The organism is Marinobacter lutaoensis, assembly GCF_001981305.1.
Taxonomy (GTDB): Bacteria; Pseudomonadota; Gammaproteobacteria; order Pseudomonadales; family Oleiphilaceae; genus Marinobacter; species Marinobacter lutaoensis.
In genome coordinates this window covers 56,432-112,603 of record NZ_MSCW01000007.1, presented here as the reverse complement: position 1 = coordinate 112,603, position 56,172 = coordinate 56,432, and the positions used below count along the sequence as shown (strand labels likewise).

Sequence of the window (56,172 nt, the reverse complement as noted above, 5' to 3'; positions counted from 1 at the left end):
GAGCGTCTGGCAAGGTGCCGGCCGCCATCCATGTGTACCCAGAGGCGCTCGAGGGCGGCCCGCTGGCGAAGATCCGCAGCGGCGACTGGATCACCCTGGACGCCGAGCAGGGGCGGCTTGCTGTTGAGCTGGACGAGGAGACGCTGGCGCGCCGCGAGCCTGAAAAAGTGGACCTGAGCCGGTATCATCACGGCTTCGGTCGGGAACTGTTCGGCTGGCTCCGCCGGGCGGTGGGTTCTCCCGAGGAGGGGGCCAGTGTTTTCTGGAATCACGACGCATGACCACGGAATCATACTCACTGGTGGGGGATATCGGCGGCACCAACGCCCGGTTTGCCCTGGTCCGGCAGGGGCAGGTGCGGCCGGAAGCGATCCGGGTGTTGCCTTGCGGTGACTACGACAACCTGGATCAGGCGGTGGCCGAGTATCTGGCCGGGGCCGGGGTGGCGTCGGTGGAACAGGTGTGCCTGGCGGTGGCCTCGCCGGTGCGCGGCACCGAAGTGCGGATGACCAACAATCACTGGCGCTTCGACATTGAGGCGGTTCGCCGTCAGTTCGGCTGGTCGGTGTTCAAGGTGATCAACGATTTCGCCGCCATGGCCCTGGGGGTGCTGCACGTGGCCGAGGACCAGCGGGTGCACGTGTGTGGTGGCCCCGGGGATCCAACCCGGCCGCGACTGGTGATGGGGCCGGGCACGGGGCTCGGGGTGTCGGGGCTGGTGCCCACCCGCAGCGGCTGGGTGCCGCTGATGACCGAGGGCGGACATGTGGATTTCGCGCCCACGGACGAACGGGAAATGGCGGTGTTGCGCATCCTCCGGAATCGCTTCGGCCGGGTGTCGGTGGAGCGGATCCTGTGCGGGCAGGGGCTGCTGAACCTGTATCAGGCCCTGGCGGAAATCCAGGGGGTGTCGGCGCCGCTGGACGCGCCGGAGAAAATCACGGCGGCGGCGGTGGCAAACCGCGATCGCCTGGCGCGGGAGGCCCTGGGCCATTTCTGCGAGATCCTGGGCCGCACCGCGGGCAACGGCGTGCTCACTCTGGGCAGTCTGGGGGGGGTCTACCTGTGTGGCGGCATCCTGCCCCGGTTTCTGGACTTCTTCCTGGAGAGCCGGTTCCGCAACGGTTTCGAGGACAAGGGCCGGATGCGGCCGTTGCTGGAGTTTACCCCGGTGTACCTGATCACCGACCCGTACACCGGGCTGCTTGGCGCCGCCGAGGCGCTCAACAACGTCGAGGTCTGACCCCGGGTCCCGGTACTGGCGGCCGGCCCGGCGCGGGCGCCCTCAGTGGGGCGCGATGCGCTGCTCGGTTTCGGGGTCGAAGAACACCACTTTTTTCATGTCGAACATGAGTTCGGCGCTTTCCCCCCAGGTCACCGGATGTTCCGGGTCGATCCGGCAATGGACGGGGGTGTCGTTGAGGTGGATCAGGGCGATCACGTCCGGGCCGGTGGGTTCGGTGACTTCGATGGTGAAGGCTCCGGTGGCCACCAAGCGCGAGTCCTGTTTCTGTGCCTGGGGCTGGGTGATGTGCTCCGGGCGGATGCCGAGAATCACCCGCTGGCCGACCCGGTCGGCCAGGTAGTCGGGCAGTGGCAGCGTCAGGCTGCGGCCGTCCTCGCCCCGTACTTCCGCCTCCGGCCCCCGCTCGCCCCGGGCCACCGTCACCGGCACAAAACTCATCGCCGGCGAGCCCATAAAACCGGCCACGAACAGATTTGCCGGCGTATCGTACACCTCTTTCGGCGTGCCCAGCTGCTGCAGCTCGCCGTCTTTGAGCACGGCGATCCGGTCCGCCAGAGTCATGGCCTCGATCTGGTCGTGGGTGACGTAGACGATGGTGGTGCCCAAGCGCTGGTGCAGTTTCTTGATTTCGGTCCGCATCTCTACCCGCAGTTTGGCGTCCAGGTTGGACAGCGGCTCGTCGAACAGATAAATACGCGGCCGGCGGGCCAGGGCCCGGCCCATGGCCACCCGCTGCTGCTGGCCACCGGACAGCTGCGAGGGTTTCTTGTCCAGCAGGTGGGAGATCTGCAGCAGGTCGGCGACCCGGGCCACCTCCCGGTCGATATCGGCTTTCGGCAGGCCGCGGATTTTCAGGCCGAAGGCGATGTTCTCGCGCACGGTCATGGTGGGGTACAGGGCATAGGACTGGAACACCATGGCGATGTCCCGGTCTTTCGGCTCCATGGTGGAGATGTCTTGGCCGTCCAGCACGATGGCGCCGTCGGTGATGGACTCCAGCCCCGCGATGGTGTTCAGCAGGGTGGACTTGCCGCACCCGGACGGCCCCACCAGGATCAGGAATTCGCCGGAGGCGATGTCGATGTCGATGCCCTTGAGGGTTTCCTCGGCAATCCCCGGATAGGTTTTGCGGATGCCCCGCAGCTCCAGTTGAGACATGGCTGTGATCCTCTTTGGTCAACCTTTGATGGAGCCGGCGGTGAGGCCCCGGATGAAGTACTTGCCCGCGACGATGTAGACCACCAGGGTGGGCAGGGCCGCGATCATCGCCGCGGCCATGTCCACGTTGTATTCCTTCACCCCGGTGCTGGTGTTCACCAGGTTGTTCAGGGCCACGGTGATGGGCTGGCTGTCGCCGCTGGCAAACACCACGCCGAACAGGAAGTCATTCCAGATCTGGGTGAATTGCCAGATCAGCGAAACCATGAAGATCGGCGTGGACATCGGCAGCAGGATGCGGAAGAAAATGGTGAAGAAGCCGGCGCCGTCCAGCCGCGCCGCTTTGACCAGCGCGTCCGGAATCGCCACGTAGTAGTTGCGGAAGAACAGGGTGGTGAAGGCCACGCCGTAGACCACGTGCACCAGCACCAGGCCGGACGTGGTGTTGGCCAGGCCCAGTTTGCCGAGGGTCGCTGCCATCGGCAGCAGGACCACCTGGAAGGGCACGAAACAGCCGAACAGCAGCATGCCGAAGAACAGGTCCGAGCCCCGGAATTTCCACTTCGACAGTACATAGCCGTTGAACGCGCCCAGCAGGGTGGAGATCAGCACCGCCGGCACCGTCATCTTGAAGGAGTTCCAGAAATACCCCCGGATGCCGTCGCACTGGACGCCGGTGCAGGCCTCGGACCAGGCCTTGCTCCAGCCGAGGGTGGTCCACTCGCTGGGCAGGGCCATCAGGTTGCCGGTGCGGATGTCCATGGGGGTCTTGAAGCTGGTGATCAGCATGATGAACAGCGGAATCAGGTACACCAGCGCGGCCAGGATCAGCACCGCGTGAATGGCGATCCGGCTGGGCCGGAGGCCGCTGTGGCTTCGCTCAGTCATGGCGTTTTCCCCTCAGTTCCGAATACAGGTAGGGCACCAGCAGGGCGAGGATTGCCCCGAGCATCAGCATGGCGCTGGCCGAACCCAGGCCCATTTGGCCCCGCGTGAAGCTGTGGGTGTACATGAACACCGCCGGCAGGTCGGTGGAGTAGCCCGGGCCGCCGGCGGTCATCGCCATGACCAGGTCGAAGCTTTTGATGGCGATGTGGGCCAGCACCATCACCGCGCTGAAGAACACCGGCCGCAGGCTGGGCAGGATGATGCTCCAGTAGATCCGCGGCAGGCTGGCGCCGTCCACCCGGGCTGCCCGGATGATGGCGGAGTCGACGCCGCGCAGGCCGGCCAGGAACAGGGCCATCACAAAGCCGGAGGCCTGCCACACGGCGGCGATGACGATGGTGTAGATGGCCATGTCCGAGTTCACCAGCCAGTCGAAGCTGAACGACGACCAGCCCCAGTCGTGCATCAGTTTTTCCAGCCCCAGGCTGGGATTGAGAATCCACTTCCAGACCGTGCCGGTGACGATCATCGACAGGGCCATGGGGTAGAGGTAGATGGTGCGCAGAGCGCCTTCCTGGCGGATTTTCTGGTCCAGGAAGATTGCCAGGACAACGCCGATCACCAGGCAGCACAGAATGAACAGACCGCCAAAGATGCCCAAATTGACCGAGGCGGTGAGCCAGCGGTCGTTGTCCATCAGCTTGGCGTACTGGTCAAAGCCGACGAAGTCGTACACCGGCAGGAAGCTGGAGCTGGTGAACGACAGCACGCCGGTCCAGATCATAAAGGCGTAGATGCCAATGCCGACCAGCACGAAAGTGGGTGCCACCACCAGCTTCGGCAGCCAGCGTTGCAGGCCGTCGAGCAGGCGGGTGGGTGCCTTGGCCACCCGTGCCGGGGTGTGCTGAATGTGTTCCATGAAGAGCCTCCCGAAGGGACGGGGGCCGCCCGGGCGGGCGGCCCTGGTCGGGTCAGAGTGCGGCCTGGATGGCCGCGGCCAGCTGGTCCGTGGCCCGGGCCGGATCCTTGTTGTCGGAGTTCACGAAGTTGGTGACGACATCAAAGATCTGGCCCTGGACGTAGCTGGTGGTGGCCAGGCCGTGGGCGAAGCTGGGCACCAGGCCGCCGTCCTGGGCGCTGCGCTTGAAGGTTTCCATGGAGGCCTGGGCGCAGGCATCGAAGCCGGACATGTCCATGTCGGTGCGGACCGGAATGGAGCCTTTGGCCTGGTTGAACACGGTCTGGAATTCCGGTTCCAGGATGGTCCGGGCCAGATCCTTCTGGGCCTGGCTGTTGTCTTCGTCGTTCAGGCGGAACATGGCGAAGGAGTCGACGTTGAAGGTGAACTCGCCGTCGGTGCCGGGTGCCGGCGCGCAGATGTAGTCCTTGCCCGGGGTCAGGCCGGCGGCGGTGAATTCACCCTTGGCCCAGTCGCCCATGATCTGCATGGCGGCCTCGCCCCGGATCACCATGGCGGTGGCCGAGTTCCAGTCCCGGCCGGCGGCGTTGGGGTCGACGTAGCTCATCACCTTGGCGAACTCGGCGAACACGGTCTCCATCAGCGGGCTGTTGATCACCGCCATGTCGTGCTCGACGAAGGCCCGGGCGTAGTCCTCCGGCCCCATCACCGCCAGGGCCACCGCCTCGAACACGGTGGCGTCCTGCCAGGGCTGGCCACCGTGGGCCAGGGGAATGTAGCCCGCCGCCTTGAGCTTGTCGGCGGCGGCGTAGAACTCATCCAGAGTGCGGGGCAGTTCGACGCCGGCCTGTTTCAGGACATCCGGGTTGGCCCAGATCCAGTTGACCCGGTGCACGTTGATGGGCACGGCCACGTAGTGGCCCTCGTATTTCATGACATCGGCGATCACCGGCGGGATCAGCTGATCCCAGTGGTTGGCCTCGGCGACATCGTCCAGGTTGGTCAGGAATCCCAGCTTCGCCCATTCCCGGATGTCCAGGCCCTTGATCTGGGCGGCGGCGGGCGGATTGCCGGATACCGCCCGGGTCTTGAGGACGGTCATGGCCGCTTCGCCGCCACCGCCGGCGACGGCGAAATCCTTCCAGGTATGGCCCTGTGCCTCCATCATGTCCTTCAGTGCCGCGGCCGCGCGGGCTTCGCCCCCGGCGGTCCACCAGTGCAGGACTTCGACTTCCCCGGCCTGGACGGCGGCCGGAAGCAGGGAGGCAGACAGTGCGAATGCGGACAGTGTGCGTTTGATGCTGCTCATGCGACGATCCCTTTTTTTGTTGTATGGGTAGCGTCGGAGTCTATGGCAGAAGGCGGGTAGGGGATGTATCAAACTGAAAAGCCGTTGTAACAGGGTTGTTACATTGGCGAACCGTGGCGGGGCAGGGTGACCGTGACCCGCAGGCCGCCCTCGGGCCGGTTGCCGAGGGTCAGGTCGCCGCCGTGGCTCTGGGCGATGTTGCGGGCGATTCCGAGCCCGAGTCCGTGGCCGTGCCGGTGCGTGTCCAGCCGGACGTAGGGCTCGAAAATACGAGACAGCTGCGGCTCGGGAATGCCCGGCCCGTCGTCCTCGACGTGGACCGTCAGACGGTCCGCGCCGTCCTCGATGCGCACCCGGGGTCGGCGGCCGTATTTGACGGCGTTGTCCACCAGGTTGCCGAAGCAGCGTTTCAGGGCCAGCGGCTTGCCCCGGTAGGGCCGGCACTGGCCCGTCAGGGTTACCGGCCCGGCGTCGTCGCCCGGGTAGGCGTCCACGATGCCGCGCAGCAGGCCGGTCAGGTCCACCCACTCGGCGTTCTCGTGAATCTCGGTGTCCCGGATGGTCTGGAGGGCGCTTTTCACCAGCAGCTCCAGTTCCTGCAGGTCCGCTTCCAGGCGCTCGCGCATGGTGTCGTCCTCGAGCAGGTCAACCCGCAGGCGCAGCCGGGTGATGGGGGTCTTCAGGTCGTGGGAGATGGACCGGAACAGCTGGTTGCGGTCGTTGATGTAGCTCTGCAACCGTCGCCGCATGGCGTTGAAGCCTCGGGTGACCGCCACAATCTCGGCGCTGCCCCGCTCCGGCAGCGGTGGCGCCTGGTCGTCCAGCGGCAGCTCCCGGACGGCGCCGGCCAGGGTGCGCAGGGGGCGGGTCTGCTGGCGAATCAGCCAGGCCAGCACCGGGAAGAGAATGGCGATCATCACCACCAGAAACAGCAGCTGCTGCTTGGGAATGCCTTCGTCTTCGAGGGAGACATAGGGCGCGGGCAGGGCCGCCGCCAGGTACAGCCATTCGTGTTCGGCCACTTCGATCTGGGTGACCAGCACCGGCGGGTTCAGGGGCTCCAGGGTGAGGGCGTAGTGGGCCCAGGACCGAGGCAGGGCATCCAGCGGCAGCTCGTTGTTGAGGATGCGCAGGTTGTCGGGGTGGACGAACTCCACGTGCAGGTTGGCCCGGTTGCCCAGGCGCTTGCGCAGCACCGATTCCACCTCGCCGATCACCAGCCGTTTGCGCTCGGTGTCCGGCAATGGGGTCATATCGATGCGGCGCTCGTTCAGCGACACGAAGAACCGGGTGCCGCCCATGTTGCGCAGCTGGTCCAGTACGATGTGCCGGTATTCCAGTGGCAGGGAATCGAAAAACTGCGCGGTGGCGGCCACCGACTGGGCCAGGTTGCGGGTGGTGGCCAGCAGCCCCTGCACCTGCTGGGCCCGGAAGGTGGCGACCCAGGCCAGGCTGGAAATCACCTGGGCGCTGGCCATGGCGACCAGGGTCAGCAGCAGCACCCGCCCCAGCAGCGAGGTGGGAAACCCACGCCAGGGCCGTCGTGCCCGGGGGGACGTCGGGTTACTCCGAGGCATGGCGTACCGTCGCCGCGAGCAGGTAACCGGCCCCGCGCACGGTCTTGATCAGTTTTGGGCTGCGGCCCCGGTCGCCGAGGCGCTGGCGCAGTCGGCTCACCGCCACGTCCACCACCCGGTCCAGGGGCAGGGATTCCCGGCCCCGGGTTACCTCGGAGATGGTGTCCCGGTCCAGCACCCGGTTGGGGTGCTGGAGAAACAGCTGGAGTAGGGCAAAATCGGCCCCGGAGAGCGGGGTGACCCGGCCCTGCTCGTCGATGAGTTCGTGGGCCAGGGTGTCCAGGCGCCAGCGGTCGAACAGGAGGTAGCGCGGGTTGTCGGATTGGGCGAACCGGGCCCGGCGCAGCAGGGCCTTGATCCTGGCCTGCAGCTCGCGGGCGCTGAAGGGCTTGGCCAGGTAGTCATCGGCGCCCAGCTCCAGCCCCACCACCCGGTCGGTTTCATCGGAGCTGGCGGTCAGCATGATGATCGGCACCCGGGAATGTGCCCGGATCTGGCGGCACAGGGTGAAACCGTCATCCCCCGGCAGCATCACGTCGAGGACGATCAGGTCGACCTGGGTGGTATCCAGGCGGGCGTGCATGTCCGCGCCGTCGCCGGCGGTCAGCACCGTGTAGCCAACCCGGGTCAGGTGTTCCTGCAGCAGTTCCCGGATGGCCGCGTCGTCGTCGACCACAAGGATCGAGGCTTGGGTGTCGCTCATGGTCTGGGCTGTTGTTCGAGTTGTCGTGACATCGGGGCGCGCGGGGCCGGCGGCCCGCGCCCTTGGGTTAGGCGAAGTCTAACGCGCGCGCGGGGTTTCGGCCAGGGAGCCTGAGTCTCCGGCGGCGGGGCGCCGTTCGAGGACGTCGCGCGCGCCTTCCTGATCCAGGTTGATGGCACGGATGGGGTAGGGAATGGTGATGCCTTCCTCGGCGTAGCGCTTGTGCAGGGCTTTGATGAAGGCGGACTTGACCCAGAACCGGTTGAAGTACTCCCGGGCCCGCAGCATCACGGTAAAGTTGATGCTGGAGTTGTCGAAGGTGTGGAACAGCACGAAGGTGTTGTAGTCGGGCACGCCCCACTCGTGGGTTCGCAGGATATCCCGGGCCACCTCCAGCGTGACCCGCTCCACGTGTTCCAGGTCCGAGTCGTAGTGCACGCCGACTTCCACCGGCACCGACAGTTCCTTCTCCGGGTAGTAGTAGTTGATGATTTTGGAACCGGACAGCAGGCTGTTGGGCATGATCACCATGTTGTTGGGCAGCATCCGGATCCAGGTTGAGCGCCAGCCGATGCGGTCCACGAAGCCCTGTTCCCCGGATTCCAGCTCGATGAAGTCGCCGACGCGGATGGGCTTGTCCACCAGCAGCTGCACCCCGGAGAAGAAGTTCTCCAAGGTCGGTTGCAGGGCCAGCGCCACCGCCAGGGAGGTGATGCCGAGAGAGGCGATCACCGGCGTGATGGAAATGCCCATGGTGCCCATCAGGATCAGCAGGCCCAGCCCCCAGACCAGGCCCCGGCTGATGCCCTGCAGGATGCCCCGGCTGCCCTTCAGGGCATCGGACTGACCGGCGTAGGCGCGGATGGCGCCGCTGCATAGGCGGTCCACGAACAGCACCACAGCCAGGATCAGCAGAAAGTACTCCAGGGGGCCGGCGTAGGCTTCCAGCGCATCGGACATCAGCGCCAGGTGTGCGGCCAGGAATTTGAACTGCACCACCGTCAGGCACAGGATCAGCAGGGTCAGAGGCCAGGGCAGGGCGGAGAGGATCAGGGAATCCACGGTGAACCGGCTACGGCCGACCACGGCGGCGGCCCGCCCCAGAATAAGGCGTTTGAGCAGCAACAGGGCCAGCAGCGTGACCAGCGGGATGCCGGTGGCCAGGACCCAGGGATTCAGCCAGAGGCCGCTGGAGGTGAGGGTGTCCATGTTCCGGTCTCGTGGGGTGCGGGGGTGCTCGGAATGTCAAGCAAGTTCCGTTCCCTCGGAGCGGCGTGGCGACTCCGGGGCTAGAACAGCCCCAGCTGCGGTTGCTCCGCCTCACGAAGCGGCAGTGGCGCCAGCCCGGGGATCCGGGTCATGAGCATCTCGGTCCAGAGCCGGGCCAGGGCCACGGCCTCGTTGTTGTCCGGCATGTGCAGGAACAGGAACGGCCGAGCCCCGGCATCGAGCCAGGCGGCGACCCGGTCCAGCCAGGGCGCCAGGAATGGGCGGTTGGCGTCCAGCTGCGGATGGCCGATGTAGCGGATCACCGGTGCCGCCTCGCTGGGCAGCAGGTGCACGGGCAGTCGGGGCTTCTTGCGCTGGGCGTCGAGGGTGGTGTCGTTGTCCGGTGGGGCTGAGAACAGGGCACGGCTGTCCAGGCAGACCCGGGCCAGGCGGCGTTCGCGCAGGCCCCGGTTCAGGGCCCGTTCCGCTTCGCCCTTCTGGAAGAAGGCGGGGTGCCGGACCTCCACCGCCAGGGTCAGGGGCGGTGGCAGGGCGTCGGCAAAGCGCCACAGGTTATCCAGGTGCTCCGGCCCGAACGCCGCCGGTAACTGCACCAGAAAGGGGCCCAGGACGTCCCGCAGCGGGGCAAGCCGTTCCAGAAAGTCCCGCACCGGTGCATCGACGCCGGCCAGCAGCCGGTCGTGGCTGATGGGGCGGGGGAACTTGAACAGAAAACGGAAGTCGTCCGGAACCTGTTGGCGCCATTGCTGGCACTGCGCCTGGCTGGGGGTGGCATAGAAGGTGGTGTTGCCCTCGACGCAGTTGAACACCCGGCTGTACCGAGCCAGCGGGCTGGGGCCCGGCGGCAGCAGCCGGTTCCAGGCGGGCGCCTGCCATTGGGGAGCACCAAGATAGTGGGGAAGGTGGGGGTGCGGGGAACTCACGAAACCTCTCGCTTCGGGGCGTCTCCTAGGCGGCCACGATCCGGTTCTTGCCTGTGCGCTTGGCTTGATACAGACGCTGGTCGACCTGCTCCAGGAAACCGCCGACGGTGTCGTCGCGGCTGGGAACGATGGTCCCCAGGCCGATGCTGAGCGTGACCAGCTGACCGGCGTCGCTGTCGCCATGGGGAATCTGTTCCCGTAGCAGCAGGCGGTGGCACCGCTGGGCCACGCTCATGGCCGCTTGGGCGTCGGTTTCCGGCAGGATGATCACGAACTCCTCGCCACCGAAACGGGCCACGAAATCCCGGGCGCGCTTGGCGGCGGACGTCAGCACCGAGCCGATCCGCTTCAGGCATTCGTCGCCCTGTAGGTGGCCGTGGCGGTCGTTGTACTGCTTGAAGTTGTCGATGTCGACCAGGATCACTGACAACGGCTGACGGCGCCGGGCCGCTTCGCCCCAGTTCTCGTCCATCACCCGGTCGAACATGCGTCGGTTGGCGACGCCGGTGAGCCCGTCCTTGAACGAGTATTCTTCCAGCTGCTTCTGCAAGGCCGCCAGCTCCTGCTCGGTCTTCTTGCGCTCGCTGATGTCGAACATGAAGCCGACCAGGGCCTCCACCTCGCCCTGCTCATCGCGTACTACGTGCACCACGTCGCGGATCCAGACGTAGTCGCCGTCTCGGGTCAGGGCACGGTAATCCGCCTCGTGATCGACGCCGTCACGGGACTGGGCCACGCAGAAATTCACCACCCGTTCCCGGTCATCCTCATGCATCCGGCTGGCCCAGTCGTCGACGCTCACCCAGCTTTCCGGTGACCAGCCAAGCAGGGCCTCGATCTGCGGTCCGATGTAAGCGAAGCGCAGGGTCTTCCAGTCAATCTTCCAGGGAATGGCCCGGGTGGATTCCAGCAGGGTCTTGTACACCGAGGGGTCGGCGTGTGGTTCAGGGGGTGTGTCGGTCACGGCATCTGCTCCGGTGTCGGGGGCGGGACGGTCCGGGGGCCGGCCGGCCAGTTCAGCTCTTACCATAGTGCATTTCCGGCGCCAGGGGTAGCGGTGCCGGCGCCCTGGGCTCAGGCGGCCTGCGCTGCCGTTTCCCGGGCCACCGCCCGGGGTGCCCCGAGCGCCAGCAGCACGGCGCCGGCCGAGCACGCCAGCATGGTCACCACGATCGGCAGCAGGGCGTGGCCGCCATACACCGACGACAGTGCGCTGATGGCGCCGGAAAGGGTGAACTGGGCGGCTCCGAGCATGGCTGCGGCGGTCCCCCCGAGGTGGGGAAAGAATTCCAGAGCATTGGCCATGTTGTTGGGGATGATGCCGCCCTGGCAGCCGATGGCGGCAATGATGCAGGTGGCCACCAGCCACAGAGGGCCGTCCATCGCCACCACAATCACCAGTGCCACCAGCGCCAGGAACTGCAGCAGAACCTGGGCCCGCAGCAGGATCACCGAGGGAAAGTGGCGGAGCAGGGGACGGTTGATCAGGTTCAGGGTGGCCATCAGCGCAATGTTGGCGGCGAACAGCAGAGCGAAGCGCCCCTCGGAGAGACCGAACCACTCCTGGTAGATGAACGAGGAGTGGGTGATGAACAGCAGCATGGTGCTGAAGCACAGCACCTGAATACCCACGAAACGCATGGTGGTGGTGTGCCTGAGTACCAGCAGGTAGTTGGTTACCAGCGTGCTGACCGGAGTGCGAGCTTTTGGCCGGGGGCGCAACCGGGGGAAGAGCGCCCCCTGCAGCGCCAGCGCCACCACCACCGCGTAGCCGGCCAGCAACAGGAAAATCCCATGCCAGTCGCCCAGGGTGAGTATCAGCGCCCCGAGGGACGGTGCCGCAGCCGGCGCGATGAACATGATCAGCCCGATCAGGCCGAACAGCCGGGCCGCTTCCTGGCCACCCACCTGATCACGCACGATCGCCGGCACCGAGACGGCACAAAAGGCTCCGCCAATACCCTGAACGATTCGCCAGCCGACCATGCCGGACAGGGTTTCCGCCTGGGCCACCATCGCCGCGGCGGCCGCGAACACCGCCAGCCCGCCCAGCAGGACCGGACGCCGCCCGTACCGGTCCGACAGCGGGCCGCCCACCAGCTGCGCCAGCCCCAGGGTGGCCACGTAGGCGCTGAGGGTCAGTCCCACCTGATTGTGGGCGATGCCCAGCGCCTCGGCAATGCTGGGAAAGGCCGGCAGATAGGCGTCCAGCGCCAGAGGCCCCAGGGCAACGGTCATGCCAAGCAACAACGCGAGCTGGAAATGCGACACGTCTTTCTCCTGTGGAAAAAATGGTAGACAGCTAACAATAGTTCGCGACGGGGGGCAATGGGCAGTTTCCGAAGGGGCCCTGGGGAAGAGCGCCACCGGTCCGGGCAGCGCTCAAATTCCCGTCACCGGCCGCCAGGCCGCGGCAATGCCGCGTTTGCACCGGCTTTCCTGTCAATTCTCACAAAGTTATCCACAGTTTTTGTGAGTAAGGTCCAACGCTTTGGCTATGGTGGCGGCAGGTCTCAGTCCGAGGCTTGGCGCTCTTCTTGATCGGACGCCTGAGGTTCGGCCGCCGCTGACTCATAGGTCTGTTTTTCTATCTTGGGGGCGGGCGGCGTCCAGGCTTTCAGCCATTGGCCGGCTTCCTGATAGAAGTGAGGCACGGCTTTTTCCACTTCTTCGATGAAGACTTTTCGACCGCTGAACTTGCCGGCGAGATCCACTTCGTAGACCACGTCAAAGGTGGTTGCGGTGGAATTTGATGTGGTCGACTCAATCAGCTCCGGTGCGGCCTGAAGGTCTTTAAGTGGCTGGTAGGTTGTTTCGGCTTTTCCCGGGCGGGTGGCCCGGATGAAAAAGCCTCCGGGGTTGGTTTTCCTCAGCTGGCGCAGCAGCCAGTTTACCCTCGCCTTGGTGCTTCTCTTGTCCTTGGGGGCGGCGAGCTTCATGCTGCAATAGATCATCCGCCGTTGCACATCCGCCGAGACGTCAAGATCGGCGGCCGCGTTGGGGATACTCAGGGCGCAATGCAGGGTATGAGTCTTGCAAAACTGGTCGGCGTCATCCTTCAGACGCTTGGCGGGGTCCAGGCGATGTTCATGCTTGAGCTTCAATGAGACCGTGCTGCCGGTCAGCCGGGTCATGATGAGGCAGAGATCACGCTGCTCCTGGTGCCAAGCCGCGATGGTATTCTGTACTTCATCGCTGGTCTTGGTGAGGTGGGCATTGCTTTTGACCTTGTTGACGATGTCCTTCCACTCGGGGTTCATCTGGTCGAAATGGCTGATGCCGGAGCGGTCGCTTTCGAAATAGCGAAGGATTTCTCGCAGGATAAAGACCTGATCCTCGTCTTCAACGTCTTCGTTCTTGAGCAGCAGGGCACATTGCGTTCGTACGAATGCCCACGACCAGTGGTACAGATTCACACTCTTGGTCGCCGTTTTGGGAAGGGCGACGGGATGGTGGGTGGGCAGGGCGGAGAATTGATTGGTGATTGTGATAACCGCATCGATACCGTGTGCTTTGGCTTGCTGGAGGTAACGCGAAATTTGCTCTTCGGAAACCGTTTCGTTGCCAATTTTCGCTTCAATCAGCGCCTTCCACTCTTTCTTGCCCGTTCTGAGGATGAGCAGGCCATCGGGCCTGTCGTTGCTAGGGGCGCTTACCTTGTCAGTGGTGCTGAAGACCACTTCAGTCCAAGCCTCCAGTGTTGCTCGGGCTCCGACACGAACGCCTATGGATTTCAACAAAGCCTGTCTGAGTTCGTAAACCGATCGCATTCCGGCGAGGAGAACGGACGCGGACTTCTGTTCTCGTGCACTGTCACTGACAATCGGAATGAGCCTCGCAGGCTCGCCGCTGCGGAGGAAATCGGGGCGGTGTTCCATCGTTTCTCCCTTTTGTTTGTCATTTGTATGCCTTCCTAGCTTCTAGCTTAGTACACGCTACGAAGTTTTCCCCGGCCGCCACGGAGGCTGTGCAAAATCCCGACATCCCGCGCCAGGCCGCGAAAATACGACGTTTGCACGGGCTTTCCTGGCGATTCTCACAATGTTATCCACAGTTTTTGTGAGTAATCCGGCCTCGGGATTGCAACTCGCATCCGGCTCGTTGACAATCGGACTCCTGCTGGAGTTATCAAACACTCACTTTATTGTTTGACTGTCAAAGAGGAAGAACCGGTGACACAGCCTGTAAGCTACGAACTGAACGACGGGATCGCGACGGTGACCATCCACAACGGCAAGGCCAATGCGCTCGGCCACGAGGTTTTCGAGGGCTTGAACGAGGCCCTGGACCGGGCGGAGCAGGACCGGGCTGTGGTTATTCTCGCCGGCCAGCCGGGGATTTTCTCCGGCGGTTATGACCTGAAGGAAATGCAGAAGGGCCCGAAGGAGGCCGCGGCGCTGGTGACCGTGGGTTCGCGCTTCACCCGTCGGCTGGCGGCCTTTCCGCTGCCGGTGATTGCCGCCTGTGGCGGCCATGCCATTGCCAAGGGGGCGTTCATTCTGCTGTCGGTGGACTATCGGATCGGAGTCGAGGGGCCGTTCAAGCTGGGTCTGAATGAAGTGGCCATCGGTATGACCATGCACCATGCCGGCATTGAGATTGCCCGGCACCGGCTGGCTCCGGCGCACTTTTACCGGGCTGTGGTGAATGCCGAGATCTATGATCCACAGGGTGCGGTGGTGGCCGGATTCCTGGACGAGGTGGTGGCGCCGGAGTCCCTGATGGTCCGGGCGCGGGAACGGGCGGCCCAGCTCAGGGCGCTGAACCTGCGGGCGCACCGGGAAACCAAGCTCAAGGCGAAGGCGGACTATCTGGCGCTGCTGGATCGCTGCATTGAGCAGGATGCCGAGCATCTGGGGCTGAACGGCTGAGCCGTCCGGACCGACGGAGGACAACAGGGGCCGCAGTGTGCGGCCCCTGTTGTCTGGATCAGTGCTTGAAGTGGATGACCGAGCGGATGCTCTTGCCTTCGTGCATCAGGTCGAAGGCGGTGTTGATCTCGTCCAGCCCCAGGGTATGGGTGATGAAGTCATCCAACCGGAACTCGCCCTTGAGGTAGCGCTCGACGTAGCCGGGCAGCTCGGAACGGCCTTTCACGCCGCCGAAGGCGGACCCTTTCCAGACCCGGCCGGTGACCAGCTGAAACGGGCGGGTGGAGATTTCCTGGCCGGCGCCAGCGACGCCGATGATGACGGACTCACCCCAGCCCTTGTGACAGCACTCCAGGGCGCTGCGCATGACGTTCACGTTGCCGATGCACTCGAATGAGTAGTCCACGCCGCCGTCGGTCATTTCGATGATGACGTCCTGTATCGGCTTGTCGTAGTCGTTCGGGTTGATGCAGTCGGTGGCGCCCAGTTTGCGGGCCAGCTCGAACTTGCTTTCGTTGATGTCGATGCCGATGATACGCCCAGCCTTGGCCATGGTGGCGCCGATGACGGCGGACAGGCCGATGCCGCCGAGCCCGAAGATGGCCACGGTGGCGCCTTCCTCGACCTTGGCGGTGTTCATCACCGCGCCCATGCCAGTGGTGACGCCGCAACCGAGCAGGCACACTTCTTCCAGCGGCGCCGCCTTGTTGATCCGGGCCAGGGAGATTTCCGGCAGCACGGTGTACTCGGAGAAGGTGGAGCAGCCCATGTAGTGGTGGATGGGCTTGCCGTCCTTGTAGAACCGGGTGGTGCCGTCGGGCATCAGGCCCTTGCCCTGGGTCTCGCGGATCTTCTGGCACAGGTTGGTCTTACCGGATGTGCAGAACTTGCACTCGCCGCACTCGGGGGTGTACAGGGGAATCACATGGTCGCCCACCGCGACACTGGTGACGCCCTCGCCCACCGCTTCCACGATGCCGCCGCCTTCGTGGCCGAGAATGGCCGGGAACACACCTTCCGGGTCCTCGCCGGAGAGGGTAAAGGCGTCGGTGTGGCAGACCCCCGAGGCGACAATTCGCACCAGCACCTCGCCGGCCTTGGGCGGCATCACGTCCACCTCTTCGATCGACAGCGGCTGGCCCGGTCCCCAGGCGATGGCGGCCCGGGATTTGATCATTTCGCTCATAGCATGCTCCTGTGTCGGGAAACGTGGTGAATCCGGCCTGTCGCCGTTCGCCCTTCAGTATAGATGCCCGGCTTCTTGAGATAATCGGATAGAATTGAAAATCACCTTTACTCATTGGCAACAATCCGTGGAGACGAACGCCTGTGAACTGGGACGGCGTCAGTGAATTCGTGGCGGTGGTGGAGGCCGGCAGCTTTACCGCCGCGTCCCGGCGTCTGGGGATATCCACTGCCCAGGTCAGCCGCCAGGTCAGCGCGCTGGAGGAGCGGCTGGGAACCCGGTTGCTGTACCGCACCACCCGCAGGGTATCGATGACCGAGGCGGGGCAGGTGTACTACCGGCACTGCCGGCCGCTGCTGGACGGCCTGACGGAGGCTGAGCAGGCGGTCACCGAACTGCAGCAGGTACCCCGTGGCCTGCTGCGGATGACCGCGCCGGTCACCTACGGCGAGAACATCGTGGCGCCGCTGGTGAACGATTTCCTGGCGCGCTATCCCGATCTGGAGGTGGACCTGGTGCTGACCAACCGCAGGCTGGATTTGGTGGCGGAGGGGGTGGACCTGGCCATCCGCGCGGGGCAGCTGGAAGATTCCACCATGGTGGCCCGGCGCCTGGCCTCCCGGGCCTTCCATGTCTGTGCCTCGCCGGAGTATCTGGCGGTGCACGGCGAACCCCGGACGCTGGCGGACCTGGACCGTCATCAGTGCCTGCGAGGCACCCTGGATATCTGGCGCTTCCAGGAGCAGGGGCAGCCCCGGCAGGTGCGGGTGCAGGGGCGCCTGCACTGCAACAGCGGCTGGGCGCTGGTGGATGCCGCCCTCAAGGGGCTGGGGATTGTCCAGCTGCCCGAGTACTACGTGCAGGCGCACCTGGACACCGGCCGACTGGTGCCGCTGCTGACCCCGTATCAGGTCGCGGACGACGGCATCTGGGGGCTGTATCCCCGGACCCGCCACCTGTCCGCGAAGGTGCGGATGATGCTGGATCACCTGGAACGGAATCTGTAACCCCGGGGCGGTCAAATTCCCGTCATATTCCGGGAATGCGCGTGGTGTCTTGCTTCCTGCGGCCTATCCTGCGCTTGCTCACAAAGTTATCCACAGTTTTTGTGCACAACCCCGTGGGTTTTTCCCGCCCGGGCCTATCGCCAAGGCCCGGCCGTCGTGCTATATCAGCACCCGACGTTATCAACCACATCGGGAAGCGAACATGCCCAAAGCCAGTGAAATCAAAAAGAACCAGGCCATCGAGTACGAGGGTCGGGTGTATTTCGTCAAGGACATCGAACGTTCCGTACCCCAGGGTCGTGCCGGAGGCAGCCTGTACCGCATGCGGATGTACGATGTGGTGACCAACCAGAAGCTGGACGAAACCTTCAAGGATTCGGACATGCTGAACCTGGCCGATCTGGTGCGCCGGCCAGCGATGTTCTCCTACGCCGACGGCGATGAATACGTGTTCATGGACTCCGAGGACTTCACCCAGTACATGCTCAACCGGAGCGCCATCGAAGAGGAACTGCTGTTCATCACCGAGGACACCCAGGGGCTGATGGTAATTCTGGTCAGCGAGACGCCGGTGGCGCTGGACCTGCCGCCGACGGTGGAGTTGGTGGTGGCGGAAACCGACCCCTCCATCAAGGGGGGCTCGGCGACGGCCCGCACCAAGCCGGCGCGTCTGTCCACCGGACTGGTGGTGCAGGTGCCGGAGCATATTTCCACCGGCGACCGCATCAAGGTGAACGTGGAGGAGCGCAAGTTCCTGAGCAGGGCCTGATTTTTCCGCCGCGGCGGGTTCGGGTATCGTGACGGCTGGGGTGTCACGGAGACCAAGACGCATGCCAAGAAAAACTTCGGGACGGATGCGCGCCGCCGGTCGCTGGCTGGCCGGCGGCCTGGCCGGACTGCTGATTGCGCTGGTTCTGGTGCTGCTGCTGTTCCGGTTCGTGAACCCGCCCACCTCGGCGTTCATGCTGGCCTACCGGATCGGGCATCCGGACCAGGCGCCGAGCCAGCAGTGGGTGGCGCTGGAGGCGATTTCACCGTGGATGCCGCTGGCGGTGGTGGCGAGCGAGGATCAGCGTTTCCCGGAGCACTGGGGATTGGACTTGGCGGCGATCCGGAGCGCGGTTCGGGAGTATGCCCAGGGTGAAGGGCTGCGGGGGGCCAGCACCATTACCCAGCAAACCGCCAAGAATCTGTTCCTGTGGAATGGCCGGAGCTTCGTCCGGAAAGGGCTGGAAGCCGGCCTGGCGGTGACCCTGGAGGCGTTGTGGCCGAAACGGCGCATTCTCGAGGTTTACCTCAACATCGCCGAATTCGGGCCCGGCATCTACGGTGTGGAAGCCGCGAGCCGGGCCTTTTTCGGTATTCCCGCCCGTCAGTTGTCCCGCGGTCAGGCCGCCCGGCTGGCCGCGGTGCTGCCCAACCCGAAAGTGTTCCGGGCGGATCGGCCCAGCGCCTATGTCTGGGAACGGGTACGCTGGATCCGCCGACAAATGGACCAGCTGGGGCTGGCCTACCTCGGCGGTCTGTGACGACCGCCGGGGCAGGATGGCTCAGGCCAGGTGGTGTACCGGCTGCAGGCCGTAGACCGGCGTCGGCAGCCCCTCCATGCGCGCCTTCAGCTGCAGCGCCAGGTACAGGGAGTAGTGCCGGGACTGGTGCAGGTTGCCGCCGTGGAACCAGAGACCGTCCTGCTGAGTCGGCTTCCACATATTACGCAGTTCGCCTTCCCAGGGACCGGGGTCCTTGGTGGTATCCGATCCCATGCCCCAGCACTTGCCCACCTTGTCGGCGACCTCCTGGGAGATGATGCGGGCGGCCCAGCCGTTCATCGAGCCGAAGCCGGTGGCGTAGACGATCAGGTCGGCGGGCAGCTCGGAGCCGTCGGTGAGCACCACCGAGCGGGGTTGGATCCGGGCGATGCTGACCCCGCTGCGAAGTTTGATTTCACCTTGGGCGACCAGTTCGGAGGCGCCCACGTCAATGTAGTAGCCAGAGCCGCGGCGCAGGTATTTCATGAACAGCCCGGAGCCGTCGTCGCCAAAGTCCAGCAGGAACCCGGCCTTGCTCAGCCGGCGGTAGAAGTCTGCGTCCCGCTCCTGGATCTGTTCGTACACCGGTTTGTGGAACTCCGGCATGATCCGGAACGGAATGGAGGCAAACGTCAGGTCCGCCTTTTCGGTGGTGATGCCATTGGCCACTGCCTGTTCGGAATAGAGCCCGCCCAGGGCGAGCTCCATGAGGCTGTCGGACTTGACGATGTGCGTGGACGAGCGCTGGATCATGGTGACGTCGGCGTCGTTCTCCCAGAGCGCGGCGCAGATGTCGTGGGCCGAGTTGTTAGAGCCCAGCACGATGCATTTCTTGCCCTTGTAGGCTTCGCCGCCCGGGTGCCGGCTGGAGTGGTGCTGTTCGCCCTCGAATGTGTCCATGCCCGGAATGTCGGGGATGTTGGGAATGCCCGACATGCCCGTCGCCAGCACCAGCTGTTTCGGGCGCAGGGTCACCGGCTGGCCGTCCCGGCGCACCTCCACGATCCATTCCTGCCGTTCCGTGTCGTAGCGGGCGCCGGTGCACTCCGTGGAACTCCAGTAGTTCAGTTCCATGACCTTGGTGTACATCTCCAGCCAGTCGCCGATCTTGTCCTTCGGGCAGAACACCGGCCAGTGCTCCGGGAACGGCAGGTAGGGCATGTGGTCGTACCAGACCGGATCGTGCAGGCACAGAGACTTGTAGCGGTTGCGCCAGGAGTCGCCGGGGCGGGGGTTGCGTTCGACAATCAGGGTGGGGACCTCCAGCTGGCGCAGCCGGGCGCCCAGGCCGATGCCGCCCTGGCCACCGCCGATGATCAGGCAGTACGGCTGGCGCCGGTACCCCAGTTCCCGTTCCTCCTCCTGCCGGGCTTCCAGCCAGGTTTTCCGGGACTTGCTGGCGCCGTGCTGGGCGCCCTTGGGCCGGCGCGGGCCCCGTTTTTCCGGATAGTCCTTGAGCTCCTGCATGGTGGTGAGCAGGGTCCAGGCCTTGCCGTCGCGCAGGCGCAGGTGGCCCTTGCCCCGGGCGTCGGCGGTTTCAAAGGTCAGCCAGGCTTCGATGACGCCGTTCTGTTCGCTGGCGTTTTCAGCGAGGCGCCAGTGGCCGGGTCGCCGCTGCTGGGCGGTGGCCGTCAGCATGTCCCGGATCTGGTCCCGGCCCTCCATGGTCTTGATGTTCCAGGTCATGGCCACCAGGTCGCGCCAGAAGCCGCCCTCCTCGAACAGCTCGGCGGCCTGTTCCGGCGTATCCGAACACAGGGTTTCCGAGAACGCCGCCAACCAGTGTTCGACGTCCTGATTCGGGGTTGCGTGGGGTGTTGTCATGGTCTGTTCTCCTGCGTTGTTGTTGTTCGCACCGGGGCCGGGTGCAGGGCCCGTGCCAACCCGGCCGGCGGGCCAGGTGGCGGTTGCTAACGGTCTGGTGCGGCGGATGTTTTTTCGATAAATGCCGGGGCGGGCGGCGACCTCGGAGGGGCCGCTCCCGATTCCGGATGTGACAGGTGTCCGCGTTCCGGGGCGCGCCGACGTGACACCTGTAACGGGATAACCGGTACCAAGGGGGGATGCGGCGGTGCCCGGAAACACGATAAGCTGAAGGCGCATTGCCGCGGTGTCTCTAAACGATGACAACAACAAGACCGTCCGGGAGCTCTGCCATGAACACACAACAGGCCCAACGCCGCCACATCGATGCCATCCTCCGTTACGCCGACGACGGTTCGCCGCCGGAGTCGCCGGGCAGCGAACTGATCGGACGCTCCTGGACGCGGTGCCTCAGGGACTATGGCCTCGACCCGAGCCGGCCCCGCAGTGCCCGGATCGTGACCCAGCAGACGCTGCGGGAGCATCAGGATTCGGTGGACGAGTTCCTCAGCGTGGCCCGGGCGGGGGTGGAACAGTTGTACGGCATGATTGCCCGGCTGGGGTACGTGCTGCTGCTCACCGATCACCGCGGCATCACCGTCCAGTACCTGGGCGATCAGCGCTCGGACCGGCGCCTGCGCAAGGCCGGATTGTATCTGGGCGCCGACTGGAGCGAGCCGTACGCCGGCACCTGCGCCGTGGGGACCTGCATTCAGGAGAACCAGGCGCTGACCTGCCACCGAATCGACCACTTCGATGCGACCCACATCGGCCTGACCTGCACCTCGGCGCCCATCCGCGATCCGTCCGGCAAGCTGCTGGCGGTGCTGGACATCTCCGCCCTCGATTCGCCCCAGGCCCGGCACAGCCAGACCTTTGCCCTGCATCTGACCCAGCTTTACGCCCGGATGATCGAGGACGCCTACTTCCTGCGACGCTATCGCAATCAGACGGTGTTTCGTTGCGACGCCTCCCGGGAGTTCGTGCAAGTCAATGGCCAGTACCTGTTCGCCATTGACGACGAGGGGGGCATCGGGGCCGCCAACACCGCCGGCCGCTCGCTTCTGGACGGGCGGCCGGAGACCGGCGACGGGGCCAGTCTGACGCAGCTGTTCGACTGCCGGCTGCGGGACATCTGGAGCATTCCCTACGATCAGGACGACCAGGTCCGCGCGTTTCGTCTTCGGCAATCGGGGGAAACCCTGTTCGCGGCCCTGATCCAGCCGCGCGCGCCGGTGCCGACGACGGCCGGGAAGCCCCGGGAACACTCCGAGGACGTCGTGCCGGAGCTGGACCGCCTGGCCGCCGATGACCCGGTCATGCGCCGCACCCTGGGCCTGGCCAAGCGGCTTCGCAACCGCGACGTGGGCCTCCTGATTCTGGGCGAAACCGGGACCGGCAAGGAGGTGTTGGCGCGGGCGATCCATGCCGCCAGCCACCGCAGCCGGGGTGCGTTCGTGGCGATCAACTGTGCCGCCATCCCCGAGTCGCTGATCGAGAGCGAGCTGTTTGGCTACGTTGCCGGGGCCTTCACCGGGGCACGCGCCAGGGGCATGCGCGGCCTGATCCAGCAGGCCGACGGTGGCACGCTGTTTCTGGACGAGATCGGGGATATGCCCCTGCCGTTGCAGACCCGTTTGCTCCGGGTCCTGGCCGAGGGCGAGATCCTGCCCATCGGTGCCGACCGTCCGGTGCGGGTGAACTGCCGGGTGATCGCGGCCACCCATCAGGATCTGGGCGAGCGGATCGCGCATGGCCAGTTCCGGGAAGACCTGTATTACCGTCTCAATGGCGCCACCCTGAGGCTGCCACCGCTGCGGCGGCGGGCGGACCGGCCGCACGTGATCCGTTCGGTGCTGGATACCCTGGTGGCGCAGGGGCGGCTTTCGGCGGTGCGTCTGCGGGCCGACGCGATGAGCGCTCTGCTGGCCTACGACTGGCCGGGCAACATCCGCCAGCTGGTCAATGCCCTGGCTTTCGCCGAGGCCACCTGCGAAGGCGGCGAAATCACCGCCAACGACCTGCCGGAGGAATGTGTGTCCGGTTGCCTGCCGCCGGCGGACGACGGCCCGGCCGGGGACGAAAGCCCCCTGCGACGGGCGCTGCGCGCTGAGCAAGGCAACATTTCCGCGGTGGCGCGGCGGTTCGGGGTCTCCCGCCCCACCGTATACCGCTGGCTGGCGCGGGAGGGGATCGCGCTGCGGCGCCTGCCCGGCTAACCGGGCGGAGTCTCGGTGGAGCGGCCGCCGTTCATGCTGCTCTCCTCGTGCGGCGCCAGCCACAGGAACAGCCCCAGCGCCGCCAGTAGCAGGGCGGTGCTGACAATGATCGCCACCGGGTAGTAGAGGTTGCCGGCGAGGTCGAGCTGGCTGTACTTGATGATCATGATCAGCCCCTCCAGGGACATCGCCACGCAGGCTGTGGCGATGAACCGGGGCAGGGTGCGTCGCAACATGGTGATCAGGTCATGGGACTCGGAACGGCCGCTGTACTCGGAGCGGATGACCATGGCCAGCTCATACACCGCCAGGGCGATGACGCTGCCGTTGACCCCCTTGATCAGCACCTGCATCAGGCTCTGTTCCGAATCCAGGTGGTGGAACACCTCCACCACCGTCGCCAGGACCAGGGAGAACGACAGCAGAAAAAAGATCAGCGAGAAAAAACGGGCGAACAGGGCCCGGACGGGAATCGATGCCAGCAGGTTGAGCATCCGGTAAAGCCTCCGAGGGTTGCCATAGTCTGTCGGCACAGGCTACCCATGCTGCCCCGGGGCTGTCGCTTACGGATGGCACATGGTCTGTCCATCTTGCGCGGGAATCCCGGCATGGATACTGCTTGCGGCTCCGGTGAAGCCATGGGTTTTTCCGGAGGTTGAATGAAAGTTTCCATTGTGGGCATCGGCCATGTCGGCTCGGCGCTGGCGTTCGTGCTGACTCTCAAGAACATCGTCAAGGAGCTGGTGCTGGTCGGACGGACCCGGGAGTCCGCCAAGGGCGACGTGCTGGATCTGCGTCACGGCCAGCTGTTCGTGGACACACCGGCGCAGGTCACGGCGGGGACCCTGGTCGACACCGCCGGTTCTGACATCATCGCCATGTGCGCCTCAATTCCGACACCGAAGGACATGCGCAGCCGACTGGAACTGGCCCGGGGCAATGTCGAGCTGATGCGCCAGCTGATGCCTGAGCTGGCCCGGTTGTCGCCCGGCTGCAAGGTGGTGATGGTGTCCAACCCGGTGGACGTTTTGGTGCACTATGCCCTGGAATTTACCGGGTTTCGCCCACACCAGGTCATCGGCACCGGCACCCTGGTGGATTCGGCCCGGTTTCGGCAGCTGCTGGCGGAGGAACTGCGCATCCATTCGGGGGATATCCGGGCCTATATTCTGGGTGAGCACGGCGACAGCCAGTTTCCGGCCATGAGCTGCGCCGGCGCCGGTGGCGAGCCGCTGGACCCGACCCCGGGCCGCTACCGGCTGTTCGAAAAGGCCTCCAAGGCCGGTTTCGAGGTGCTCAAGCACAAGGGGTGCACCAACTACGCGGTGGCCCTGGCGGCGGCGGAGATCATCGAATGCATCATCACCGACGCCAAGCACACCATGCCGGTGAGCCTGCGGGTGGACGGCTTTCTGGGGGTCCGTGACGTGTGCCTGAGCCTGCCGGCGGTGGTGGGGGGCAACGGCATCGAGCGGGTACTGCATCCAAGGCTGAACGAGCAGGAACAGGCCGCCTTTCTGCACAGTGCCCAGGTGGTGCGCGACGCCATCGCCGCGTCCCGCCCCGGCTGAGGCGGCCGCGCGCTCAGCGGGAGATGTCCTTGACGTTTTCCATGACCACGAAGGTGCTGGTCTGCAGTACGTGGGGCAGGTTGGAGATCTGCTCCCCCAGCACCTGCCGGTATTCCGCCATGTTGCGGGTCCGCACCTTCAGCAGGTAGTCGAAGTTCGCCGCCATCATGTGGCACTGCTCCACCGCCGAGATTTCCTTCACCGCCGCGTTGAACGCCGCCAGCGCCTTGCTGCTGGTGTCGTTGAGGGTGACCTGGGCAAAGGCGATGTGCGCCAGCCCCAGCTTGGTCTGGTTCACCAGCGCGGTGTAGCCGGTAATGTAGCCCTGCTGCTCCAGCCGGCGCATGCGGACCTGGCAGGGGGTTTTCGACAGGCCGACTCTGGAGGCCAGCTCGGTGACGGTGATGCGGCCGTTCTTCTGGAGTTCCCGGATGATGGCCAGGTCGATTCGGTCCAGCTCCGCCATGGCTGCTATCCTTGATAGTGGTGTGTTGGGTTCGCTTTGGTCGAATTGTCTGATAATAGTCCTAAATTGGGAAAATGTCCGTATTTTTTCGCCACAAAAAAGGAAGGTTTCCTGCCTCTGAAATCTGAATAGGAAAATGGTCTGGGCTCCCTTCGATAGAATTCGGCCAAGGTAAAAAACACCAAGGCTTTAATGACAGGAGGGTACACACATGAGACCGCAGCAATCAGTGACGCGCTCGCTGGACGAGTGCCGGCAGGCGATCCGCCAGAACTATCTGGCGGATGAGTACGACGTCATCCACCGGCTGATTGCTGACGCTCGGTTGTCCCAGGAAGAGCGCGCGGCCATTTCCGCCCGCGCCGCCGACCTGGTGCGCAGCGTCCGCAACAGTGCACGCCCGACCATCATGGAAAAGTTCCTGTCCGAGTACGGACTGACCACCAAGGAGGGCGTGGCGCTGATGTGTCTGGCCGAGGCCCTGCTCCGGGTGCCCGACACGCTCACCATCGACGACCTGATCGAGGACAAGATCACCTCCGGCAACTGGGGTGCCCACGTGGGCAAGGCCAAGTCCGGTTTGGTGAACACCGCCACCATTGCCCTGCTGATGACCAGCAACCTGCTCAAGGACTCCGAACGCCAGAGCGTGGGTGACACCCTGCGCAAGTTGGTCAAGCGCCTGGGTGAGCCGGTGGTGCGCAGCATCGCCGCCCAGGCGATGAAGGAAATGGGGCGCCAGTTCGTGCTTGGCCGCGACATCGAGGAAGCCCAGGAGCGCGGCAAGAGCTACATGGCCCGGGGCTACACCTACTCCTACGACATGCTGGGCGAGGCCGCCCGCACCGATGCCGACGCCAAGCGTTACTTTGGCGCCTACGCCCTGGCGATCGACAGCATCGGTAAGAACTGCACGGGCGACATCCGTATCAACCCGGGGATTTCCGTGAAGCTGTCCGCGCTGCTGGCCCGCTATGAGTACGGCCAGAAGGAACGGGTCATGAATGAGCTGGTGCCCCGCACCCTGGAGCTGGCCAGAAAGGCCGCGGCGGCCAACATGAGCTTCAACATCGACGCCGAGGAGCAGGACCGCCTGGACCTGTCCCTGGACGTGATCGAGGCGGTGCTGTCCGACCCATCCCTGAAGGACTGGAACGGCTTCGGCGTGGTGGTGCAGGCGTTCGGTAAGCGCGCGTCCCAGGTTCTCGACTGGCTCTACGCCCTGGCCGAGAAGCTGGACCGTCGGATCATGGTGCGCCTGGTGAAAGGTGCTTACTGGGATGCCGAGATCAAGCGCGCCCAGGTGATGGGGCTGTCCGGTTTCCCGGTGTTCACCCGCAAGGCCTGCAGTGACGTATCCTACCTGTCCTGCGCCTCCAAGCTGCTGGGCATGACCGACCGCATCTACCCGCAGTTCGCCACCCACAACGCCCACTCCGTGACCGCGGTGCTGGAAATGGCGAAGGACCTGCCCCGTGACACCTTCGAGTTCCAGCGCCTGCACGGCATGGGTGAATCCCTGCACGACCAGGTGCTGCGTGAAAGCGGCGTGCCCTGCCGGATCTACGCCCCGGTGGGTGCCCACAAGGACCTGCTGGCCTACCTGGTGCGCCGGCTGCTGGAGAACGGCGCCAACAGTTCCTTCGTCAACCAGATCGTCGATACCCGCATCAGCCCCGAGCAGATTGCCCGGGACCCGATCGACACCGTGCTGGCGCTGGGTCGGGATGTGGCCAGCAAGATGATCGTGCCGCCGGCGCAGATTTTCGGTGACCAGCGCCGCAACTCCAAGGGCTGGGACATCACCGATCCGGTCACCCTGGCGGAGATCGAGGCCGGCCGCGGCACCTTCCGTGAACACCAGTGGCAGGGTGGCCCGCTGCTGGCGGTGGATGCCGCCGGGGGCGAACGGGTGGAGGTGCGCAACCCGGCCAACCCGGACGATCGGGTGGGGCAGGTCACCCTCGCCTCCCAGGCCGACATCGACGCCGCCCTGGACGCTGCCCAGGACGGTTTCCGAACCTGGTCCGCGATGCCGGCCGAGGCGCGCGCCAAGATCCTGTGCCGGGTCGGTGAGCTGTACGAGCAGCACGCCTACGAGCTGTTTGCCCTGACCACGCGCGAGGCGGGCAAGTCCCTGCTGGATGCCGTGGCGGAGATCCGCGAGGCGGTGGACTTCGCGTTCTACTACGCCAACGAAGGCATCCGCTATCAAGGTGCCGGCGAGGCGCTGGGTGTGATGTGCTGTATTTCGCCGTGGAACTTCCCGCTGGCGATCTTCACCGGTCAGATTCTGGCCAACCTGGCGGCCGGTAATGCCGTGGTGGCGAAACCGGCCGAGCAGACCTCGCTGATCGCCGTGCGCGCGGTCGAGCTGATGCACGAGGCCGGGATTCCGCGCAATGTGATCCAGCTGCTGCCGGGTTCCGGCGCCACCGTGGGCGCGGCCCTGACCTCCGATGCCCGGGTGGCCGGCGTCTGCTTCACCGGCTCCACGGCTACGGCCCAGCGCATCAACCGGACCATGGCCGAGAACTTGGCACCGGACGCGCCGCTGGTGGCCGAGACCGGTGGCCTGAACGCCATGATCGTGGATTCCACCGCGCTGCCTGAGCAGGTGGTGCGGGATGTGCTGGCATCCTCCTTCCAGAGCGCCGGCCAGCGTTGCTCCGCGCTGCGCATGCTGTACGTCCAGAAGGACATCGCCGATCATCTGCTGGAGATGCTGTACGGTGCCATGGAGGAGCTGGGGATCGGCGACCCCTGGCTGCTGTCCACCGATGTCGGTCCGGTCATCGATGACGCCGCCAAGCGCAAGATCGAAGCCCACTGCGAGGCCTTCGAGCGTGCCGGCAAACTGCTGAAGAAACTGCCGGTGCCCGCCACCGGGCGCTTCGTGTCCCCGGCGGTGCTCAAGGTCAGTGGCATCGAGGAGCTGGAGGAAGAGATCTTCGGACCGGTGCTGCACGTGGCCACCTTCGAGGCGAAGGACATCGACAAAGTGGTCGACGCCATCAACGCCAAGGGCTACGGCCTGACCTTCGGCATGCACAGCCGGGTGGACCGTCGCATCGAACAGGTGGCGCGCCGCATCCGGGTGGGCAACACCTACATCAACCGTAACCAGATCGGCGCCATTGTCGGCTCCCAGCCGTTTGGCGGCGAGGGGCTGTCCGGCACCGGCCCGAAAGCCGGTGGTCCGCTGTACGTGCGCCGGTTCATGAAGGCCCGAGTGGCCGAGCAACCGGTACCGGCGGAAGCCCGGCGCATCGACGCCAGCCAGGCCCGGAAACTGATCAGCGAGGTGGAGTCACGGGCGGTGCCCGCGCCGGAGGCCCGCCAGGCGGTCCTCAAACCGGTATTCGGGGACGTTCCGGCGCCGATGGATCTGGGGCATCTGGACATGCCGGGACCCACCGGGGAGCAGAACCACCTCTCGTTCCACGCCCGGGGTGTGGTGTTGTGCCTGGGGCCGGATGCGGCATCCGCCAGGGTGCAGGCGGCGACCGCGCTGTCCCAGGGCAACCGGGTGGTGGTGATCGCCGAGGGGGCCGAGCCGGCCTTGGCCGAGGCCATTCGCGCCGGCCTGCCGGTGGTGGCGATGAACGGCCTGCTGGCGCCGGAGGCTCTGGTCGAGCTCAACGGCTTCGAGGCCGTGGTCAGCGTGGCCGAGCCGGCGCTGCTCAAGCGCTATCGCCAGGCCCTGGCCCAGCGGGACGGTGCGCTGCTGCCGCTGATCACCGAACAGGCGCTGGATCAACGCTTCGTGCTGGAGCGGCACCTGTGCATCGACACCACCGCCGCCGGTGGCAACGCCAGCCTGATCGCCTCCGCCGAGTAAGCCGGCGAGGCCAGAACAGGAACCGGGCCCTCGGGCCCGGTTTTTTTGTGCCGGTTCAATGGGCGGCGTAGCGTTGGTGCAGGATGCCGACCCGCTCCACGTAGGCCCGGGTTTCAGCGTAGGGGGGCACGCCCTTGTAGCGGCTGACGGCGCCGGGACCGGCGTTGTAGGCGGCGGTGGCCAGACGGATGTCGCCGTCGAAGGTTTTCAGCATCCGGGCCAGGTAGCGGACTCCGCCGCGGATGTTGTCCGCCACGGTCAGGGTGTCGGTCACGCCCAGCTCCCGGGCGGTGCCGGGCATCAGTTGCATCAGGCCCTGGGCGCCCTTGGGCGAGCGGGCTTTCGGATTGAATGCGGATTCTGCGTGGATGACGGCGCGGACCAGGGCCGGGTCGACCCCGAACTCCCGGGCCGCCGTCTCGATTTCGTCCCGGTAGGGGGACAGGAACAGCGGCGTCTTGTGCCAGTCGATCTTAGAGTTCGGGTCGCAGGCGTAGCAGTGGAAGCGGATGACGTCGAATTCGGCATCCCGGGGCCGGATGCTGGAGTAGGACACCACGCCGTTGGCGTCGGTGTACCGGTACACGGTTTCGCTGCGGGTGGAGGCCAGGGGCGCGTCCGGTGCGCGGGTGTTGGTGAACTCCACCGTACCGTCGGGGTGCACGATGCGGCGGATGCCCTCGGCCTGGGCGGAGGTCACCAGGGACAGGGCCACCAGGCAGGGCAGCAGGGTGCGGAATCCGGTCATCATGGCATGGTCTCGTCGTCTGGCACCGTTCAACATGCAGGTTCCATTATTCCAGCCCCCGGCCGGCCGGCAAAGGGGCCGGGCCCGAAAATGCGCGCCGCTTCCCGGGCCTCGGTGGTTGGCCGCCTTGCCATGGCGTGAGCGGCACCTAGACTGAATCTGTCACAATCACAACATGAGGTCAGAGCATGCCATTCTCGCCGAACCATTTCGCCGAACTCAATCTTCTGCTGCAGTTTCCCGGCACCTCCGCCCAGGCCGGCATCAAGGTCCACCGGCACGGTGCTGCCCCGGAAACCGTCCGTGCCGCCGAAAGTCTGTTCGCCAAGGGCTTGATTACCCAGAAAGACGGTGGTTATCTCACGCCTTTGGGTAGTGAAGCGGTGGAGCTGACCCAGAAGTTGCAGTGTATCCTGTCCAGCCGCTGACCTGTCATCCAAGGGGTGTGGCCCATGCCAGCAGTCATCCAGACCTTCCTGATTCCGGCCCTGTTCGTCTGGCTCTGGAGTACCGGATTCATCGGCGGCAAGTATGGTCTGCCATACGCCGAGCCTTTCACCATGCTGGCGCTGCGGATGCTGTTGACGCTGGTTCCGCTGGCGCTGCTGGCCTGGCTGACGAAAACCCGCTGGCCCGGATGGCGCGGGGCCGGGCATCTGGCGGTGACCGGCCTGCTGGTGCAGGGCTGTTATCTGGGCGGGGTGTTCTATGCCATCGACCAGGGCATGTCCGCCGGGGTGGTGTCGCTGATCGTCGGCTTGCAGCCCTTGCTGACCGCGTTGGCGGCGGTGCTGTTCCTCGGGGAATCGGTGACCGGCCGGCAATGGCTGGGGTTGGGGTTGGGGCTGCTGGGCGTGGCCCTGGTGCTGGCGGAGAAACTGGGCGGCGGCGCCGGTGTACCCGGCATTCCGCCGCTGACCCTGGTCTGGGCGGCGCTGGCTCTGGTGGGCATTTCCCTGGGCACGGTGTATCAGAAACGGTTCGGTACCGGCGTCGACCTGGTGGCCGGGACCATGATCCAGTACACCGCGGCCGGCCTGTTTTTCGGCCTTGGCGCCTGGCTGCTGGAAACCCGGGAGGTGCAGTGGACACCGCAGTTTCAGCTGGCGCTGGGCTGGCTGGTGTTCGGGCTGTCGATCAGCGCCATCCTGATCCTGATGTGGCTGATTCGTCACGGCGCGGCGTCTCGGGTGGCCAGTCTGTTCTACCTGGTGCCGCCGGTCACCGCGTTGGAAGCCTGGCTGCTGTTCGATGAACGGCTGGGGCCGATGGCCATGGCGGGCGGGCTGGTGGCAATCATCGGCGTGGCCCTGGTAACCATCCGGCGCGCGCCGGCCGCCGGTTAAGGCACGGGGCCGCCGCCCGCCTCAGGACGGCGAGTTGAAGCGGGGCGCTCGTTTTTCCAGAAACGCCGTCATGCCCTCCACCCGGTCGGGGAGCGAGAGACTGTGATGAAACGCCGCCCGCTCTTGCCGGAGCCCTTGTTCCAGGGGCAGGTCGGCACCGGCCCGGGCAGTCTGCTTGATCAGGCGGAGGATTTCACCCGAGAGGGAGGCCAGGTCGGCGGCGACTTGGCGGCCTTCCTCGAGCAGGCGTTCGGTCGGCACGACGCGGGACACCAGCCCGCTGCGTTCCGCCTCGTGGGCCTCCATGCGGCGCCCGGTGAGCAGCAGGTCCAGCGCTTTGGCCATGCCCACCAGCCGCGGCAGGCGCTGGCTGCCACCGGCCCCCGGCATGGTGCCGACGCGGACCTCCGGGTGGCCGAAGACCGCGTTTTCCGCCGCCAGCACGATGTCGCACATCTCCACCAGTTCACACCCGCCGCCAAGCGCGAAGCCCTGGACCAGAGCCACCACCGGCTTGGGAAACGAGCCGAGCGGCGCGCAGCAGCCGGCAAAGTCGGTTGCGCGGGCCTGTTCCGCGCTCATGCCCAGCATCTCCTTGAGATCGGCCCCGGCGGCGAAATGTTCGCCTTCGGCCCGCAGCAGAACCACCCGCACGTGGGTATCGTCAGCCAGCCGCGCAAGCTGCTCGGCCATCTCGTCGGTCAGGGACCGGCACAAGGCATTGCGTGCGGCGGGCCGGTCGATGATCAGCTCGGCGTAACCTTCGGCGTAGGACTCACATCGAATGAAAGGGGTTGGCATCGGACTCTCCTGAGGGTGGCCGGTATCACCGCCAAGCATGGGGCGCGGGGCCGCCTTCGGTCAAATGCAATGATCTCAGTCGCCGTTGAGAAATACGCTCGGGCACGGATACGTTTTGTCACTGACTTTGGTGTGTCAACGCGCGATGATAGCGCCCCGCATGGTCAAAACGATCAGGATGATTGGCCAGAAACGCCAAAGGCCCGTGCGGGCCGTCTCCGTCTGAACGAATTACCGAGAAGGATTGTCGAATGCACGTGATCACTGCATCCCGCAAGGATTCCCTGTTCCGGAAAGCCCGGGTGGCTCTGGGCGCGCTCCTGTTGACGCTGGCCGGCGGTGTCCTGGCCGGGGAACGGCTGCACATTTTCACGGAGCACTACCCTCCATACAACGCCTCCACCTCCGGCGAGGAGTTTGCCCACAGCGCGGATGAGATCACCGGCATCTGCACCGATATGGTGAAAGCGATACTGGCCCGCACGGATTTTGACTATGTCATGAAAGTCCGGGCCTGGAGCTACGTGTTCGACCGGGTTCAGGGCCGGCCCAATCACGGTCTGTTCTGCACGGCCCGTACCGAGGACCGGGAGGACCTGTTCCAGTGGGTAGGGCCGCTGGCGTCGATCAAGTGGACTCTGTTCGCCGCGCCGGATTCGGACCTGACCCTGGAGCGGTTGGAGGATGCCCGCCCGCTGCGCATCGCCGGCTACAAGGGGGATGTGATGTCGCAGTATCTGGTGGACCAGGGGTTCAACGTGATCATGAGTCTTAGCGGCGACCTGAACCCCCAGCGTCTGGTGCTGGGGCAAGCGGATCTCTGGGTCACCGATGGCCTGGTGGGGCCGCTGGTGGCCCGTGAGACACAGGGTATCGAGGGGTTGAGGCCGGTTCTGGTGTTCCGGGAGACGCCCATGTACCTGGCCATGAGCAAGGAGACCGACCCGGCCATTGTCGCCAAGCTCCAGAACGCTTTGGACGCGGCCCGCGCGGCCGGGGAGCTGGACGCGATTCAGGCCCGCTACGAATAGGGCGGCTGGAAGGGGGAGGGGACGGTGGCCGCCTGGTCGATGGGGACCGGGCGCTGCATCAGGAATCCCTGGCCGACATCGCACCCGAGCATGCGCAGCTGGTGCCATTGCTCGGGCGTCTCGATGCCCTCGGCGGTGATGCGCAGTCCGAAGGCACGGCCGATACGGATGATGGAGTCCATCACCGTGATGCCTTGGGCGGTGTGAATGGCGTCCACGAACTGTTTGTCGATCTTCAGTTCATCCACCATCAGGTTCTTCAGGTAGCTCAGGGATGAGTAGCCGGAGCCGAAGTCATCGATGGCCACCTGCAGGCCCCGCTCCCGCAACCGTTTGAGGTTGTCCGCCACGCCCGGCACCCGTTTCATTACCACGCCCTCGGTGATTTCCAGATGCAGGCGTTGGCCCGGCAGATCCCGTTTCGCCAGTTCCGCGTCGATGAAGTCGGCGAACTGGGGTTGGGCGAAGTGTTCGGCGGTGATGTTGACCGCCACGTACAGCTCCGGAATGTCCGGCCAGGGACCGGTGGCCAGATAGTCCAGGGCCCGGCTGAGGACGTAGCGATCCAGGCTCTCGCCAAGGGCCGAGGACTCGGCGATGGGAATGAACTCGCCGGGCGAGATCCAGCCCAGCTGGTCGTCGTGCCATCGCAGCAGCACCTCGAAGCCGCTGAGCTGGCCGTCCGGCAGGTGGTACTTGGGTTGCAGGTACAGCGACAGCAGGCCTTCGTGCAGCGCCGCCTTCAGTTTCTGCTCGATGTCCAGCCGCCGTTGCAGTTCCTGGTGAAACTCGCTGTCGAACACCACCAAGCTCCGTTTCTGCCGCTTGGCGTCGCGCAGGGCCGACTCCGCCAGATCGGGCAGCCGGGCGATGTCGTCGGAGTCGTTGGGAAACAGTGCGATACCGCCGGAGACGGACAGGTGCAGCACCTGGTCATAGACCTCATAGGGCTGGGCCAGGGTGTCCCGTACCGTTCGGGCCACGTTCAGGGCGTCCTCGCTGCCCAGCACCGACAGCGCGACAAAGAACTCGTCGGCGCCGAAACGGCTGGTCAGGTTCGGGCGCAGGATGGCGGTTTTCAGCCGTTGTGCGGCCAGGATCAGCACCGCGTCTCCGGTTTCGTGGCCGTATTTCTGGTTCACCAGCGTAAAACCCTCGAAGTCGAAGGCCATGACCGCGTAGTGTTTCTGGCGGTTGACCTGCCGGCGCATGGCCCGCTGGAAGGCCCGGGTGTTGAGGGTTCCGGTCAGCTGGTCGTGGGATTCCAGATAGGAGGCTTCCAGCAGCGCCCGTTCCCGGTCGGAGACATCGATGCCGAATCCCTGGACTTCATGGCGGGTGGTCTTGAGTTTGTAGAACCGCCACTGGACGAAGCGGGTTTCCCGTTCCCCCGGAACGCGGGTGACGAGGGTCAGTTCGGAGCGGTCGGACGGGTTGGCAAACAAGGCCCTGAGGGCCCGGGCCTGATCGCCCGCCAGTTCCAGGCCGGCGCCCTGCAGGGTCCGGCCCAGGATGTCCTCCTGGGGCTTGCCGAGCAGTGTCGCGAAGGCCCGGTTGACGAAGGACAGGCGCCGCTTCCGGTTGATCCGGCAGATGAACTGGTCCTGGCTGTCGACGATGTCCTGGTAGCGTTCCTCGGAGGCCACCAGCTCCCGGATGGCGTTGTGGTACAGGGTCAGGTCATGGCAGATGCCGACGAAGCCGACGGCGCCGTCGATGAAGAATTCGCCCACCGACAGGTACAGGGGGAAGCGGGTGCCGTCCTTGCGCCGACCCTCGACTTCGCGGCCGGTGCCGATGACGCGGGCCTTGCCGGTGCGCAGGTGCCGCTGGAGGTAGTGGTCGTGGTTCTGGGCATGTTCCGGAGGCATCAGCACCGACACGTTTCGGCCGATCACCTCGGCGCGGCGGTAACGGAACAGACGTTCGGCGGAACGGTTGAACGAGGTGATGATGCCCTGGGCGTCGATCGTGATGATGCCGTCCACGGCAGCATCCGACAGCGCGGAGAACTGCGAGTTCGCGACAAGACGTACGTTGGTGGTCATGGTGCCTTCACCCCCTCCATGTGAACGGACCGCTCCGTTGGATGGCGATTTTCACCAATCGTCGTGCTCTGCCTGAAGGATAGCTCAGTTATTGATCAGGTCCAGAAAACGGACAAAAAACGCTATGGCTGTGGGCCGTGGCGGGCTTGCCGGTAGCGCCGCTCTGGTCGGCCGACGCTGCCGTAGGTGACCTCGGCGCCCAGCTCGCCGGTGCCCACCAGGTACTCAAGGTAGCGGCGCGCGGTGGTGCGCGAGGCGCCCAGGGCCGCGCCCATTTCCTCGGCGCTCCAGTCGTTCCCCCGGGCGATCAGCTCCCGGACCTTGTCCAGGGTGAGGGCGTCGATGCCCTTGGGCAGGCGCTCGCCGACGCCTTGCGGGTCCTCGCCGCCACCCCGGGGCAGCAGGGCGTCCACTTCTTTCTGGGCCAGATGGTTCAGGGTGGCGAGTTTGCCCAGGTGATCCCGGTAGCGCTGGATGGCGTCCTGCAGGCGTTCGAACACCAGGGGCTTGAGGATGTAGTCGAACACCCCGACCCGCAGGGCGCTGCGCAGGGTGTCCACCTCCTTGGCGGCCGTGATCAGGATGACATCGACGCTGCTGTCGCGGGCCCGCAGTTCCCGTAGCAGGTCCAGGCCGTTGCCATCCGGAAAGTAAACGTCCAGCAGCACCAGCTCCGGCGCCAGCACGTCGATCAGGTCCCGGGCGTCGGCCAGGGTGTGGGCGATGCCGCACAATTCCACCGGTTCCAGCCGCTCCACGAACCGCTTCTGGATTTCGGCGATCTGGCGGTCATCCTCAACGATCAGAAGTCGAATCGGTGCCATGGTGTGGCTCTCCCTCCGGGTGTTTGGGCAGGTACAGGGTAAAGCGGCTGCCGCCTTCCGGCAGGTTGTCCACCGTCACCGACCCACCCCAGCGGTTCAGGAACTGCTGGACCAGGTGCAGGCCGATGCCGTGGGCCTCGCCCTTGGTGCTGACCCCTTTCTCGAAGATGGCCCGCCGGGCGTGCTCGGGAACGCCGGGGCCCTGGTCTTCCACCTCGAAGATCAGCTCCTCGCCCAGATCGGTCATGGACAGCATGACCCGGCCGCCCGCGCCGGTCTGTTCGCGGGTGGCCTCCAGGGCGTTGTCGATCAGGTTGCCCAGCACGCTGACCAGCTGGTCCCGGGGCAGGGCGTCGGGAATATCGATCATCTGGCTGTCCGGGTCAATGTCCAGGCGCAGGCCCATTTCCCGGGCCCGGTTGTACTTGCCGAGCAGGCAGCCGGCGATGACCGGGTCCGGCACCGCCTCCAGCAGCAGGTGCAGCAGTGCCTGATGGTCGCTGATTTCGCTGCCGATCAGGTTCAGGGCTTCCTGACTGGCACCGAGCTGGATCAGGCCGGCGATGGTGTGCAGCTTGTTGGAATATTCGTGGGTCTGGCTGCGCAGGGTGTCGGCGTACTGCTGGATGCGGGTCAGCTGGCGGCTGACCAGGTCCAGCTCGTTGCGCAGCCGGAAGCTGGCCACCACGCCGATGATGTCGTCTCCCTGGCGCACCGGCAGCCGGTTTACCACCATCTGCCGGCCGCGCAGCCAGATCTCACCGTCGAAATCGGGTTGGCCCGAGGTCAGCACCGACAGCAGCTGGCTTTCTGGCAGTACCTCCAGGATTGGCCGGCCGGTCAGCGGCGGTTCCGCCGGCAGGTCGAGGGTTTCGTAGGCGGCGCGGTTGGCGGTGGTGATGATGCCGTCCCGATTGATGGCAATAATGCCTTCCCGCACCGATTGCAGAGTGGCTTCCCGCTCTTGGAACAGCCGGGCGATTTCCTCCGGCTCCAGGCCGAAAATGGCACGCTTGAAGCGGCCGGCGATGACAATGGCGGACAGCACCGTCACCATCAGCATCAGCCCGACCACGCCGTACAGCACGAATTTGTAGCGGCGGATGGTGGCTTCCACCTGGGTCACGCTGTAGCCCACCGACACGATGCCGATGATGTCGCCGGTGCGGGGATCGACCACCGGCGCCTTGCCGCGCATGGATTCGCCCAGGTTGCCCTTGGCCATGGCCACGTAGGCCCGCCCCTCCACCAGGGCTGGGCGGCCGTAGTCGCCGTCGTCGTCGCCCATGGAAAAGCCGATCCGTTCCGGATCTGGGTGGGCCAGGCGGATGGCGTGGCGGTCGCCGACGACGATGAACAGCGCCTCGTTGGTTTCCGCCAGTTGCCGGGCCAGGCGGTTGAGGGCAGGGATGTCCTGGCTGCGGATACCCTCGATCACCGCCGGCGTGGCGGCGACGGTCTTGGCCACCATCAGGGCGCGCCGGCCGATTTCCTCGTACAGGGAGTTGCTGAGGTAGTACCCGGCGAAACCGCCGATCAGGATGGTCTGGAGTGCCCCGAGCAGGCCCAGGGTCAGGATCATTCGTGTCTTGAGCTTGGTCTTTCTCGGCACGGCGGGGTGTGATGTCTCCGGATGTGTGCTTAGGGTACCCGATTGCTGGCCGGCGCAGCCATGATCATTATGAACAAAACTCGGTTTATGTTCTTTAAAGGTTTTACGTCCAGAAACTTCTGCGCGGGGCCGGTCACCTTTTAACCTGCGCGGATTCACTCTCGTGGTTTCTACGTACGGATCGCGCCAACCGGTCCCGTCACGGGGGTGTGACAACAACAAGTTGAGAGGTGACAAGCATGTTTCTCAAGCGAACCCTGACCTTCATGGCCGCTGCGGCCTTCTCCATGTCCGCCCTGGCATGGCAACCCTCCGGAAAAGTCGAATGCCTGGCACCGGCCGATCCCGGCGGCGGCTGGGACTTTACCTGCCGTAGCGTCGGCAACGTGATGCAGAAGCTCGGCCTGGTAAGCGGCAGTGTCCAGACCATCAACATGGCCGGCGCCGGCGGTGGTGTTGCCTACGCCCACACCGTGAGCAAGCGCGCCAACGACAGCAATCTGCTGGTGGCCGCCTCCACCGCCACCACCACCCGGCTGGCCCAGAAGCAGTTCCCGGGCATGGACGTAGACATGGTGACCTGGGTCGGTGCCCTGGGCGCGGACTACGGTATCATCGCCGTGGGCAAGGATTCCCCCTACCACAACCTGAAGGACCTGATGGCCGCGCTCAAGGACAACCCGAAATCCGTCAAGTTCGCGGGAGGCAGTGCCCGGGGCGGCTGGGATCACCTCAAGGTGTTGATCGCCGCCAAGGCCGCCGGCGTGGACAAGCTGCCGGCGATTCCCTATCTGTCCTACAACAACGGTGGCGAGGCCATGACCCAGGTGGTCGGCGGTCAGGTGGATGCGTTCACCGGCGACATCTCCGAGGCGACCGGTTTCATGGAATCCGGCGATCTGCGGGTGCTGGCGGTTCTGGCGGACGAGCGCCTGCCCGGCAAGTTCGGCAACATCCCCACCGCCAAGGAGCAGGGCATCGACGCGGTTGGTCCCAACTGGCGCGGTTTCTACATGCCCAAGGGCGCCGATGAGGAAGCCAAGAAATACTGGGTCGAGGCGATCGACACCCTGTACGCCAGTGACGAATGGCGCCAGGTGATGCAGAGCAACGGCCTGATCCCGTTCCATCCGCCGGCGGGTGAGTTCGAGTCCTTCGTCCGCAACCAGGTGCGGGACATCGAAACCCTGTCCCGCGAGATCGGGCTGCTGAAATGAGCGGACTGGGAGATCGCATCCTCGGCCTGGGCCTGCTGGTCCTGGCCGTGGCCTACGGCTGGGCCGCGCAGCAGTGGCCCGAGCCGTTCGGGGGCGCCGAGGGCGTCGGCCCGGAAACCTTCCCGACCATTTTGTCGGTGGTGCTGGTGGCCGGCAGTCTCTACCTGATGATCAAGCCGGACCCGGACACCCAGTGGCCGGTCGGCAAATCCTTGGTGGAGCTGGTGGTGGCCCTGGTGGTCCTGGTGGTGTACGCGCTGTTGCTGGAACCGCTGGGCTTCGTGATTTCCACCACCCTGGCGGTGGGCACCCTGAGCTGGCGCATGGGGGCCCGGCCGCGCCGGGCCTTCCTGACCGGCCTGGCCAGCGCCGTGGTGGTGTTCGTTCTGTTCAACTACGGTCTGTCGCTGAGTCTGCCCGCCGGGTTGCTGGAGGTGGGCTGACATGGAAACCCTGAACTTCCTGATGGACGGGTTCGCGGTGGCGCTGACCCCGTACAACCTGATGTTTGCCCTGTTCGGTGCCTTCGTGGGTACCCTGATCGGGTGCCTGCCGGGCCTGGGGCCGGCCAACGGTGTCGCAATTCTGATTCCGCTGGCGTTCACCCTCGGGTTGCCGCCGGAAACCGCCATGATCCTGCTGACCTCGGTGTACGCGGGGGCCATGTACGGGGGCCGGATTTCCTCGATCCTGCTCAACATTCCGGGTGACGAGCCGGCCATGATGACCTGTCTGGACGGCTACCCGATGGCCCGCAACGGTCGGGCCGCCGACGCTCTGGCCATCTCCGCCATTGCGTCCTTCGCCGGTGGCCTGATCGGCACCATTGGTCTGATCCTGCTGGCGCCGGTGCTGGCCCGGTTCGCGCTGACCTTCGGTCCGGCCGAGTACTTCGCGCTGTTCCTGCTGGCGTTCGCCACCCTGGGGGGCATTACCGGCAAAAACCCGATGAAGACGGTGATCGCCGCGACCCTGGGCATCATGATTTCCACCGTGGGCATCGACATTTCCACCGGCACCCAGCGTTACACCTTCGGGGTGCTGGAACTGTACGAGGGGATTGACTTCATCCTCGCCATCGTCGGCCTGTTTGCCATCTCCGAGTTGTTGTTCTTCGTGGAACACCGGGTTCGGGGCGGACACAAGCAAGTGCGCGTGGGCAAGCTGACCCTGAGTGTCCGGGAGCTGGTGTCCACTCTGCCGACCCAGCTGCGCGGCGGTATCCTGGGGTTCATTTCCGGAGTGCTGCCGGGGGCCGGTGCGTCGCTGGGCAGCTTCATCAGCTATACCCTGGAAAAGCAGGTGGTGGGCAAGAAGGGCCGTTTCGGCGAGGGGGATATCCGGGGCGTGGTGGCGCCGGAGGCCGGCAACAACGGTGCCTCCTCCGGTGCCCTGGTGCCGATGCTCACCCTGGGCGTGCCGGGCAGTGGTACCACGGCCGTGCTGCTGGCGATGCTGATTTCCCTCAACATCACCCCGGGACCGCTGATGTTCACCCAGAACGCGGACATCGTCTGGGGCGTGATCGCGGCGCTGCTGATCGGCAACGTGCTGCTGCTGGTGCTGAACATCCCGCTGGTGGGCCTGTTCGTGCGACTGCTGTCGGTGCCGCCCATGTACCTGCTGCCGATCGTGACCATGGTGGCGTTCGTGGGCATCTACTCAATCAGCCACAGCACCTTCGATCTCTACTTCATGGTGGCGTTCGGGGTGGCGGGGTATTTCCTGCGCAAGCTGGACATCCCCCTGGTGCCGATCATCCTCGGTCTGTTGCTGGGCCCGGAGATGGAGAAGAACCTGGGGCACGCCCTGATCCTGTCCGACGGCGACTGGAGCATTCTCTGGTCGAGCCCGCTGGCGCTGGGGCTTTGGATCCTGGCCGCGCTGGGTCTGGTGCTGCCTTACCTGGTCGGTCCGTTGCTGCGGCGGCGGATGAACGCGGCGATCAAGGAGACGCCCGTCAGCGACTGACGTCCGCCGGCATACCCCACCCGATGACCCTGCGTCATCGTGTCCTTGCACCGGCTTCGGCCGGTGCCTTTTTTTTGTCCGGCCGCCCGGCGGGTGGCCGGGCTCACCCGCCGTTCAGGATCCAGCGCGCTGCCTTTTCCGCGATCATCAGGGTCGGGGCGTTGGTGTTGCCGCTGGTGATGGTGGGCATGATGCCGGCGTCCACCACCCGCAGCCCGGTCACGCCGCGCACGCGCAGGTGCGGATCGACCACCGCCAGGGGATCCTCGGCCCGGCCCATGCGGGTGGTGCCCACCGGGTGGAAAATGGTGGTGCCAATATCGCCCGCCAGCCGGGCCAGTTCCTCGTCGGTCTGATACTGGGGGCCGGGCTTGTATTCCTCCGGCTGGTAGCGGGCAAAAGCGGGCTGCCCGGCAATGCGCCGGGTTACCCGCAGTGAGTCCGCCGCCACCTTGCGGTCTTCCTCGGTGCTCAGGTAGTTCGGGGCAATGGCTGGGGCTTGGTGTGGGTCGGCGCTGCGAATGCGCACGGTGCCGCGGCTGGTGGGGTTGAGGTTGCAGACGCTGGCGGTGATCGCCGGAAAGGTGTGCAGGGGCTGGCCGAAGGCGTCCAGGCTCAGGGGCTGCACGTGGTACTCGATGTTGGCGTGGGCATAGTCCTCGGAGCTGCGGGTGAACAGGCACAGCTGGGACGGCGCCATGCTCATCGGCCCGGACCGGGTCAGCAGGTATTCGAGCCCGATGCGGGCTTTGCCCAGCAGCGAGTTGGCCATGGTGTTGAGCGTGGTGGCCCCCTTGACCTTGTAGACCGAGCGGATTTGCAGGTGATCTTGCAGGTTCTCGCCGACCCCGGGCAGGTTCACCCGTACCGGAATGCCGTGGGCCTGCAGCAGCTCGGCGGGCCCGATGCCCGACAACTGCAGCAGCTGTGGCGAGCCGATGGCGCCGGCGGACAGGATCACCTCGCGCCGGGCCCGGGCAAGGATTTCGCCCTGGCCCGGGCGTGCCACCCGGACCCCGGTGCAGCGGGGGGTGTCACCGGCGCTATCCAGTGCCAGCCCCAACACCTGACTGGAGTGCCAGAGGGTCAGGTTCGGACGTTTCGCCGCCGGACGCAGGAAGGCCTTTGAGGTGTTCCAGCGCCAGCCTGCCCGCTGGTTGACCTCGAAGAAGTCGACCCCCTCGTTGTTGCCCCGGTTGAAGTCCCGGGTGCGGGGCACCCCGGCCTGCACCGCCGCTTCGGCGAAATCCTCCAGCACCTGCCAGCGCAGACGCTGGCGCTCCACCCGCCACTCGCCGCCGTGACCGTGATACAGGCGGTGCTGGGGATCGGCGTCGCCGCCGTCGTCCAGCCGGTAATGGTCTTCGTGGCGCATGAAGTCCGGCAGGCAGTTGTCCCAGCGCCAATCCGGCTCGCCGGTGACCTCCGCCCAGTGGTCGTAGTCCCGCGCCTGGCCACGGATGTACAGCATGCCGTTGATGCTGGAGCAGCCCCCCAGCGTCTTGCCGCGGGGGTAGATCAGCGAACGGCCGTTCAGGCCGGGGTCCGGCTCGGTGCGAAAGCGCCAGTCGGTGCGGGGGTTGTCGATGCAGTACAGGTAGCCGACCGGAATGTGGATCCAGTGGTAGGTATCCCGGCCACCGGCTTCGATCAGCAGCACCCGGAGCGCCGGGTCGGCGCTGAGCCGGTTGGCCAGCAGGCAGCCGGCTGAGCCGGCACCGACGATGATGTAATCGAATGTTGGCGCGTGTCCCTGGTGCTTGTTGTTGTCGGACATGGCGGTCTCCTTGGATGAACGGGGCTATTTGGCCGTGGGCATGACGAATTCGGCGCCTGCGGCGATGCTGTCGGACCAGCGCTGCATGATCGACTTCTGTCGGGTATAGAAGCGTACGCCTTCCTCACCGTAGGCGTGCATATCCCCAAACAGGGAGCGCTTCCAGCCGCCGAAGCCGTGCCAGGCCATGGGCACCGGAATCGGCACGTTGATGCCGACCATGCCCACCTGAATACGACGGCCGAACTCGCGGGCGACATGGCCGCTCTCGGTGAAGCAGCTGACGCCATTGCCGAACTCGTGGGCGTTGATCCGTTCGATGGCGGTGGCGACATCCGGTACCCGGACGCAGGCCAGGACCGGGCCGAAGATTTCCTCCCGGTAGATGGTCATCTCCGGGGTGACATGATCAAACAGGGTACCCCCCATCCAGAAACCGCCCTCGCAGCCTGCGCCGGCACTGGCCGGGTCGAAGGTACGGCCATCGATCACCAGCTGCGCGCCTTCGGATACGCCCTGCTCGATGTAGCCGGTGATGCGGCGATGGGCGGCCTCGGTAACGATCGGGCCCATTTCCGCATCCAGCTCCAGGCCGTTCTTGACCTTCAGGGCCCGCGCCCGTTCCGCCAGGCGGGGCACGATCCGGTCGGCGACATCGCCCACCAGCACCGCCACGCTGATCGCCATGCAACGCTCACCGGCGCTGCCGTAAGCGGCTCCGATCAGGGCGTCGACGGCTTTGTCCAGATCGGCATCCGGCATCACCACCATGTGATTCTTGGCGCCGCCGAGGGCCTGTACCCGTTTACCGTGCCGGGCCCCTTTCTCATACAGCAGGTTGGCAATGGGGGTGGACCCGACGAAGCTCAGGGCCTGTACGTCCGGATGCTCAATCAGCGCCTCCACCGCTGTCTTGTCCCCTTGTACCACGTTGAACACGCCGTCCGGCAGGCCGGCCTGGCGCAGCAGGTCCGCGATCATCAGGGACGGGCTGGGGTCCAGGGGGCTCGGCTTGAGCACGAAGCTGTTGCCAGCGGCGATGGCCACCGGGAACATCCACATGGGCACCATGACCGGGAAATTGAACGGGGTGACGCCGGCGACCACGCCCAGCGGCTGACGGGTGGTCCAGTTGTCGATGCCGGTGCTCACCTGTTCGGTGTAGTCACCCTTGAGCAGCTGCGGAATGCCGCAGGCGAACTCGACGATGTCGATGCCCCGGCTCACTTCTCCCTGGGCGTCGGTGAATACCTTGCCGTGCTCGGCGGTGATCGCCCGGGCCAGATCGTCCTTGTGCCGGTTCAGCAATTCCAGAAACCGGAACATGACCCGGGCCCGGCGAATAGGCGGGGTGTCGGCCCAGGCCGGAAAGGCCGCCCGGGCGGCGGCTACCGCCGCCTCGACATCGTGGTGGTTGGCCAGGGCGACCTGCCCGGTGACCTGGCCGGTGGCCGGGTTGTAGACGGCCTGGGTCTGGTCCGAGCCGCCGGCTGTTATTTTGCCATTGATATAATGCTGGATGGTTGCTTCGCTCATGTCCGTCTCGCCTGGATGGGTGTCTGGTCCTTTACCATAGGGGGCTGAGGGTGAATCGGGCAATTGAGACTTTTAAACACCAGATATAACATTTTCTGATATCACGGGCGGCAACGGAGCGATGTATGAAAACCCAACCCCTGCAAACCCTGCGGGCCTTTGTCACTGTGGCCCGGGAGGGCAGTGTGTCCCGGGCGGCGGAGCGGCTGCACCTGAGCCAGCCCGCGGTCAGCCTCAAGCTCAAGCAGCTGCAGCAGGATCTCGGCCTGACCCTGTTCGAACGGCGGCCCCAGGGGCTGGCACTGACGGCGGACGGACAGGCGCTGCTGCCGTCGGCGGAGCAGGCGCTGGCGGCCATGGCGGCGTTCGAGCAGAGCGCCCGGGCGTTGCACAGCCTGGTACGGGGCCGGCTGCGTATCGGTACCATTGTGGACCCGGAGTTCATCCGTCTGGGGGCGTTTCTGAACCGGCTCATGGAACGGGCGCCGCTGCTGGAGACCGGTCTGCGTCATGGTATGAGCGGCAGTGTCCTGCGCCGGGTCCGGGCCGGGGAACTGGATGCCGGCTTCTTCCTGGCACCGCCCGGGGTGGGGCCGGGAACCCAGGCTCCGGAGGTGGCGTTCCGGGAACTGGCACGGTTCGATTACTACGTGGTGGCGCCGCCGGGGTGGGCCGGGCGAACCCAGGCCACCGACTGGCGCTCGCTGGCTGCGTTGCCCTGGATCGTGACGCCTGAGGATTCGGTGCATCACCGGCTGCTGCGCGGTGCGCTGGAGCCCCTCGGCCTGCGGGTCAACGCGGTGGCGGAGGTGGATCAGGAAGCGTGCATGCTGGATCTGGTGCGTGCCGGGGTGGGGCTCAGCCTGGCCCGTGACGCTCTGGCGATGGCCGAGCGGCAGGAGCGTGGGCTGGTGGTGGTCGAAGGTGTGCGGTTACCCTGCGCCCTGAGTTTCGTTTGGCCTCGGGAGCGGCAGGAAGCACCGGCCATGGCCGCCGCGCTGGAGGCGCTGACTCGGGTTTGGGGCGGCACCTGAGTTCAGGACTGGGGCGGGCCCGTCCGGTCGGTGTGCCCCAGCGGGCGGTCCGGCGCCACTTCGTCTCGGACCAGCTGCTTGAGCTGGGTGATCTCGGGGAATCCCTGCTGTTCCTTGCGTGACCAGATTCGCTTGCCGTTGACCCAGACCTCGAAAATGCCCCCGGTCCCCGGGTGCAGGGTCAGCTCGCCGATCTCCTGCTCGAAGGTGGTCAGCAGTTCCTGGGCCATCCAGGCGGCGCGCAGCAGCCAGCGGCAGCCGGTGCAGTAGTGGATGTCTACCTTGTTGGACATGGGATGTGCGTGCGTTCCTCGGTGTGTGGCGCCAGCGCCCGGCGCAGGCGCTGGAACAGGTGATCCTGGAAAGTATCGGACAGCGGGTACAGGTGTCCGGCCTCGGGCAGCCGGGTCAGATCCGCATGGGCCAGATTGTCCGCAAGATGACGGGCGTAGTCCATAGCCACGAACGGGTCCTGTTCCCCCTGGTATAGCCAGATCGGGCGTTTCACCCAGGCCAGCCGGAAGCCCCAGTCGTTCAGTTCCGCGAGCAGGTCGTTGGCGATGGCCCGGCCGCCACTGTTCAGACAAATCAGCTGATCCTGCCGAAAGGTTTCGCCCGTCAGGGCCTGGCGCAGCAGCTGGCGATCCTGCTCACTCACCAGATGGCGCGCCTGACGCAGGTACAGGCCCGGATGGCGACGGGACAGGGCGGCCACCAGCGTCACCGCCAGTCGTACCAGTGTGGGGCTGAGCCGGGCCAGTCGCGGCCCCGGCCAGCGGGTGCCCTCGATCAGCCGCAGGCCGCCGGGGTATTCGGCAAAGTGGGTGTAGCCGGACAGGCACACGCCAAGATCCAGCCGGTCGGCCAGGACCAGGGCGCAGGCCAGGGTGCGGGAGCCGCCACTGGACCAGCCGATGTGGCTGAAGCGGTCGATACCAAGGTGGTCGAGCAGTTGGCGCAGGTCATCCGGGTAGTCCCGCAGGGTCTGTCCGGGGCGGGCGTCGGAGGCGCCGATCCCTGGCCGGTCCGGGGTCAGGATGCGGAACCCGTGGTGGCGGGCCCGTTCGTGGAAAAACGTGCCTTCCCGGTGGCAGCCGGGCATGCCGTGGCCCAGCACCAGGGGGTAGCCGTTCGGATCCCCCCGATCGGAGTAGGCCAGCCGCCGACCATCGGCCAGGCGCAGCAGCCGGGCCGACGGCGCCACGGCGGAGGTGACGGGCTTCACGGTGTCAGCGCGACCGCTGACTGGGGTAGACCGACGGCGCCAGGGTGGGGCGGCAGCCCACCACGTTCACCGCCCGCTCGTGGGCATGCAGGTACCAGCGTCTGCCGCCCTCCGGGAAGGTGTTTTCGTCGACCTTGAAGCGGGCGGTCTGCACGGTGGCTGGGATTGGGGTCCCGTCGGCGTGGCGATAGATGCAGGTCGTCTCCAGGGTCAGCGCGGTGCGGATGGGCAACTCGATGAAGCCATCGGGCCGAACCTGTGCCGGCTGGCCGTCGACCGACAGTACCTTCAGGCAGGGGCCGAAGTGTACCCTGTCGTTCTGGTCGGGTTGGGGGTCCTGCAGGCAGTGCCGGGCACTGAGCAGGACCCGATCGGCGGCAATCCCGCCCTCCGGGCCGGAGGGCAGGGACTGACAGCCGGCCAGCAACAGACCGAGCAGGAGAAAAGACCGTGTGCGCAACATGGGGCTCCTTGTCGAGGCCTATCCCCGCCAGGGCCCGGGCCCGTCAGTCGAAGGTGCGCGGGCGCAGTACCTCGGGCTTGAGGAAAGGCTTGTCGCCGGTGTTGTCGTGATCACCCAGAAGCTTGCCGTTCACCACCGTGCCATAGTTGGTGTACTTGTGGAAGTTCAGGTACTTCTCCCGGGTTTCCTTCACGTCACCAGTGTAGCGCGGATCCTGCGGCCGCTCCTGGGAATTGATGTAGTTGGCCACCTGCCAGGCTTCCTCGTCGGTGAGGGAGCCGGGCTTGCCCAGGGGCATGTTGTTCTTGATAAACGAAGCGGCAGTGAAGATGCGGGTCATGCCGGCGCCCCAGTTGTAGGAGTGGTCACCCCACAGCGGCGGGAACACCACCTGGCCGTCCACGGTCTTGCCCTGGCCATCCTCGCCGTGGCAGATGGCGCAGTTGGCCTCGTAGACCGCCTTGCCTCGCTGGTAGTCCAGCTCGGGCTTGTCTTTGCCCAGGTGGCTGAAGCCCCGGCCGCCGATGTTCTTCTCATACACCGGTGCCCCCTTGGCCAGCCACCGGTGGTAGGCTACCAGGGCCAGCATGTCGTCGCTGCCGTACTCGGGGGGCTTGCCGTTCATGGAAAAGGAGAAGCAGCCGGCAATGCGCTCCTCCAGGGAATTGACGTGCTGGTTCTTACCGCGGAAGTCCGGCAGCGTGGTGGCGGCGGGCCAGATCGGGCCGGACCAGTTCATACGGCCCTCGCCCATGTGGCAGGACTTGCAGTTCAGGTCGTTGAACACGTACTTACCGCGAAACTGCTGGGTGTTCATGAACATGTCCCGGCCCTTGAGAATGACCTTCTTCAGTTCCGGGTGAATGCTTTCATCCGCCATCAGGTCTTCCACCGTGGGTGCCTGGTGGACGTACTGGCCCGGTTTGAACTCGGGCAGGTTGACCGGCACTTCCGGCTCGGCCAGGGTGGTACCGGCGGTCATCAGCAGGCCGGCAACCAGGGGGATCGTGCGTGTCAGGTTCATGGTTTGGCCTCCCGTTACTCGGCGGTTGCGCTCAGACTGCCCAGATAGGCCGCCACCGCGTCGATTTGCTGCGCGGTCAGGCGCTCGGCGATGGCGGTCATGAGCTGGTTCGGGTCATTGTTACGCTGGTTGTTCTGCCAAGCTTGAAGCTGGGCCCGGATATAGCTGGGGTGCTGCCCGGCCAGCGCGGGGAAGCTGTGGCCGACCCCCCGGTTGCCCGGGCCGTGGCAGCTGCTGCAGGGAGGAATGTAGGTGTCCCAGTCGCCTTCGGTGGCCAGCTTCCTGCCCAGTGCCAGCTGCGCGTCGCTGACATTGGCCGGCGCGGCGCTGGCGGGAGCGGGTAGACTGGCGTAGTAGGCGGCCAGGTCCCGGAGCTGCTGCTCGTCGAAGTTGTCGATGTTCGGTTGCATGATTGGGCTGACGCGCTTGCCGGCGTTGTAGTCCAGCATCTGCTTGGCCAGATAGTCGGCGTCGAGTCCGGCCAGGCGCGGGAAGCCCGCCGCGTCGTTACCGGCGCCGTCGGCACCGTGGCAGGCAAGGCAGGGGGCGCCGCTGCCATCGCCCTGCATGGCGAGCTGGGCTCCGCGCTGCGGGTCGCCCCCGGCGGCCAGGGCCGAGGAAGCCATGGCCAGCAGGCCGGCCAGGGCGAGCTTGGTGAGGGGTCTCATGGCGGTCGTCTCCGTATTTATAATTGGTAAATGGAATTACCTTATTCTTTTTATGGATAAAGTCAATCCGACCTGCGGCTCCGGGTCGCCGCCGAGGTGTTACCAGAGCGCCATCTGTTCTCCGCCCGGGCGACGGAACCGATCGGTTCTCAGGCCCGGCCCCCGGCCGACGTTCAGGCCCAGTTTTCTCGCCCGGGCCCGGAATCGCTGGCGGATCAGGTCGGCGTAGGGGCCGGTGCCGGTCATACGCTGGCCAAAGGTGGCGTCGTAACTGCGCCCGCCTCTCAGGTCGCGGATCCGGTTCATGACGTGCTCGGCCCGGTCCGGAAAGTGGCGCCGCAGCCAGTCCTGGAACAGCGTGTCCAGCTCCAAGGGCAGGCGAAGCATGATCCAGCCGGCACGGGTCGCACCGGCCTGCTGGGCGGCTTCCAGGATGCGTTCGATTTCATGGTCGTTGATGAAGGGAATGACCGGCGCGATCAGGATGCTGACCGGAATCCCCGCCGCGACCAGGCGTTCGATCACCCTGAGCCGGGTGGCGGGTGCGGCGGTTCGGGGCTCCATCCGCCGCTTGAGGTCGTTGTCGAGGGTGGTGAGGCTGACCGCGACGGTGCACAGCTGGTCGCGCGCCAGTTCCGACAGCAGGTCCAGGTCGCGCAGGATCAGCGCCCCCTTGGTGATGATTGAGACCGGATGCCGATATTGCACCATCACTTCCAGCAGGCTTCGGGTAATGCGGCGTTCCCGTTCGATGGGTTGGTAGGCGTCGGTGTTCATGCCCAGGGCGATGGGCGTAACCCGGTAGCCCGGATGGTCAAAGGCTTCCCGCAGCTTCCGGGCGGCGTTGGGCTTGGCGATCAGTCGGGTCTCGAAATCCAGGCCGGGAGACAGGTCCCAGTAAGCGTGGCTGGGGCGGGCAAAGCAGTAGATGCAAGCGTGCTCGCACCCCCGGTAGGGGTTGACGGACTGCTCGAAGGGGATGTCTGGCGACTGGTTCCGGCTGATGATGGTGCGAACCTGTTCGTCCACCACCTCGGTGGCGATGGAGTCCGGGCACAGGGTATCCTCCGGTGCCTGGTACCAGCCATCGTCCTGATCCCGGTCGGTGGCGATGGGCTGAAACCGGTTGTGCGGGTTGAGCGCGGTACCCCGTGTCTTCATGCGTCACCATACTGTTTATTTATACAGTATCTGCCATGCTACTATGGCGGATCGTCCGCGGCAAGTGTCCCGCTATACGTGCGTCATGCATCTGGAGAAGTCAGTACGATGTCCGATTTGAGTCTGGTCCAGTACGTTCTGATTGGCTTGATTTTCATCTGGAGCGGTTTTGTCCGGTCCGGGCTGGGGTTTGGCGGTGCCGTGCTGTCATTGCCGTTTCTGCTGCTGGTGCTGGATGAGCCGCTGGTGTTTCTGCCGATCATCGCCGTGCATTTGCTGGTGTTTTCCGCCCTGACCATCTGGATGAACAACCGCAAGAACCGGAAGACCGGCGGGGCACGGGCCGAGGGCACGGTGGATTGGCGCTATCTGTGGCGCATTCTGGGCATCATGATCGTGCCCAAACTGATCGGTGTGTTTGGACTGATCACCCTGCCGGGCGATGTGTTGAGCGCCATCATCTTCGTGATCGTGGCGCTCTATTCACTGTCCTACATTTTCAACCGGCCGTTCCGCAGCGGCAGCCGGACAGTCGACGCTCTGTTCCTGATGGCGGGCGGCTACATCAGCGGTACGTCGCTGATCGGCGCGCCTCTGATCATCGCGGTGGTGGCGCAGCACCTGCCCCGGGAAAAACTGCGGGATACGCTGTTCGCGCTCTGGTTCATTCTGGTACTGATCAAGATGGCCGCCTTCATCTGGGCCGGGGTCGACCTGCAGCTGGTTCACCACCTGTGGCTGCTGCCCTGCGCCGCGATCGGTCACGTGCTGGGGCTATACGCCCACGAGCGTATCCTGCGGGCGGAAACGCCGGTGTTCTTTCGGGTGCTCGGCGTGGTGCTGCTGGTGGTCAGCGGCGTCGGCATGGTCAACGTGCTGGGTTGAGGCGCGGCCCTAGCCCGCCCGGCCGAACAACCGCTCCAGCAGGCCGGCTTCCCGGACATCCGGTACCGGCAGTGACTCCAGCTCGGCCATGGCGCGGCGCCAGTAGTGGTCCGGCCGGTCCAGTTCGGCCACCCGGGCCCGTTCCTCCGCACTGTAATGGTTGTGCTCGCCGCTCAGGCCCTGCTCGGCCAGGGCGCGGGTCCATAGGTACAGACTGGCCCGCACGGTTTTCAACAGGCGGCAGTAGACCTCGCGGCTGACGTTGATGGCCAGTTCGGCGGTCAGGTTCACCTGCTTCTGCAGGCTTGCCAGGGCCTCCGGTGCCAGCAGTACACGGTGGCCATTGCCTTTCCTACAGCCGAGGCAGATCTGTTCCAGGGATTTCACGCCGTCGATCAGATCCAGGCGACCGTACTTGATCTTCTGATCGTCTTCCAACGGGGCGGGAATCCAGCCATATTGGGGGGAGCGTGCCACCACGTGGCCTGGCAGGTCGCGCCGGTAGGGGGGCGCGTCGGCGACCTCCGGATAACCGTCGAACTCGGCCCTCAGCCAGGTGGCCATCTGGCGGTGCCGGAGCATCATGGCCAGGGTGATGGCGGAGGGCATGATGCCTTCGAGCAGTTCGCGTTCGTCCAGCAGTCGCTCTTCCAGATGATTGACGGATGCAGACATGGGGATCCTCCCTGGCCACGCCGGCGGCAGGCTGCGTTCCGGCACGGCCTGTTTTTGTTGTTGTTCAAGGTGCCGCCCGGCAGCGCCGGGCGGAGTGTCTAAAAGATAGACAGTGCCCGGCGCGCTCACCGTTGTAAAACGGTTACTGGATTGTTACCGAGGGTAAAAGCGGCGGTGTCGACCGTCAGCCGGCATGGGTGCTCTCGAAGATTTTGTCGGCGGAGGCGGCGACGAACCCCTGATAGAGGCGGCCGTCGGCGAGGGGGTAGCGCCGGGCAAATTCGTAGAAGCAGCTGGGAATCACGGCTTCCCGGTCACTGAAGGCAACCGGCACCCGGTCCGCCATGGTGGAGGACTGTTCCAACCGCTGTTCGGGGGACCCTTTGACCTCGCCGCCGGCGCTGTTGACGGTGAAGCCGTTGTCCTTGAGCAGCCGGTTTATGTCGGCCACGCTGTCGAGGCTTTCCAGATGATTGATGCTGACCGTGAAATGGTTGGCGCGATAGCCCCAGGCGGCCGTCCAGGCGGCGTATTCGCTTTCCTCGAGCAGGGCGCGGTAGGTGTCGTAGTCCAGCTGCCAGGGCCGGCCGGCGTAGAGGAAATCGTCGGCTTCCACCCGGGCCGGGTCCACCTGGGCCACCAGGTCACGGACGATGGTTTGGAGTGCCGGGGAGCACAGCTCCACCCGCAACTCCGAAATGAACACCTTGGGCGCGTCGTCGTCCGGGTGCTCGTAGTGCCGCGCATAGAGTTTCTTGGCCTCGAAGTGGTATTCGTCGCCGGGCCGGTAGCCCAGGTTGAGGAAGTGCGCGGCCAGCGCGTCCAGACCGACCGGCGCCAAGTTGAAGGTGCGCAGGGCGATGTGGTCGTTCACGATCGGCTTGGACTCCCGCTTGCCCAGCAGCGTATGAATACGCTCGGCGGAGGGGGTCACGGCCCGGTAGTTGTCCCACAGGGCCTGGAACAGGGTGTGTCGGTCAGAGTGCATAGGGTCGAGCTCCATATCCTTCGGCGGACAGAGAATGGGATTGGGTTGCCGGTTGCGGCCGGCGGGCCTGGTCGGGGGTCAGCGGCAGCAGCCAGACTTCCGCCTGTTCGGACAGGTCCAGGCGCCGGGCCAGAGCGTCGGGAACGGTCACCGTGTGTTCTTCCGGGCAAACGCGGCACTGATCCGTGATCGTTGCCCGGAAGCCCTCGGTGCGACCGTTGGCGATGATCACCGGCTGGCCGCTCCGGTGCTCAGGACGCGCTGTGCCGGTCATCAGCTGATAGGGCCGGGCAGCACGCACGCTGGCGATGTCCTTGAGCGGGCATTCGACGGTGGGCCCGGCATCGAACAGGTCGACGAACCCCCGGTGGCGGAAGCCTTCCTTCTCCAGCATCGCCAGCGCCGGGCGGGTATCCGGGTGGACCTGGCCGATCACCGCGCGCGCCGCGTCGTCCATCAGATGGGTGTACAGCGGGCCGGCGGGCATCAGCTCCTCGATGAACTCCGTGTGGCCGGCTCCGACCAGTTGCGTGACGGAGGCGAACTCGAGATCCACGAAATGGCGCCGCAGCCAGTTCCAGAAGGGGGAGCGGCCCAGATGATCGGACACCCCGCGCATTTCCGCGATCACGGTGGGCGTGAATCGCTCCGGGTACTGCGCCATAAACAGAAAGCGTACTTTCGACAGCAGTTTGCCGGCATTGGCGCGCCGGAACGCAGGGCGCAGGTACAGCGAACAGATTTCGGTGCACCCCCGATAGTGGTTGCAACGGGTCAGGGTGTGAAATTGCCGGCGCAGCCCCAGGAAATGGGAGTGGTGAAGCTGACGGCTGTGGCGAAAATGGTACAGGGGGCGAACCTGGCCGGCGACCGCGTCGATGCCGGTGGTCCCCATGAGGGCTCCGGTTTCGGTATCTTCCAGCACGAACAGGTAGTGTTCGTCGCTCGGCAGACCGACGGGGCGGCTGAAACTCGCCCGGGCGTGCTCGACTTTCCTGGCAAGCGCGTCCCGGTCCGGCATCAGTGACGTGAATCCCGGTCCGGACTCTTCGGCGATCTGGTACAGGCCTTCCAGGTCGGAAGGTGCAACGGGTCGGATGATCATGGTCGGGTCCCTGGCGTTTTTGCCCAGTATGCCGAGCCAGCCCGCCGAATTGCAGTTTCAAAACGTCCGAAATGATCTAGTATTGGGTCAAAATGACCAATCTGGATATCAAAATGATTAATTCGCAGGATCAGAAACTGCTCATGCTGTTGCGTACCAATGCCCGGGCCAGCGTGACCGAACTGGCCAAGGCGCTGCATGTGTCGCGCTCGACCGTGCAGAACCGGCTGGCCCGTTTGGAGAAGGCGGGGGTGATCCGGGGCTATTCCGTCATTTTGGGCGGGGAGTACCTGGACAACCAGGTGGAGGCCCATGTCTCAATCAAGGTGGTGCAGAAGCTGACCGCCCGCACCAACGCCGCCCTGGAAGACATTCCCCAGGTGACCCAGCTGTTTTCGGTGAGCGGGGAGTACGACCTCATTGCCATCGTCCAGGCTCAGTCCCTGGAAGAACTGAGCCGGGTTCTGGACGATATCGGCAACCTGGAAGGGGTGGAGCGCACCAACTCCGCGGTGGTGCTGGAAACCAAGTTCCGCCGCTAGGGGAGTCAGCCGCCGAGTAGGCCGGCGTAGGCACAGTACAGGAAGGCGGCGGAGCCGATCAGGATCATGCCCCAGACCGGGAAAATCAGGAACGAGCGGGATGCGTTTCTCACGGTGACCTCCAGGCGGAATGCCATTTGAGACAGTGTCCCTTTTACTCTAGTCCACTCCCTCCGGATGTCATAGGTTAAATTTTGAACAGGTTCTCGTTCCGACGCTCCGCTTGAGACGAGCCGGATCTCGACTACTATGAAGCAGGTATGACACGCGCATACGCAGGTCAGAAAAATCCAATAAAAACAAACAGGAGTGACCGATGGCCGTCGACCCATGCAAGCGGACGTCCCTGCATTGCCTCCACCACTGGGCGGAGCACACCCCCGATGCCGTCTACCTGAGCCAACCCGGTCCGGATGGCCAGGTCGAGGACATCACCTGGCGCCAGGCCGCCGACCAGGTGTCCCGCATGGCCGGATATCTGGAGCAGCTGGCGTTGCCGGCCTGCAGCAACATCGCCATCCTCGGGCGGAACAGTGCCCACTGGATCCTGGCGGATTTGGCCATCTGGGCGGCGGGGCATGTGTCGGTGCCGTTGTATCCGACCCTCAACGGCGACACCGCCCGCTACATTCTCGAACACTGCGAGGCCCGGTTGCTGTTTCTGGGCAAAATGGACGGCAGCGCCGACGGCTGGCACGGCATCCGGGACCGGCTGCCGGCGGACCTGCCGCTGGTCTCGCTGCCCCTGTCGCCCCGGGACGACGTGCCGCAATGGCGCGATATCGTGGCTCGCCAAGCGCCGGCGGCGGCGCGACGGCCGGACCCGGACAGCCTCGCCACCATCGTCTACACCTCGGGCAGCACCGGTCAGCCCAAAGGGGTGATGCACAGCTTCCGCACCATGATCTCGGTGGCCGACGGCCTGCAGCAGCTGTTCCCGGTGAGCCGGGAAGAGCGGATGCTGTCCTATCTGCCCCTGGCCCACGTGGCGGAACGGGCCGCGGTGGAAACCCAATCCCTGTACTACGGCTTTCACCTGTATTTCGCCCATTCCCTGGATACCTTCCAGGCCGACCTGCAGCGGGCCCGACCCACCCTGTTCTTCTCGGTCCCCCGGCTGTGGACGAAATTCTACCTGGGTGTGAACGCCAAGCTGCCCCCGTCGCGACAGGCCCGCCTGTTCCGGATTCCCATACTCGGCTCGCTGGTGAAGAGAAAGATCCTGCGCCAGCTGGGGCTGGACCACTGCCGCGCGGCCCTGACCGGCGCCGCGCCCCTGTCCGCCGAAATCATTGCCTGGTACCGCAACCTGGGCTTGGAGCTGCTGGAGGTGTACGGCATGTCCGAGAACTTCGGCTACTCCCATGCCAACCGTCCCGGGCAGGCGAAAGTGGGAACGGTGGGCATGGCCAATCCCGGCGTTGAACACCGGATCGGGGCGGGCGGCGAGATCGAGGTGAAAAGCCCCGGCCAGATGCTGGGCTACTACAAGAATCCGGACAAGACCCGGGAAGATATGACCGGGGACGGCTTCCTCAGGACCGGCGATATGGGCGAGATCGACGAAGACGGCTGCCTGCGGATCACGGGCCGGGTGAAGGACCTGTTCAAGACCGCCAAGGGTAAGTACGTGGTGCCGGTGCCGATCGAAAACCGCTTCCGCCATCCCCAGGCGGAAGTGGTCTGCGTGGCCGGCGCCAACCAGCCCCAGCCCTGCCTGATGGTGCTACTGTCCGAGGACGCCCGCCGGCAGCTGGTCCAGGGCGGTGACCGTGGCGCCCTGGAGCGGGAACTGAGCCAACAACTGGACACGCTCAACGGCACGGCCGAACCCCATGAGAAGCTCGCGTTCCTGGTGGTGGTGAAAGACCCCTGGACCATGGAGAACGGGATGCTGACGCCCACCATGAAGATCCGGCGAAACGTGATTGAACGTGCGTATCAGGAACGTATGGCCGAGTGGGCCGCGGTGGGGCGGAAAGTGGTCTGGGAAACCTAGTGGGGATGATCGGCTGAGCCCGGCAGGCCGGTATTGCCCGGCCCGCCGGCGTGGCGCTGTCGTCAGTGGCCGCCCTGCACCTGGGGCATGTCCTGGGCCACTTCCGTTGCCTTGCGGTTGATCCGGCGGATCTTGCGACGGAGGAAGCCGGCCAGTTTCCGAGCCGCAGCGCGGGTATGCTGCCGGCGGACCTCGGTGCCGTTGTGGAGGATACTGGACGGCAGTGGTCGTGTGGTCGTGACGAACGTTTCAGTCATCGTGCCTGCCTCCCGTGCTGACCGGTGAAATGTCGGCTGAATACCTGTTGAGTAACCCATTCACCGGGGCAGTGTATGGGCTCTTATTTGCAGTATGAATACGTTAAACTTCGTACTCGTGTTGCAAATATGCAGTGATGATGGACTGGGATTATCTTCGCTACCTGAGAGCCCTAGCAATCGGCGGAACCCTGGCCAAGGCCGGTGAGTTGCTGGGGGTGCACCAGACCACGGTGCTGCGGCGCCTGGACCAGATGGAGGACGCCCTGGGGGTGCGTTTTTTTGAACGCAACCCGAACGGCCTGCGCCTGACGCCGGCCGGTGAACTGGCATTCCGGGAAGCCGAACGGCTGGCGGCGGATCTGGAGACCCTGCAGCGCAAACTGGTGGGCGCGGACACGGCGCCGGTGGGCAAGGTGCGCATTGCCGCCGAGGACGTGATGCTGGCGTGGCTGCTGGCCCCGGTGCTGGCGGAACTGGTGAACGCCTACCCGGACATCGAGCTGGAGGTCCTGACCGACAACGACGTCAGCAACCTGGCGCACCGGGAGCCGGACCTGACCCTGCGGCCGGAAAACCGCCCCCAGGCGACCTGGGAGGGGGAACGCATTGCCAGCCTGGCGTCCGCGGTCTACGGCAGCGGCGGTTTCTGCCGCCGGCACCGGGACATGGACCTGGAAAACGCGCCGGACCGCCAGACCTGGATCCTGCCGGATGAAACCTTCAGTC

52 protein-coding genes (2 of these 52 only partly in view) are annotated in these 56,172 nt (G+C 65.5%); 20 read left to right on the top strand and 32 right to left on the bottom strand.

The annotated features are described in order from the left end of the window. Together edd and BTO32_RS10085 are read left to right on the top strand one after the other, a co-directional pair. Window positions 1-281, top strand: the 3' portion of a protein-coding gene (gene edd / locus BTO32_RS10090; protein ID WP_076724518.1) for a phosphogluconate dehydratase. The gene continues 1,540 nt to the left of window position 1, outside the view; only the last 281 of its 1,821 coding nucleotides appear in the window; its start codon lies beyond the left edge, outside the window; its stop codon occupies window positions 279-281. After that, complete coding sequence (locus BTO32_RS10085) at window positions 278-1,243, top strand: glucokinase (RefSeq protein WP_076724517.1); 966 nt, start codon at window positions 278-280, stop codon at window positions 1,241-1,243. Before edd ends, BTO32_RS10085 begins: the two co-directional genes overlap by 4 nt. Window positions 1,244-1,285: 42 nt before the next feature. On the opposite strand, the gene BTO32_RS10080 is transcribed toward BTO32_RS10085, so the two are convergent. The 11 genes from BTO32_RS10080 to BTO32_RS10030 form a co-directional block, all read right to left on the bottom strand. Continuing rightward, window positions 1,286-2,404 carry an ABC transporter ATP-binding protein gene (locus BTO32_RS10080; protein ID WP_076724516.1) on the bottom strand — a complete coding sequence of 373 codons (1,119 nt, stop codon included), beginning with the start codon at window positions 2,402-2,404 and terminating at the stop codon, window positions 1,286-1,288. An 18-nt stretch (window positions 2,405-2,422) separates the two neighbouring features. Then, complete coding sequence (locus BTO32_RS10075) at window positions 2,423-3,292, bottom strand: carbohydrate ABC transporter permease (RefSeq protein ID WP_076724515.1); 870 nt, start codon at window positions 3,290-3,292, stop codon at window positions 2,423-2,425. Beyond that, entirely contained in the window at window positions 3,285-4,211 is a 927-nt protein-coding gene (locus BTO32_RS10070) for a carbohydrate ABC transporter permease (RefSeq protein WP_076724514.1), read from the bottom strand. Before BTO32_RS10070 ends, BTO32_RS10075 begins: the two co-directional genes overlap by 8 nt. A gap of 52 nt (window positions 4,212-4,263) precedes the next feature. Further along, the gene (locus tag BTO32_RS10065) at window positions 4,264-5,520 is read right to left on the bottom strand and encodes an ABC transporter substrate-binding protein (RefSeq protein ID WP_076724513.1); all 1,257 of its coding nucleotides are present in this window, start codon (window positions 5,518-5,520) and stop codon (window positions 4,264-4,266) included. Between the two features lie 98 nt (window positions 5,521-5,618). Then, complete coding sequence (locus BTO32_RS10060) at window positions 5,619-7,097, bottom strand: ATP-binding protein (RefSeq protein WP_076724512.1); 1,479 nt, start codon at window positions 7,095-7,097, stop codon at window positions 5,619-5,621. Next, complete coding sequence (locus tag BTO32_RS10055) at window positions 7,084-7,800, bottom strand: response regulator (RefSeq protein WP_076724511.1); 717 nt, start codon at window positions 7,798-7,800, stop codon at window positions 7,084-7,086. Before BTO32_RS10055 ends, BTO32_RS10060 begins: the two co-directional genes overlap by 14 nt. Window positions 7,801-7,878: 78 nt before the next feature. Next, entirely contained in the window at window positions 7,879-9,009 is a 1,131-nt protein-coding gene (locus BTO32_RS10050; RefSeq protein WP_076724510.1) for a mechanosensitive ion channel family protein, read from the bottom strand. A gap of 80 nt (window positions 9,010-9,089) precedes the next feature. Next, window positions 9,090-9,953 carry a DUF72 domain-containing protein gene (locus tag BTO32_RS10045; protein WP_076724509.1) on the bottom strand — a complete coding sequence of 288 codons (864 nt, stop codon included), beginning with the start codon at window positions 9,951-9,953 and terminating at the stop codon, window positions 9,090-9,092. A 25-nt stretch (window positions 9,954-9,978) separates the two neighbouring features. Next, window positions 9,979-10,983 (bottom strand): GGDEF domain-containing protein, encoded by a 1,005-nt coding sequence (locus BTO32_RS10040; RefSeq protein WP_084206829.1) that lies wholly within the window; start codon window positions 10,981-10,983, stop codon window positions 9,979-9,981. 44 nt (window positions 10,984-11,027) lie between these two features. Beyond that, window positions 11,028-12,224 (bottom strand): multidrug effflux MFS transporter, encoded by a 1,197-nt coding sequence (locus BTO32_RS10035; RefSeq protein WP_076724508.1) that lies wholly within the window; start codon window positions 12,222-12,224, stop codon window positions 11,028-11,030. 242 nt (window positions 12,225-12,466) lie between these two features. Then, window positions 12,467-13,831, bottom strand: coding sequence for a hypothetical protein (locus BTO32_RS10030; RefSeq protein ID WP_076724507.1), 1,365 nt, complete (start codon window positions 13,829-13,831; stop codon window positions 12,467-12,469). Window positions 13,832-14,125: 294 nt separating this feature from the next. Here BTO32_RS10030 and BTO32_RS10025 point away from each other — a divergent pair, with 294 nt between their 5' ends. Then, window positions 14,126-14,824 carry a crotonase/enoyl-CoA hydratase family protein gene (locus BTO32_RS10025; protein WP_076725072.1) on the top strand — a complete coding sequence of 233 codons (699 nt, stop codon included), beginning with the start codon at window positions 14,126-14,128 and terminating at the stop codon, window positions 14,822-14,824. Window positions 14,825-14,882: 58 nt separating this feature from the next. Here the strand turns inward: BTO32_RS10025 and BTO32_RS10020 are convergent, their stop codons facing one another. After that, entirely contained in the window at window positions 14,883-16,001 is a 1,119-nt protein-coding gene (locus BTO32_RS10020; RefSeq protein ID WP_245820331.1) for an S-(hydroxymethyl)glutathione dehydrogenase/class III alcohol dehydrogenase, read from the bottom strand. Between the two features lie 152 nt (window positions 16,002-16,153). Between BTO32_RS10020 and BTO32_RS10015 the strand changes: the two genes are divergently transcribed. From BTO32_RS10015 to mtgA, 3 genes are all read left to right on the top strand, one after another. Then, window positions 16,154-17,017, top strand: coding sequence for a LysR substrate-binding domain-containing protein (locus BTO32_RS10015; protein ID WP_076724505.1), 864 nt, complete (start codon window positions 16,154-16,156; stop codon window positions 17,015-17,017). Window positions 17,018-17,219: 202 nt separating this feature from the next. After that, a complete protein-coding gene (efpL, locus tag BTO32_RS10010; protein ID WP_076724504.1) occupies window positions 17,220-17,786 on the top strand; it encodes an elongation factor P-like protein EfpL in 567 nt (188 codons plus the stop codon). A gap of 61 nt (window positions 17,787-17,847) precedes the next feature. After that, on the top strand, window positions 17,848-18,546 hold the full coding sequence (gene mtgA / locus BTO32_RS10005) for a monofunctional biosynthetic peptidoglycan transglycosylase (protein WP_076724503.1): 699 nt from the start codon (window positions 17,848-17,850) through the stop codon (window positions 18,544-18,546). 21 nt (window positions 18,547-18,567) lie between these two features. On the opposite strand, the gene BTO32_RS10000 is transcribed toward mtgA, so the two are convergent. Then, complete coding sequence (locus BTO32_RS10000; protein WP_076724502.1) at window positions 18,568-20,370, bottom strand: NAD(P)/FAD-dependent oxidoreductase; 1,803 nt, start codon at window positions 20,368-20,370, stop codon at window positions 18,568-18,570. A 332-nt stretch (window positions 20,371-20,702) separates the two neighbouring features. On the opposite strand from BTO32_RS10000, the gene BTO32_RS09995 reads away from it, so the two are divergent. Continuing rightward, entirely contained in the window at window positions 20,703-22,628 is a 1,926-nt protein-coding gene (locus tag BTO32_RS09995) for a sigma-54-dependent Fis family transcriptional regulator (RefSeq protein ID WP_076724501.1), read from the top strand. Here the strand turns inward: BTO32_RS09995 and BTO32_RS09990 are convergent. Further along, window positions 22,625-23,122 (bottom strand): hypothetical protein, encoded by a 498-nt coding sequence (locus BTO32_RS09990; protein ID WP_076724500.1) that lies wholly within the window; start codon window positions 23,120-23,122, stop codon window positions 22,625-22,627. The two genes, BTO32_RS09995 and BTO32_RS09990, sit on opposite strands and share 4 nt — an antisense overlap. A gap of 165 nt (window positions 23,123-23,287) precedes the next feature. Here BTO32_RS09990 and BTO32_RS09985 point away from each other — a divergent pair, with 165 nt between their 5' ends. After that, window positions 23,288-24,199, top strand: coding sequence for a malate dehydrogenase (locus BTO32_RS09985; RefSeq protein WP_076724499.1), 912 nt, complete (start codon window positions 23,288-23,290; stop codon window positions 24,197-24,199). Between the two features lie 13 nt (window positions 24,200-24,212). Here the strand turns inward: BTO32_RS09985 and BTO32_RS09980 are convergent, their stop codons facing one another. After that, window positions 24,213-24,665 (bottom strand): winged helix-turn-helix transcriptional regulator, encoded by a 453-nt coding sequence (locus BTO32_RS09980; RefSeq protein WP_076724498.1) that lies wholly within the window; start codon window positions 24,663-24,665, stop codon window positions 24,213-24,215. A gap of 211 nt (window positions 24,666-24,876) precedes the next feature. On the opposite strand from BTO32_RS09980, the gene putA reads away from it, so the two are divergent. After that, window positions 24,877-28,506: a bifunctional proline dehydrogenase/L-glutamate gamma-semialdehyde dehydrogenase PutA gene (gene putA / locus BTO32_RS09975; protein WP_076724497.1), complete on the top strand. Its 3,630-nt coding sequence runs from the start codon at window positions 24,877-24,879 to the stop codon at window positions 28,504-28,506. 55 nt (window positions 28,507-28,561) lie between these two features. On the opposite strand, the gene BTO32_RS09970 is transcribed toward putA, so the two are convergent. Beyond that, window positions 28,562-29,254, bottom strand: a complete 693-nt coding sequence (locus BTO32_RS09970) for a lytic transglycosylase domain-containing protein (RefSeq protein ID WP_076725071.1) — start codon at window positions 29,252-29,254, stop codon at window positions 28,562-28,564. Window positions 29,255-29,442: 188 nt separating this feature from the next. On the opposite strand from BTO32_RS09970, the gene BTO32_RS09965 reads away from it, so the two are divergent. Then, on the top strand, window positions 29,443-29,682 hold the full coding sequence (locus tag BTO32_RS09965) for a TIGR02647 family protein (protein WP_076724496.1): 240 nt from the start codon (window positions 29,443-29,445) through the stop codon (window positions 29,680-29,682). Between the two features lie 24 nt (window positions 29,683-29,706). After that, entirely contained in the window at window positions 29,707-30,600 is an 894-nt protein-coding gene (locus tag BTO32_RS09960; protein WP_076724495.1) for a DMT family transporter, read from the top strand. 21 nt (window positions 30,601-30,621) lie between these two features. Here BTO32_RS09960 and BTO32_RS09955 read toward each other — a convergent pair whose 3' ends face one another. Beyond that, complete coding sequence (locus BTO32_RS09955) at window positions 30,622-31,401, bottom strand: enoyl-CoA hydratase/isomerase family protein (protein ID WP_076724494.1); 780 nt, start codon at window positions 31,399-31,401, stop codon at window positions 30,622-30,624. Window positions 31,402-31,652: 251 nt separating this feature from the next. Here BTO32_RS09955 and BTO32_RS09950 point away from each other — a divergent pair, with 251 nt between their 5' ends. Then, window positions 31,653-32,432 carry a substrate-binding periplasmic protein gene (locus tag BTO32_RS09950; RefSeq protein ID WP_076724493.1) on the top strand — a complete coding sequence of 260 codons (780 nt, stop codon included), beginning with the start codon at window positions 31,653-31,655 and terminating at the stop codon, window positions 32,430-32,432. On the opposite strand, the gene BTO32_RS09945 is transcribed toward BTO32_RS09950, so the two are convergent. The 3 genes from BTO32_RS09945 to BTO32_RS09935 form a co-directional block, all read right to left on the bottom strand. Continuing rightward, a complete protein-coding gene (locus BTO32_RS09945; RefSeq protein ID WP_076724492.1) occupies window positions 32,423-34,480 on the bottom strand; it encodes a putative bifunctional diguanylate cyclase/phosphodiesterase in 2,058 nt (685 codons plus the stop codon). The genes BTO32_RS09950 and BTO32_RS09945 overlap by 10 nt on opposite strands. Window positions 34,481-34,602: 122 nt before the next feature. Continuing rightward, complete coding sequence (locus BTO32_RS09940; protein ID WP_076724491.1) at window positions 34,603-35,304, bottom strand: response regulator; 702 nt, start codon at window positions 35,302-35,304, stop codon at window positions 34,603-34,605. Beyond that, a complete protein-coding gene (locus BTO32_RS09935; RefSeq protein WP_425435224.1) occupies window positions 35,276-36,916 on the bottom strand; it encodes an ATP-binding protein in 1,641 nt (546 codons plus the stop codon). The genes BTO32_RS09940 and BTO32_RS09935 overlap by 29 nt, the downstream gene beginning before the upstream one ends. 239 nt (window positions 36,917-37,155) lie before the next feature. Here BTO32_RS09935 and BTO32_RS09930 point away from each other — a divergent pair, with 239 nt between their 5' ends. From BTO32_RS09930 to BTO32_RS09920, 3 genes are read left to right on the top strand one after another with little or no spacing between them, the layout of a single operon-like run. Then, window positions 37,156-38,133: a Bug family tripartite tricarboxylate transporter substrate binding protein gene (locus tag BTO32_RS09930; RefSeq protein ID WP_076724489.1), complete on the top strand. Its 978-nt coding sequence runs from the start codon at window positions 37,156-37,158 to the stop codon at window positions 38,131-38,133. Then, on the top strand, window positions 38,130-38,576 hold the full coding sequence (locus BTO32_RS09925; RefSeq protein ID WP_076724488.1) for a tripartite tricarboxylate transporter TctB family protein: 447 nt from the start codon (window positions 38,130-38,132) through the stop codon (window positions 38,574-38,576). Before BTO32_RS09930 ends, BTO32_RS09925 begins: the two co-directional genes overlap by 4 nt. 1 nt (window position 38,577) lies before the next feature. Continuing rightward, window positions 38,578-40,104 carry a tripartite tricarboxylate transporter permease gene (locus BTO32_RS09920; RefSeq protein WP_076724487.1) on the top strand — a complete coding sequence of 509 codons (1,527 nt, stop codon included), beginning with the start codon at window positions 38,578-38,580 and terminating at the stop codon, window positions 40,102-40,104. A gap of 103 nt (window positions 40,105-40,207) precedes the next feature. Here the strand turns inward: BTO32_RS09920 and BTO32_RS09915 are convergent, their stop codons facing one another. Both BTO32_RS09915 and BTO32_RS09910 read right to left on the bottom strand, forming a co-directional pair. After that, window positions 40,208-41,881 (bottom strand): GMC family oxidoreductase, encoded by a 1,674-nt coding sequence (locus BTO32_RS09915; RefSeq protein ID WP_076724486.1) that lies wholly within the window; start codon window positions 41,879-41,881, stop codon window positions 40,208-40,210. Window positions 41,882-41,905: 24 nt separating this feature from the next. After that, entirely contained in the window at window positions 41,906-43,417 is a 1,512-nt protein-coding gene (locus tag BTO32_RS09910) for a CoA-acylating methylmalonate-semialdehyde dehydrogenase (RefSeq protein WP_076724485.1), read from the bottom strand. A 125-nt stretch (window positions 43,418-43,542) separates the two neighbouring features. On the opposite strand from BTO32_RS09910, the gene BTO32_RS09905 reads away from it, so the two are divergent. Next, window positions 43,543-44,451 (top strand): LysR family transcriptional regulator, encoded by a 909-nt coding sequence (locus BTO32_RS09905; protein WP_076724484.1) that lies wholly within the window; start codon window positions 43,543-43,545, stop codon window positions 44,449-44,451. A gap of 2 nt (window positions 44,452-44,453) precedes the next feature. On the opposite strand, the gene BTO32_RS09900 is transcribed toward BTO32_RS09905, so the two are convergent. The 6 genes from BTO32_RS09900 to BTO32_RS09875 form a co-directional block, all read right to left on the bottom strand. After that, complete coding sequence (locus BTO32_RS09900) at window positions 44,454-44,744, bottom strand: Rdx family protein (protein WP_076724483.1); 291 nt, start codon at window positions 44,742-44,744, stop codon at window positions 44,454-44,456. Next, on the bottom strand, window positions 44,729-45,676 hold the full coding sequence (locus tag BTO32_RS09895; RefSeq protein ID WP_076724482.1) for an alpha/beta fold hydrolase: 948 nt from the start codon (window positions 45,674-45,676) through the stop codon (window positions 44,729-44,731). The genes BTO32_RS09900 and BTO32_RS09895 overlap by 16 nt, the downstream gene beginning before the upstream one ends. Window positions 45,677-45,680: 4 nt before the next feature. Next, window positions 45,681-46,139 (bottom strand): hypothetical protein, encoded by a 459-nt coding sequence (locus BTO32_RS09890; protein ID WP_076724481.1) that lies wholly within the window; start codon window positions 46,137-46,139, stop codon window positions 45,681-45,683. 43 nt (window positions 46,140-46,182) lie between these two features. Then, window positions 46,183-47,163: a c-type cytochrome gene (locus tag BTO32_RS09885; protein WP_076724480.1), complete on the bottom strand. Its 981-nt coding sequence runs from the start codon at window positions 47,161-47,163 to the stop codon at window positions 46,183-46,185. 14 nt (window positions 47,164-47,177) lie between these two features. Further along, window positions 47,178-47,831, bottom strand: a complete 654-nt coding sequence (locus BTO32_RS09880) for a c-type cytochrome (RefSeq protein ID WP_076724479.1) — start codon at window positions 47,829-47,831, stop codon at window positions 47,178-47,180. Between the two features lie 99 nt (window positions 47,832-47,930). Continuing rightward, entirely contained in the window at window positions 47,931-48,992 is a 1,062-nt protein-coding gene (locus BTO32_RS09875) for a PA0069 family radical SAM protein (protein WP_076724478.1), read from the bottom strand. A gap of 108 nt (window positions 48,993-49,100) precedes the next feature. Here BTO32_RS09875 and BTO32_RS09870 point away from each other — a divergent pair, with 108 nt between their 5' ends. Further along, window positions 49,101-49,877 carry a sulfite exporter TauE/SafE family protein gene (locus tag BTO32_RS09870; RefSeq protein WP_076724477.1) on the top strand — a complete coding sequence of 259 codons (777 nt, stop codon included), beginning with the start codon at window positions 49,101-49,103 and terminating at the stop codon, window positions 49,875-49,877. Between the two features lie 9 nt (window positions 49,878-49,886). Here BTO32_RS09870 and BTO32_RS09865 read toward each other — a convergent pair whose 3' ends face one another. From BTO32_RS09865 to BTO32_RS09855, 3 genes are all read right to left on the bottom strand, one after another. After that, window positions 49,887-50,552 (bottom strand): AbiTii domain-containing protein, encoded by a 666-nt coding sequence (locus BTO32_RS09865; protein WP_076724476.1) that lies wholly within the window; start codon window positions 50,550-50,552, stop codon window positions 49,887-49,889. Between the two features lie 184 nt (window positions 50,553-50,736). Further along, on the bottom strand, window positions 50,737-51,540 hold the full coding sequence (locus BTO32_RS09860) for a DUF1338 domain-containing protein (protein ID WP_076724475.1): 804 nt from the start codon (window positions 51,538-51,540) through the stop codon (window positions 50,737-50,739). Further along, entirely contained in the window at window positions 51,530-52,645 is a 1,116-nt protein-coding gene (locus tag BTO32_RS09855; RefSeq protein WP_076724474.1) for an arginine N-succinyltransferase, read from the bottom strand. The genes BTO32_RS09860 and BTO32_RS09855 overlap by 11 nt, the downstream gene beginning before the upstream one ends. Before the next feature lie 113 nt (window positions 52,646-52,758). Here BTO32_RS09855 and BTO32_RS09850 point away from each other — a divergent pair, with 113 nt between their 5' ends. Continuing rightward, entirely contained in the window at window positions 52,759-53,187 is a 429-nt protein-coding gene (locus BTO32_RS09850; protein WP_076725070.1) for an Lrp/AsnC family transcriptional regulator, read from the top strand. A 316-nt stretch (window positions 53,188-53,503) separates the two neighbouring features. Continuing rightward, complete coding sequence (locus tag BTO32_RS09845) at window positions 53,504-55,186, top strand: AMP-binding protein (protein WP_076724473.1); 1,683 nt, start codon at window positions 53,504-53,506, stop codon at window positions 55,184-55,186. Between the two features lie 62 nt (window positions 55,187-55,248). Here the strand turns inward: BTO32_RS09845 and BTO32_RS09840 are convergent, their stop codons facing one another. Beyond that, window positions 55,249-55,443 carry a hypothetical protein gene (locus BTO32_RS09840; protein WP_076724472.1) on the bottom strand — a complete coding sequence of 65 codons (195 nt, stop codon included), beginning with the start codon at window positions 55,441-55,443 and terminating at the stop codon, window positions 55,249-55,251. Window positions 55,444-55,583: 140 nt separating this feature from the next. Here BTO32_RS09840 and BTO32_RS09835 point away from each other — a divergent pair, with 140 nt between their 5' ends. Continuing rightward, window positions 55,584-56,172 carry the 5' portion of a LysR family transcriptional regulator gene (locus tag BTO32_RS09835; protein WP_076724471.1) on the top strand. Its footprint extends 317 nt past the window's final position, so 589 of the gene's 906 nt are visible here — the first part of the coding sequence; it begins with the start codon at window positions 55,584-55,586; its stop codon lies beyond the right edge, outside the window.

Coding starts and splice junctions, on each gene's coding strand:
- BTO32_RS10085 (WP_076724517.1), top strand. CDS start 278: ATGACCACGGAATCATACTCACTGGTGGGGGATATCGGCGGCACCAAC.
- BTO32_RS10080 (WP_076724516.1), bottom strand. CDS start 2,404: ATGTCTCAACTGGAGCTGCGGGGCATCCGCAAAACCTATCCGGGGATT.
- BTO32_RS10075 (WP_076724515.1), bottom strand. CDS start 3,292: ATGACTGAGCGAAGCCACAGCGGCCTCCGGCCCAGCCGGATCGCCATT.
- BTO32_RS10070 (WP_076724514.1), bottom strand. CDS start 4,211: ATGGAACACATTCAGCACACCCCGGCACGGGTGGCCAAGGCACCCACC.
- BTO32_RS10065 (WP_076724513.1), bottom strand. CDS start 5,520: ATGAGCAGCATCAAACGCACACTGTCCGCATTCGCACTGTCTGCCTCC.
- BTO32_RS10060 (WP_076724512.1), bottom strand. CDS start 7,097: ATGCCTCGGAGTAACCCGACGTCCCCCCGGGCACGACGGCCCTGGCGT.
- BTO32_RS10055 (WP_076724511.1), bottom strand. CDS start 7,800: ATGAGCGACACCCAAGCCTCGATCCTTGTGGTCGACGACGACGCGGCC.
- BTO32_RS10050 (WP_076724510.1), bottom strand. CDS start 9,009: ATGGACACCCTCACCTCCAGCGGCCTCTGGCTGAATCCCTGGGTCCTG.
- BTO32_RS10040 (WP_084206829.1), bottom strand. CDS start 10,983: ATGGTAAGAGCTGAACTGGCCGGCCGGCCCCCGGACCGTCCCGCCCCC.
- BTO32_RS10030 (WP_076724507.1), bottom strand. CDS start 13,831: ATGGAACACCGCCCCGATTTCCTCCGCAGCGGCGAGCCTGCGAGGCTC.
- BTO32_RS10020 (WP_245820331.1), bottom strand. CDS start 16,001: ATGATCAAATCCCGGGCCGCCATCGCCTGGGGACCGGGCCAGCCGCTG.
- efpL (WP_076724504.1), top strand. CDS start 17,220: ATGCCCAAAGCCAGTGAAATCAAAAAGAACCAGGCCATCGAGTACGAG.
- mtgA (WP_076724503.1), top strand. CDS start 17,848: ATGCCAAGAAAAACTTCGGGACGGATGCGCGCCGCCGGTCGCTGGCTG.
- BTO32_RS10000 (WP_076724502.1), bottom strand. CDS start 20,370: ATGACAACACCCCACGCAACCCCGAATCAGGACGTCGAACACTGGTTG.
- BTO32_RS09995 (WP_076724501.1), top strand. CDS start 20,703: ATGAACACACAACAGGCCCAACGCCGCCACATCGATGCCATCCTCCGT.
- BTO32_RS09990 (WP_076724500.1), bottom strand. CDS start 23,122: ATGCTCAACCTGCTGGCATCGATTCCCGTCCGGGCCCTGTTCGCCCGT.
- BTO32_RS09985 (WP_076724499.1), top strand. CDS start 23,288: ATGAAAGTTTCCATTGTGGGCATCGGCCATGTCGGCTCGGCGCTGGCG.
- BTO32_RS09980 (WP_076724498.1), bottom strand. CDS start 24,665: ATGGCGGAGCTGGACCGAATCGACCTGGCCATCATCCGGGAACTCCAG.
- putA (WP_076724497.1), top strand. CDS start 24,877: ATGAGACCGCAGCAATCAGTGACGCGCTCGCTGGACGAGTGCCGGCAG.
- BTO32_RS09970 (WP_076725071.1), bottom strand. CDS start 29,254: ATGACCGGATTCCGCACCCTGCTGCCCTGCCTGGTGGCCCTGTCCCTG.
- BTO32_RS09965 (WP_076724496.1), top strand. CDS start 29,443: ATGCCATTCTCGCCGAACCATTTCGCCGAACTCAATCTTCTGCTGCAG.
- BTO32_RS09960 (WP_076724495.1), top strand. CDS start 29,707: ATGCCAGCAGTCATCCAGACCTTCCTGATTCCGGCCCTGTTCGTCTGG.
- BTO32_RS09955 (WP_076724494.1), bottom strand. CDS start 31,401: ATGCCAACCCCTTTCATTCGATGTGAGTCCTACGCCGAAGGTTACGCC.
- BTO32_RS09950 (WP_076724493.1), top strand. CDS start 31,653: ATGCACGTGATCACTGCATCCCGCAAGGATTCCCTGTTCCGGAAAGCC.
- BTO32_RS09945 (WP_076724492.1), bottom strand. CDS start 34,480: ATGACCACCAACGTACGTCTTGTCGCGAACTCGCAGTTCTCCGCGCTG.
- BTO32_RS09940 (WP_076724491.1), bottom strand. CDS start 35,304: ATGGCACCGATTCGACTTCTGATCGTTGAGGATGACCGCCAGATCGCC.
- BTO32_RS09930 (WP_076724489.1), top strand. CDS start 37,156: ATGTTTCTCAAGCGAACCCTGACCTTCATGGCCGCTGCGGCCTTCTCC.
- BTO32_RS09925 (WP_076724488.1), top strand. CDS start 38,130: ATGAGCGGACTGGGAGATCGCATCCTCGGCCTGGGCCTGCTGGTCCTG.
- BTO32_RS09920 (WP_076724487.1), top strand. CDS start 38,578: ATGGAAACCCTGAACTTCCTGATGGACGGGTTCGCGGTGGCGCTGACC.
- BTO32_RS09915 (WP_076724486.1), bottom strand. CDS start 41,881: ATGTCCGACAACAACAAGCACCAGGGACACGCGCCAACATTCGATTAC.
- BTO32_RS09910 (WP_076724485.1), bottom strand. CDS start 43,417: ATGAGCGAAGCAACCATCCAGCATTATATCAATGGCAAAATAACAGCC.
- BTO32_RS09905 (WP_076724484.1), top strand. CDS start 43,543: ATGAAAACCCAACCCCTGCAAACCCTGCGGGCCTTTGTCACTGTGGCC.
- BTO32_RS09900 (WP_076724483.1), bottom strand. CDS start 44,744: ATGTCCAACAAGGTAGACATCCACTACTGCACCGGCTGCCGCTGGCTG.
- BTO32_RS09890 (WP_076724481.1), bottom strand. CDS start 46,139: ATGTTGCGCACACGGTCTTTTCTCCTGCTCGGTCTGTTGCTGGCCGGC.
- BTO32_RS09885 (WP_076724480.1), bottom strand. CDS start 47,163: ATGAACCTGACACGCACGATCCCCCTGGTTGCCGGCCTGCTGATGACC.
- BTO32_RS09880 (WP_076724479.1), bottom strand. CDS start 47,831: ATGAGACCCCTCACCAAGCTCGCCCTGGCCGGCCTGCTGGCCATGGCT.
- BTO32_RS09875 (WP_076724478.1), bottom strand. CDS start 48,992: ATGAAGACACGGGGTACCGCGCTCAACCCGCACAACCGGTTTCAGCCC.
- BTO32_RS09870 (WP_076724477.1), top strand. CDS start 49,101: ATGTCCGATTTGAGTCTGGTCCAGTACGTTCTGATTGGCTTGATTTTC.
- BTO32_RS09865 (WP_076724476.1), bottom strand. CDS start 50,552: ATGTCTGCATCCGTCAATCATCTGGAAGAGCGACTGCTGGACGAACGC.
- BTO32_RS09860 (WP_076724475.1), bottom strand. CDS start 51,540: ATGCACTCTGACCGACACACCCTGTTCCAGGCCCTGTGGGACAACTAC.
- BTO32_RS09855 (WP_076724474.1), bottom strand. CDS start 52,645: ATGATCATCCGACCCGTTGCACCTTCCGACCTGGAAGGCCTGTACCAG.
- BTO32_RS09850 (WP_076725070.1), top strand. CDS start 52,759: ATGATTAATTCGCAGGATCAGAAACTGCTCATGCTGTTGCGTACCAAT.
- BTO32_RS09845 (WP_076724473.1), top strand. CDS start 53,504: ATGGCCGTCGACCCATGCAAGCGGACGTCCCTGCATTGCCTCCACCAC.
- BTO32_RS09840 (WP_076724472.1), bottom strand. CDS start 55,443: ATGACTGAAACGTTCGTCACGACCACACGACCACTGCCGTCCAGTATC.